The organism is Candidatus Lernaella stagnicola, from assembly GCA_030765525.1.
Lineage (GTDB): Bacteria > Lernaellota > Lernaellaia > Lernaellales > Lernaellaceae > Lernaella > Lernaella stagnicola.
Window position 1 is genome coordinate 461,372 of the sequence record JAVCCK010000010.1, and the last position, 57,671, is coordinate 519,042.

Annotated in this window: 47 protein-coding genes (2 of these 47 running past the window's edge); 27 read left to right on the top strand and 20 right to left on the bottom strand. The window is 60.3% G+C overall.

Going from position 1 to position 57,671, the window contains the following annotated elements; all coding sequences use genetic code 11:
• From P9L99_06300 to P9L99_06325, 6 genes are all read left to right on the top strand, one after another.
• A protein-coding gene (locus P9L99_06300; GenBank protein ID MDP8222951.1) for an ABC transporter permease crosses the window boundary here: on the top strand, positions 1-277 show its 3' end. Its footprint begins 521 nt before the window's first position; 277 of the gene's 798 nt are visible here — the last part of the coding sequence; its start codon lies beyond the left edge, outside the window; its stop codon occupies positions 275-277.
• Positions 278-379: 102 nt separating this feature from the next.
• Complete coding sequence (locus P9L99_06305; protein MDP8222952.1) at positions 380-1,459, top strand: ABC transporter substrate-binding protein; 1,080 nt, start codon at positions 380-382, stop codon at positions 1,457-1,459.
• Positions 1,460-1,486: 27 nt separating this feature from the next.
• On the top strand, positions 1,487-2,317 hold the full coding sequence (locus P9L99_06310) for an ATP-binding cassette domain-containing protein (protein ID MDP8222953.1): 831 nt from the start codon (positions 1,487-1,489) through the stop codon (positions 2,315-2,317).
• Positions 2,314-3,549, top strand: a complete 1,236-nt coding sequence (locus P9L99_06315; protein ID MDP8222954.1) for a hypothetical protein — start codon at positions 2,314-2,316, stop codon at positions 3,547-3,549. Before P9L99_06310 ends, P9L99_06315 begins: the two co-directional genes overlap by 4 nt.
• Positions 3,550-3,565: 16 nt before the next feature.
• Entirely contained in the window at positions 3,566-3,862 is a 297-nt protein-coding gene (locus P9L99_06320) for a hypothetical protein (GenBank protein MDP8222955.1), read from the top strand.
• A gap of 41 nt (positions 3,863-3,903) precedes the next feature.
• The gene (locus P9L99_06325; protein MDP8222956.1) at positions 3,904-5,346 is read left to right on the top strand and encodes an NAD-dependent succinate-semialdehyde dehydrogenase; all 1,443 of its coding nucleotides are present in this window, start codon (positions 3,904-3,906) and stop codon (positions 5,344-5,346) included.
• A gap of 39 nt (positions 5,347-5,385) precedes the next feature.
• Here P9L99_06325 and P9L99_06330 read toward each other — a convergent pair whose 3' ends face one another.
• The 5 genes from P9L99_06330 to P9L99_06350 form a co-directional block, all read right to left on the bottom strand.
• The gene (locus P9L99_06330) at positions 5,386-6,624 is read right to left on the bottom strand and encodes an FHA domain-containing protein (protein MDP8222957.1); all 1,239 of its coding nucleotides are present in this window, start codon (positions 6,622-6,624) and stop codon (positions 5,386-5,388) included.
• Complete coding sequence (gene truA, locus P9L99_06335) at positions 6,621-7,508, bottom strand: tRNA pseudouridine(38-40) synthase TruA (GenBank protein ID MDP8222958.1); 888 nt, start codon at positions 7,506-7,508, stop codon at positions 6,621-6,623. The genes P9L99_06330 and truA overlap by 4 nt, the downstream gene beginning before the upstream one ends.
• Positions 7,505-8,185: an MXAN_2562 family outer membrane beta-barrel protein gene (locus P9L99_06340; protein ID MDP8222959.1), complete on the bottom strand. Its 681-nt coding sequence runs from the start codon at positions 8,183-8,185 to the stop codon at positions 7,505-7,507. Before P9L99_06340 ends, truA begins: the two co-directional genes overlap by 4 nt.
• Positions 8,182-9,240 (bottom strand): fibronectin type III domain-containing protein, encoded by a 1,059-nt coding sequence (locus tag P9L99_06345; protein ID MDP8222960.1) that lies wholly within the window; start codon positions 9,238-9,240, stop codon positions 8,182-8,184. Before P9L99_06345 ends, P9L99_06340 begins: the two co-directional genes overlap by 4 nt.
• Before the next feature lie 114 nt (positions 9,241-9,354).
• On the bottom strand, positions 9,355-10,515 hold the full coding sequence (locus P9L99_06350; GenBank protein ID MDP8222961.1) for an LL-diaminopimelate aminotransferase: 1,161 nt from the start codon (positions 10,513-10,515) through the stop codon (positions 9,355-9,357).
• A gap of 146 nt (positions 10,516-10,661) precedes the next feature.
• Here P9L99_06350 and P9L99_06355 point away from each other — a divergent pair, with 146 nt between their 5' ends.
• A complete protein-coding gene (locus P9L99_06355) occupies positions 10,662-10,985 on the top strand; it encodes a hypothetical protein (GenBank protein MDP8222962.1) in 324 nt (107 codons plus the stop codon).
• 1 nt (position 10,986) lies between these two features.
• Here the strand turns inward: P9L99_06355 and P9L99_06360 are convergent, their stop codons facing one another.
• The gene (locus tag P9L99_06360) at positions 10,987-11,943 is read right to left on the bottom strand and encodes a hypothetical protein (protein ID MDP8222963.1); all 957 of its coding nucleotides are present in this window, start codon (positions 11,941-11,943) and stop codon (positions 10,987-10,989) included.
• A 138-nt stretch (positions 11,944-12,081) separates the two neighbouring features.
• Here P9L99_06360 and P9L99_06365 point away from each other — a divergent pair, with 138 nt between their 5' ends.
• Positions 12,082-12,486 (top strand): DUF2914 domain-containing protein, encoded by a 405-nt coding sequence (locus P9L99_06365; protein ID MDP8222964.1) that lies wholly within the window; start codon positions 12,082-12,084, stop codon positions 12,484-12,486.
• 82 nt (positions 12,487-12,568) lie between these two features.
• Complete coding sequence (locus P9L99_06370) at positions 12,569-14,887, top strand: YfhO family protein (protein MDP8222965.1); 2,319 nt, start codon at positions 12,569-12,571, stop codon at positions 14,885-14,887.
• Here the strand turns inward: P9L99_06370 and P9L99_06375 are convergent.
• Positions 14,841-17,549, bottom strand: coding sequence for a hypothetical protein (locus P9L99_06375; protein MDP8222966.1), 2,709 nt, complete (start codon positions 17,547-17,549; stop codon positions 14,841-14,843). The two genes, P9L99_06370 and P9L99_06375, sit on opposite strands and share 47 nt — an antisense overlap.
• 186 nt (positions 17,550-17,735) lie before the next feature.
• On the opposite strand from P9L99_06375, the gene P9L99_06380 reads away from it, so the two are divergent.
• The 8 genes from P9L99_06380 to P9L99_06415 all read left to right on the top strand — a co-directional run bounded on the left by P9L99_06380 (position 17,736) and on the right by P9L99_06415 (position 25,453).
• On the top strand, positions 17,736-18,344 hold the full coding sequence (locus P9L99_06380; protein MDP8222967.1) for a TetR/AcrR family transcriptional regulator: 609 nt from the start codon (positions 17,736-17,738) through the stop codon (positions 18,342-18,344).
• Positions 18,341-19,105: an outer membrane lipoprotein-sorting protein gene (locus tag P9L99_06385; protein ID MDP8222968.1), complete on the top strand. Its 765-nt coding sequence runs from the start codon at positions 18,341-18,343 to the stop codon at positions 19,103-19,105. The genes P9L99_06380 and P9L99_06385 overlap by 4 nt, the downstream gene beginning before the upstream one ends.
• A 1-nt stretch (position 19,106) precedes the next feature.
• Entirely contained in the window at positions 19,107-20,342 is a 1,236-nt protein-coding gene (locus P9L99_06390; protein ID MDP8222969.1) for an ABC transporter permease, read from the top strand.
• A gap of 8 nt (positions 20,343-20,350) precedes the next feature.
• Positions 20,351-21,586: an FtsX-like permease family protein gene (locus P9L99_06395; protein MDP8222970.1), complete on the top strand. Its 1,236-nt coding sequence runs from the start codon at positions 20,351-20,353 to the stop codon at positions 21,584-21,586.
• A 10-nt stretch (positions 21,587-21,596) separates the two neighbouring features.
• Complete coding sequence (locus tag P9L99_06400) at positions 21,597-22,289, top strand: ABC transporter ATP-binding protein (protein MDP8222971.1); 693 nt, start codon at positions 21,597-21,599, stop codon at positions 22,287-22,289.
• Positions 22,279-23,592, top strand: a complete 1,314-nt coding sequence (locus P9L99_06405; GenBank protein MDP8222972.1) for a hypothetical protein — start codon at positions 22,279-22,281, stop codon at positions 23,590-23,592. The genes P9L99_06400 and P9L99_06405 overlap by 11 nt, the downstream gene beginning before the upstream one ends.
• A gap of 20 nt (positions 23,593-23,612) precedes the next feature.
• Positions 23,613-24,773, top strand: a complete 1,161-nt coding sequence (locus P9L99_06410) for a right-handed parallel beta-helix repeat-containing protein (protein MDP8222973.1) — start codon at positions 23,613-23,615, stop codon at positions 24,771-24,773.
• A 92-nt stretch (positions 24,774-24,865) separates the two neighbouring features.
• Positions 24,866-25,453, top strand: a complete 588-nt coding sequence (locus P9L99_06415; GenBank protein MDP8222974.1) for a DUF2202 domain-containing protein — start codon at positions 24,866-24,868, stop codon at positions 25,451-25,453.
• Between the two features lie 74 nt (positions 25,454-25,527).
• On the opposite strand, the gene P9L99_06420 is transcribed toward P9L99_06415, so the two are convergent.
• The 5 genes from P9L99_06420 to P9L99_06440 are packed head-to-tail and all read right to left on the bottom strand — an operon-like array spanning position 25,528 to position 30,339.
• Entirely contained in the window at positions 25,528-26,796 is a 1,269-nt protein-coding gene (locus P9L99_06420; protein ID MDP8222975.1) for a formylglycine-generating enzyme family protein, read from the bottom strand.
• Position 26,797: 1 nt separating this feature from the next.
• A complete protein-coding gene (locus P9L99_06425) occupies positions 26,798-28,150 on the bottom strand; it encodes a radical SAM protein (protein ID MDP8222976.1) in 1,353 nt (450 codons plus the stop codon).
• A 42-nt stretch (positions 28,151-28,192) separates the two neighbouring features.
• Positions 28,193-29,185 (bottom strand): diguanylate cyclase, encoded by a 993-nt coding sequence (locus tag P9L99_06430; GenBank protein MDP8222977.1) that lies wholly within the window; start codon positions 29,183-29,185, stop codon positions 28,193-28,195.
• Positions 29,186-29,213: 28 nt separating this feature from the next.
• Positions 29,214-30,038 carry an HDOD domain-containing protein gene (locus P9L99_06435; GenBank protein ID MDP8222978.1) on the bottom strand — a complete coding sequence of 275 codons (825 nt, stop codon included), beginning with the start codon at positions 30,036-30,038 and terminating at the stop codon, positions 29,214-29,216.
• A gap of 1 nt (position 30,039) precedes the next feature.
• Entirely contained in the window at positions 30,040-30,339 is a 300-nt protein-coding gene (locus tag P9L99_06440) for a hypothetical protein (GenBank protein ID MDP8222979.1), read from the bottom strand.
• Positions 30,340-30,887: 548 nt separating this feature from the next.
• On the opposite strand from P9L99_06440, the gene gspL reads away from it, so the two are divergent.
• Both gspL and P9L99_06450 read left to right on the top strand, forming a co-directional pair.
• Positions 30,888-32,621, top strand: a complete 1,734-nt coding sequence (gene gspL, locus P9L99_06445; GenBank protein MDP8222980.1) for a type II secretion system protein GspL — start codon at positions 30,888-30,890, stop codon at positions 32,619-32,621.
• Positions 32,618-33,154, top strand: a complete 537-nt coding sequence (locus P9L99_06450; GenBank protein ID MDP8222981.1) for a hypothetical protein — start codon at positions 32,618-32,620, stop codon at positions 33,152-33,154. Before gspL ends, P9L99_06450 begins: the two co-directional genes overlap by 4 nt.
• A 27-nt stretch (positions 33,155-33,181) precedes the next feature.
• On the opposite strand, the gene P9L99_06455 is transcribed toward P9L99_06450, so the two are convergent.
• Genes P9L99_06455 through P9L99_06465 form a run of 3 tightly spaced genes read right to left on the bottom strand, consistent with a single transcriptional unit; the run spans position 33,182 to position 36,776 of the window.
• Positions 33,182-33,715, bottom strand: a complete 534-nt coding sequence (locus tag P9L99_06455) for a hypothetical protein (GenBank protein ID MDP8222982.1) — start codon at positions 33,713-33,715, stop codon at positions 33,182-33,184.
• A 19-nt stretch (positions 33,716-33,734) separates the two neighbouring features.
• Entirely contained in the window at positions 33,735-34,649 is a 915-nt protein-coding gene (locus P9L99_06460) for an SGNH/GDSL hydrolase family protein (GenBank protein ID MDP8222983.1), read from the bottom strand.
• Between the two features lie 3 nt (positions 34,650-34,652).
• Positions 34,653-36,776: a glycoside hydrolase family 2 TIM barrel-domain containing protein gene (locus P9L99_06465; GenBank protein ID MDP8222984.1), complete on the bottom strand. Its 2,124-nt coding sequence runs from the start codon at positions 36,774-36,776 to the stop codon at positions 34,653-34,655.
• 228 nt (positions 36,777-37,004) lie between these two features.
• Between P9L99_06465 and P9L99_06470 the strand changes: the two genes are divergently transcribed.
• From P9L99_06470 to P9L99_06495, 6 genes are all read left to right on the top strand, one after another.
• A complete protein-coding gene (locus P9L99_06470; GenBank protein MDP8222985.1) occupies positions 37,005-37,499 on the top strand; it encodes a hypothetical protein in 495 nt (164 codons plus the stop codon).
• Positions 37,500-37,869: 370 nt separating this feature from the next.
• A complete protein-coding gene (locus P9L99_06475; protein MDP8222986.1) occupies positions 37,870-39,717 on the top strand; it encodes a hypothetical protein in 1,848 nt (615 codons plus the stop codon).
• A gap of 209 nt (positions 39,718-39,926) precedes the next feature.
• Entirely contained in the window at positions 39,927-42,542 is a 2,616-nt protein-coding gene (locus tag P9L99_06480) for a hypothetical protein (GenBank protein ID MDP8222987.1), read from the top strand.
• Positions 42,543-42,640: 98 nt separating this feature from the next.
• Entirely contained in the window at positions 42,641-44,422 is a 1,782-nt protein-coding gene (locus P9L99_06485) for a sulfatase (GenBank protein MDP8222988.1), read from the top strand.
• Between the two features lie 10 nt (positions 44,423-44,432).
• Positions 44,433-46,196, top strand: coding sequence for a glycosyltransferase family 39 protein (locus P9L99_06490; GenBank protein MDP8222989.1), 1,764 nt, complete (start codon positions 44,433-44,435; stop codon positions 46,194-46,196).
• A gap of 61 nt (positions 46,197-46,257) precedes the next feature.
• Positions 46,258-48,027 (top strand): sulfatase, encoded by a 1,770-nt coding sequence (locus tag P9L99_06495; protein ID MDP8222990.1) that lies wholly within the window; start codon positions 46,258-46,260, stop codon positions 48,025-48,027.
• On the opposite strand, the gene P9L99_06500 is transcribed toward P9L99_06495, so the two are convergent.
• Complete coding sequence (locus P9L99_06500; GenBank protein MDP8222991.1) at positions 48,028-49,086, bottom strand: lipocalin family protein; 1,059 nt, start codon at positions 49,084-49,086, stop codon at positions 48,028-48,030.
• Complete coding sequence (locus tag P9L99_06505) at positions 49,087-50,673, bottom strand: glycosyltransferase family 39 protein (protein MDP8222992.1); 1,587 nt, start codon at positions 50,671-50,673, stop codon at positions 49,087-49,089. It abuts the gene before it with no gap.
• A gap of 162 nt (positions 50,674-50,835) precedes the next feature.
• On the opposite strand from P9L99_06505, the gene P9L99_06510 reads away from it, so the two are divergent.
• Together P9L99_06510 and P9L99_06515 are read left to right on the top strand one after the other, a co-directional pair.
• Positions 50,836-51,975, top strand: coding sequence for a cysteine desulfurase family protein (locus P9L99_06510; protein ID MDP8222993.1), 1,140 nt, complete (start codon positions 50,836-50,838; stop codon positions 51,973-51,975).
• Positions 51,976-54,957 (top strand): glycosyltransferase family 39 protein, encoded by a 2,982-nt coding sequence (locus P9L99_06515; GenBank protein MDP8222994.1) that lies wholly within the window; start codon positions 51,976-51,978, stop codon positions 54,955-54,957.
• Positions 54,958-54,970: 13 nt separating this feature from the next.
• Here the strand turns inward: P9L99_06515 and P9L99_06520 are convergent, their stop codons facing one another.
• The 3 genes from P9L99_06520 to P9L99_06530 form a co-directional block, all read right to left on the bottom strand.
• Positions 54,971-55,882 (bottom strand): alpha/beta hydrolase, encoded by a 912-nt coding sequence (locus P9L99_06520; GenBank protein MDP8222995.1) that lies wholly within the window; start codon positions 55,880-55,882, stop codon positions 54,971-54,973.
• Between the two features lie 131 nt (positions 55,883-56,013).
• Positions 56,014-57,342, bottom strand: a complete 1,329-nt coding sequence (locus tag P9L99_06525; GenBank protein MDP8222996.1) for a hypothetical protein — start codon at positions 57,340-57,342, stop codon at positions 56,014-56,016.
• Between the two features lie 52 nt (positions 57,343-57,394).
• Positions 57,395-57,671 carry the final stretch of an MltA domain-containing protein gene (locus P9L99_06530; protein MDP8222997.1) on the bottom strand. 806 nt of this gene lie beyond the right edge of the window, so only the last 277 of its 1,083 coding nucleotides appear in the window; the start codon falls outside the window, past its right edge; the stop codon is at positions 57,395-57,397.

Consider the following 57,671-nt stretch of genomic DNA (forward strand, 5'->3'; position numbering starts at 1 on the left):
GGTGCGTATCCAAACCTCGTTGCCCTATGCGCTTGCCGCGGCCAAAGCCTCATCGACGATCTCGATAGTCGGGGCGATTGTCGCCGAATTGGCCGGGTCCGACGCCGGGGTCGGCTACATTTTCCTCATGTCTATCTATCGCCTGGAAACGGAAAAAATGTTCGCGGCCATTGCCTTCGTGGCGATAGCCGGCGTTTTGTTTTACAGCTTGGTCAGTTTGCCGACACGAGTCTTGAGCCGACACGGTTGGGGTGATTACACAGCACGAATGAGTTAACGGCGGGACCCGGGTCCGGGGAGTGCATTGGGCACGTATGGTTATTTAATGGGAAGCGATTCTTGAAGCAAGCATCGGTAATCTAGACGAAGGGGAAAGACAATGGCGAGAAAAATGATGCAATCGGCCCTGGTTTTATTGTTGGCGTTTGCCGTGGTAGCGGCTCTCGGCGGCTGCAGCAAAGACAAGCCGGGCGCCACCCCGAAACCCGCGGTTGGTAAAGCGGCGCCCCAAGCTGCCGCCCCGGCCGAGAAGGCGTCGATCCGGTTGAAGTGGTTTGCTTACGGCAACTACGTGGGCTCCTACGTCGCGAGAGACAGCGGCATTTGGAAGAACCTCGGGCTCGATGTCACCGTACATGAGGGCGGCCCGCAACTGGATTCGTGTACGATGGTCGTCACCGATTCAGACCAATTCGGTATTGCGAGCCCCGATCAACTTTTGATCGCGCGGTCGAAGGGCCAGCCGGTTGTCGCCGTGGCGGCGCTGATGCAGAAAACGCCGATAGGCTTTTTGGTGCATGCCGACAGCGGCATCAAAGAGCCCAAGGATTTACTCGGCAAGCGCATGCGGTTCATCCCCGGGCACAACAGCGTGCACGAATACATGGCGATGATGAAATTGCACGGCCTGGATCGTTCGAAGGTGCGGGAGATCATCAACACGACCACTTTGCAGCTTTTCCTGAACCACGAAGTCGACTTGGAACCCATCTACGTCAACTACCAGCCGCTCATCATGAAGAAGAGGGGCATTCCGGTAGATGTGTTCAAACCCTCGGATTTCGGCATCGACAGCTACGGCAATATCTTGGTCGCTTCCGAGAAGCTCGTGCGTGAGAACCCGAAACTCGTGACCCGCTTTATCAAGGGCTTGCTGGACGGTTGGCGCAAAACCCACGCCGATCCCGCGATGGCCGCGAGCCTTCTGGTCAAGCTGAAACCGAACTTGGACCCTGAAATCGAAGCCGGTATCGCGGCGGGCACTAAGGAATTCATGGAGCGGGAAGACGGCCGCATGGGTTGGATGACCGAAGAAAAATGGAGCCACGTCATCGATCTGTTCCAACAAGGCGGCGTGATCGAGAAAAAACCCGATCCGAAAACCGTGTTTACCAATCGCTTTATGGAAGAAATTTACGGCGCAGCCCCGACCGCCCCTGCAGCGCCGCCCAAACCGTAGCCCGAAGCCGGCGAACAAGGCGGAGAGTTGCAGACTGCAACAAGACATACGCGCAGCAGCGCGATCGACGTCGCTGATCTGGTCGTGGATTATCCCGGCCTCAACGGCGAAGCCTTACGGGCCGTGGAACGCGTCGAATTCGCCGCGACTCCCGGTCGCCGGATCGCGTTGGTGGGCCCCTCAGGTTGCGGTAAATCGACAATTCTCAAGGCAATGGCCGGATTGCTGCGGCCCACCGGCGGCCGGATTCTCTTCGACGGTCTGGTGCCGCAAGCGGCCCGAGAGCAGAAGCTGTTCGGGTTGGTGCCGCAGCATCCGGCGTTATTGAAATGGCGCGTCGCGCGTGACAACGTCGCGCTTCCGTTGGAATTGAGCGGCGCGCGCAACGCCGCATCGCTGCGCCGGGTCGACGAATTGTTGGAACTGTTCGGCTTAGACTCCTTCGCCAGATATTACCCGAACCAATTATCCGGCGGCATGCAATCGCGCGTGGCGATCGCGCGGGCGCTGGCGCTGGAGCCGGGCGCGCTGCTGCTCGACGAGTGTTTCGGCAGCTTGGATGAATTGACGCGGGAACGCCTCTACTGCGAACTCTCGCCCATGTGGCACGAACTGGGAACGACGTTGGTGCTCGTTACTCACTCACTAGCCGAGGCCATCTACCTGTCCGACGAGATCGTTGTGCTCACGTCTTTGCCGGCGCGGGTAGCCGGACGGGTGATTGTCGGCGCGCCGCAACCCCGGTCGGAAGAGTTCATTCAGAGCGAGGAATTCCTGGCGGCGATGTCGCGGGCCCGCGCTCTTCTGGGATTGAGCGGCGACCCAGCAACTAAAAATTTATCGGAGGCGGTACCATGATGGCCTCACAAAACCGGACGTTGGATCCTCGCGTTGCCGTCAAACATATTTTGGTCGAGCGGCAGGCGCAGCAAGAGTACTTGTCGCGGGTCGGAGGCGTCCTCGATCAGTTTCCCGGGCGGAAACCGACGTACGTCGACGACTTCGAAGCGACGACGATCGCACGTGTTTTCCGCGAGCAGCTGGGTGAAGATCGCCCCCTGGCGGATGATTCGTCCGAAGCGGTGGGCATAGGCAAACGCGTACTGGCGATCGGCGCCCGGCGCGACGGGCGGATCGTCGAAAAGTTTACCGATGAAAAGGGAATGATCTGCCACGGATTTCACTATCTGCACGTCATGGCCAACGGCTGCGTGTTCAATTGCCAATACTGTTTTCTGCACGGCTCCATCTGGGCGCGGTCGGTGCCCACGATCATCAAGCTGAACATCAACTACGAGGACATCTCCACGCGGATGCGAGAGATCGCAGCCGACAATTTACGTCAGGGCAAGTGCACGCGCTTCAACATGGGCGTAATGATGGATTCGTTCGCGTTCGAGCCGACGATCGGTTTTCTGCGATATATCATTCCGCTGCTGGGCCACGACGACTTCGCGGCGACCACGCTGATCCTGCTCTCCAAAAGCAACGAGATCACGGAGTTGCTCAACGCGGCACGCCGCTATCCGTGGGCCACCAAACGAGTGCTACCCGGTTTCAGTGTGAATTCCGTAACGGCAGCCACGCGCTTTGAAGGCGGTACGGCCGGAACGCATGCGCGCCTGGCGGCAGCGCGACAACTGCAATCCGCCGGCTATGCGGTTCGCTTGCGTATCGACCCCGTAATTCCCATCGGAGATTGGGCGACCGAATACAAGCACCTCGTCGATCTTATTTACCGGGAGTACGAAATCGACCCGCAACCCTTGCTCGTGGCATCGTTACGCTTTGACGACCCGCAGCCGATTAACAGGGCGCGGGGGCGTTTTCCCTTCTCCCCCCTCTTTGATCTACCGCTTACCTTGGATGACGGCGCGAAATGGCGGCTGCCCTTCGATTTCCGGCGCGAAATTTTCGCGACGATCATCGATTACATCCGTCGCATTGCGCCACAGCAACGGCTCGGCCTGTGCAAGGAAAAAGCCGCGACGTGGAAGACCCTGGGCCTGGACCCTCGCCCCACCTGCGGGGCTTCCGATTGCTTGGAGCCCCCGTCCGGCGCCGCGGTCGTCGAGCCCGACCAACCGTAATCGAAAGGAGACGACAATGATTGTCAAACTAGAGATCGCTTATTTGCCGGAGTATTCGCCGGAAATGGGCAAACGGTTCAAACAGGAAATCCAGTGGCCTGCGGGCGTCGTCATGCGCGGCCCCTATCTTTACCCCGTTATCAGCGAGGGTAAGCGTGCCCTGTTCCTGTTCGAATTCGACAAAGCGCGCATGGGCGAGGCGATGGACGCCATTCGCGTATACCCGCTTCGCTTTTACGGAATGCCGGGCTTCAGCTACTCGCTGCAAATCTGTATCGAGGCTGTCAGCGAAGCGCGGGATTTCATGCCCTGACAACGGTCGCAGTCGACCGAATCAGCAAGCGCGAGGTAACGATGAACGAGACAATTGCCACGTTGTTTATCAACGGCGAATGGCGGCGGACCGACCGCGTCTTCATGGTGGACGACCCCGCCACGTCCGAACCGTTTGCCGCGGCTTCCGATGCCGCTTCCGATGACGTGCGTGCGGCGATTGCCGCGGCGTACGATGCGTTTCCGGAGTGGTCGCAAACCACGCCGCAGAAGCGGGCCGACATTCTGCTCGAAATCGCGCGCCGGATGCGGGCGAACAAAGAAACGCTGGCGACCATCTTGACCCGCGAAAACGGCAAGCCATTGGCCGAATCCCGAGCGGAAATCGATTTCGGCATCGGGTTCTTCATCTGGTTCGCCGAAGAGGCTAAGCGAGCCCGCGGCGAAATTGTTCCCAGCAATGCGCCCGGTAAAAGACGGCTAGTGATTCGCCAACCGCTGGGAGTGATCGCGGCGATTACCCCGTGGAACCTGCCCGTTGCCATCCTGGCCCGCAAAGTCGCGCCGATTCTCGCCGCCGGTTGCACCGCGGTCGTTAAACCCGCCGAGCAAACCCCGTGTACCGCGATTGAGATGTTTAAAATTTTCGCGGCCGCCGGCCTACCTGCGGGCGTGGCGAATTTAATTACCGTCGCCGACCCGTCGCCGGTGGGTAAGGAGTTCGTTGCCAATTCCCGCGTGGCGAAGATCACGTTCACCGGTTCCACGGCGGTGGGGCGGGAACTAGCGGCCGGGGCGGGGCGCCAACTCAAGCGCGTTTCTCTGGAATTAGGCGGGCACGCGCCGTTTATCGTTTTCGCCGACGCCGATGTGGATCACGCCGTGCGCCAATTGGTTGTCTCGAAATTCCGCAACAGCGGCCAAACCTGCCTATGCGCGAACCGCATTTTCGTTCACGAAGAAATACTGGACTCGTTTTGCCGCAAGCTCGTGGCCGCCGTGCAAGATCTTCGCGTTGGGGGCGGTCTGTCGCCGGAGACGGATATCGGCCCCATGATCGATCGCGACGGATTCGACAAGGTGCGGCGGCATGTCGAGGACGCCATCCAAGCCGGGGCCGAGTGCCTCGCGGGCGGCCGCCCCGTCGAGGTTCCCGGCTGGGAACGCGGGCTCTTCTACGCGCCGACCGTGTTGAAATGCGCCACCGAGGACCTAGTCGTCTGCCGGGAAGAAACCTTCGGCCCCGTGGCGCCGATTTTGGGCTTTACGGAGGAAGAGGCTGTGGTTCGGGCGGCGAATGATTCGGTATACGGATTGTCCGGCTACGTGTTCACCCGCGATTTGGGGCGCGCCGTGCGGGTGGCCGAGGCGTTGGAGTGCGGTGTCATCGGCGTGAACGACGGTTTGACGCCGGTACCCGAGTGTCCCTTCGGTGGCTTCAAGCAAAGCGGCATCGGCCGTGAGGGCGGCTGGCAGGGGTTGGACGAATGTCTGGAAACCAAATACATCACCGTCGCGTACTGATGCCGCAATAAGGCGTCGAATAATTTGCCGGAAATGTTCTTACATCAAATGCGCGGTCAGGGTCACGTTGCCGATGCGTAGGCGGTCGCCGTTGTGCAATTGGACCTTCTTTGCCCGTTTGTCGTTGACGTACGTGCCGCCGCCCAGATCCTTGAGATAGAACGTCCCTTTTCGGTCGACCTTGATCCACGCGTGCTTCGGGGCGACGTCGGGGTAGGGTAGGTAGACGTCGCAGTCTTCCTGCGAGCCAATCATGGTGCGGCCGCCGGCGAAAGTGCCGGTGAGCACGAGGTTGTGAACCCGCGTACCCCCGTCGGGCTTTTCCTCAATGAGGCACGGATTGATCGTCGTGCTGATCAGGCGGCGATCGCGGACGTCGGCGTCGTGGAAGAAGCCCTGTTCCACCTCGTCCTCGAAGATTTCTTCCACTTCGGTAACGAGGGGTTCACCGTCTTCGCCGTATTCGATTTCTTCCTCGGCGACGATGCGGCCGCCGGCGAAGTCTTCTTCGGATACCGGCTCGTAGACTTCTTCCTCTTCGGCTGCGGCTTCGGCCGCTTCGGCTACCAATTCCTGCTCGACCTCTTCCCCGTATTTTTCCACGAGCTGGTCGGCGAAAACGGGCATTTGCAGGGTGTCGAGTTCCTGTAATTGAATTTCGACTTGTTCGATATCTTCGGCGGCGACGGTCACTTCTTTTTGAGCCGTTTCGATTTTTTGCCGGGCGCCGTCTTTGAGGCTTTCGTACTCGGCTTCGTTATCTTCGAACTCGCCGATTTCGGCGCGGAGGTCGATCTCTTCCAGTTCCGAATTGGCGGCTTCGATTTCCTTTTCGAAGGCAGCACGTTGATTGCCCCGCGCGACGATGTAATCCTCGCATTCGGCCCTTTTGTCCGCGACCTGCTTCTGCCAATCGGTTTGGGCGACTTCGAGTTCGGCCGCGTATTTCTGTACGACTCGGTCGCGCACCGTTTCGGGTGTGACTAGATGGTGTGCGGCGTCTTCGGCGCGACGTTGGGCTTCTTCCTCGGCCTGGCGGCGGGCTTCTTCCTCCGCGGCGCGTCGCTCCGCTTCTTCACGTTCACGCTCTTCCTCGATGCGGCGCTGTACGTCGGCGATGCGGGCTTCCACGTCGATGGTCTTCTCGTCGATTTCGCCACGCAGCTTTTCGTACAGCTCGGGACGCACCTTGTCACGGCGCGCCTCGAGTTTCTGCATACGTTCGAGGTAGCTCTCCTTCTCCTGTTGGAGAGTCGCGAGTTCGTCCTGCAGACTCATTCCGTACCTCCGCCGGCACCCTGAGCGCCGGTACCGTTACTGTCTCCTAAAGCATCCGGGGGGAAAGCCACCCCCACCAACGTCAAGCCGTGCGCCGGCGCGGTAGGACCCGCGCAGCTACGGTCTCGCAACGCCAGGATATCCGCAAATTCCCCCGGTGTCACCTTCCCCCGGCCGACGAGCGCAAGCGTACCAACAATCGCCCGAACCTGGTGCTTCAGAAAAGCCGTGCCGCTGATTGTAAAACAAAGCAGGCCCCCTTCCACACTGCCGGCGAAAGGCCACCAATCGGCGTGCCGTTCCCACGCGCCAACGGTAACCATATCGTGAACAGTGGCCGTCACGATGCGCCTGACCGGGTGTGCGGCTTCACAACTGGCAGCACGAAATGCAGAGAAATCGTGCTCACCAACAAGTGAAACCATGGCCTGCTGCATAGAGATTATATCCAGTTCGTCGGTAATATGCCAGCTATAACGCGACAAAAACGGGCTCGGGAAAGGACGATTCAATACGACATAACGGTAGTGGCGCCGGTGGGCGCGATGCCGGGCCGAAAAGCCCTCGGGTACGCGCCGGATGTCGTGGATCGTGATGTCCGGCGGCGTGACCGCATTCCACGCTGTGAGCAGGCGGGGTAGGTCCAAGTCGAATGGCAACGTAAAATCAGCTGGCAAATCCAGGGCGTGTACACCGGCGTCGGTGCGGCCGGCGCCGCGTAGGCGCACGGGCTGTTGGGTGACTTTTTCGAAGGAGGTTTCCAGAGCTTCCTGGACGCTCAACCCGTTGGGTTGGTACTGCCAGCCCACGTACGCCGTGCCGTCGAATGCCGCGCGCACCAAGTACGAACGGTTGCAATCGGCGGGGGCGGCAATGCGGCTCAAAATTCGAACAGAATTCCCAACGAGTGGAATTGACTCGACAGGTCGACGATGTTTTCTTCGCCGAAGTTGTCGAGATTCGTGTACCGAAATTCATAGAAAAGGTAAGTGTTGTTGATGCCCCACTCGGCTTCTAGGGCGCCGCTGGCGCGTTTTTCCAGGTTGTCGAGAAGGAACATCAAGCCGCCGTACGCCTGGGCGCCGTAATTGTACGAGCGGCGTTTCCAACTGCTGTCGAGCTTTTCCTCAAACCAGTACGACAAAACGCCCGAGGCCCCGGCGTAGGGCACCACGGGCTGATCGAGGCCGAAATTGAATCGATACAACAACCCCAGACCGCCCGGTGCGATATGCAGTTTGTATTTTTCGGCGGTCTTGGATTGATCCTGCGGCGAAATGCCGTGACCTTCCGCAAAGCCATAGCTGATGTTACCGACCAACTCCAGGTGATGAACGATCTTCCAACTGGCGGCCATCTGGTAAAACGCCACACCCTTTTCACCGTAAACGTCTGCGTAACCGTCATCGTCAAAGAAGAGCATGCCGATGTTGAAGCCAAAAGTCCCCCAAAACGGACTCTCCTGCCAATGGCGATCCTGTCGTTCCGGCTCTTGAGCCCAGGCGGTGCCGGCGACCAGCAGCGCGGCGATAAGCACGACTAACAGAAAGCTTCGTTTCATCGACTGACCCCCCGGCGGCGCAACATCACAAACGCCAACGACAGACCCATTAGGAGCGGCAGCAAAGCCAGCCCGGGCCGACGGGCTTCCAGACCGGCCGCCGCGGCCACCGGTGTCAACAGAGTGCGGACCGCGGCTCGAGCGCCCGGGTGCGACGCCAAACGACGGGCCAGCGGCGGGCTCGCCCGGTAGTACGCCTGCACCAGCGCGCGGCCGACCGAAGAATGAGCCAGCACGTGATCGCGGAAAAGCCGCAACTCCACGACCAAGGGGTGGTCGTAGTCGCCCCAGGCGGCGGTTGCAATGAAACAGCCACCCTCGTCACCGGAAAGCTCCGAGAAGCCGACGGTTTCAGTCGGCGTGCCGCCGCCTTCTTCCGACAGTTCGCCCTCGGTACCGCTTTCGTCAACGGCCGACACCCGCACGTAGTAGGTTTTTTCGTTTTCCAGACCGGAAAGCTGGAATTCATCCACGTTGTCCACATCAATCGGGCTGACCCCCTCGGAGGCGTCGATGCCGTCGTAGTCGAAAGCGTCCACACCTGAGGAAGTGCCGTAATAGACGAGATAATAAGACAAGTCGGAGGCATCCACCGGATCCCACGAGAGGAAGAGTTTGCCGTCGCCGCGGCCGACCGACAAACCGGAAACGCGGTCGGGCGGCGTGTCCAGCGAGATAGCGGTCGAAGCGTAAGCGGTTTCGGTGCCGGAAGTGGCGATAACGTATATCGTATAGGAACCGTCGCCTTCGCCGAAATCGTTGTCGGCGCTGATCGTCGTGCTTGACGTCAAGGTTCCGGTGAACGACCCCGTGCCGTCGGAAGCGGCGACCGAATCGCCCGAGCCCTCGGTGCCGTCACCGCCGATTTCCAGGGAGAACGTGCCCGAACCGTCGGACTCGATGCGCCAAAATACTTTGGCGGTTTCGCCTTCGCCAATGGAGCCGTCGGTCGGCTGGGTGCTGATAATGTCTACGGTCAGTTCGGCCTGGGCCAAACCGGCCGCCATCAACACCACAAAGACGACCGCACAGCCTAAAACGGCCTGTTTGATCATATTCCTGCTCCCGTGTCGGGATTCACCCTTCCAGATGTTCCACCGTATCCTACTTGCAGCCTATAGCGCGGTCAAGCACGCTCGGGCCTTGGACCCATCGAACTGCTGGAAAGTTCAAAGTTTCACGAGGCGATCCATCGCTTCGACCAGCCGGCTTTTTTCCTGACAAAGCGCGATCCGGGCGTAGCCCTCGCCCGCGGCGCCAAACCCGACCCCCGGCGTGACCACAACCCCGGTTTTTTGGAGCAAATCGTCCGCGAACGCCGCGCTGTCGCCGCCGGGGACCGGGAACCAAACGTAAAAGGTCGCCTTGAGGTCGGGCACGTCGAAACCCGCTTGCCGCAATCCGGCCAGCACCAGGTCGCGCCGCTCGCGGTAGACCTCGACGATGGCGTGCCGGATAGCGGGATCCATGTTAAGCGCGGCAACAGCCGCTTGCTGCACGGCTTCGAACGCGCCGGAGTCAACATTGGTTTTGACGCGTCCGATGGCCTGCACGATCTCCGCATTGCCGGCTACGAAGCCGACGCGCCAGCCGGTCATATTGAAGGTTTTCGAAAAACTGTGGAATTCGGCGGCCCGTTCCATGGCGCCGGGCGCTTGCAGCACACTGGGCGCGCGGTAGTCGCCAAACCCCATTTCAGCGTAGGCGGCGTCGTGCAACAGCGTGATGTTGTATTGCGCGGCAAAAGCGAGGGCTTCGGCGAAGAAATCCAGGTTGGCGGTCGCGCCGGTCGGGTTATTCGGATAGTTCAGATGCATCACCGTCGCGCGCGAGGCGACGGCTTTAGGAATCCCGGAAAAGTCGGGTAGGAAGCTGTTTTCGGCCGCGAGCGGCATATCCACCGGGTTGCCGCCGGCGAAAATCGTGCCGGCCCGGTAGACGGGGTAGCCGGGGCTGGGGATCAACACGGTGTCGTCGATTTCGACCAACGCCAGCGCGGCGTGGGCGATGCCTTCCTTGGAGCCGATCAGAGCGCAGATTTCGGTTTCGGGATCAAGTTCGACGCCGAAACGTCGCTTCATGTACCCGGCGCAAGCTTCGCGAAAGGGGCGCATGCCCTGGTATGACGGGTAGCGATGCGTGGCCGGATTCCGCACGGCTTCGATCAAGGCCGACACGATGGGTTCCGGGGTGGGCCGGTCCGGGTCGCCGACGCCCAAGTCAATGATATCCACGCCGCGCGCCGCGACGAGCTCTTTTTGGCGGTCCAGTTCGGCAAACAGGTACGGCGGCAAGCTCGTGAGGCGTTGGGTTTGGATCGAGCGACGCATCTTTTCTCCTGTTTTTCTTTTTGTTGCGTGAAGTTGGGTCCTATCATACGACGCGAGGCAACGCAATTGCCGCCCCGCCTTTGCTTGCCCGAGAACGTGGCGGTTGCTACAGTGGCGGCGTTCGGAAAAGGGGAGACGAAACGCGCGTGCGGAAGATCTTGGACGAAATGCACAATTTTTTGGTCAGCGGTTTTTCCGGCGATCTGGGAACCGTTTTGGGCCAAGTGTTTTTTGTCGTCATCGGCGTGTTGCTTTTCTTCGCCCTCTACACCATCGTGCGGTTTTTCACCGACCCGATTACCCTAAAGGTATTGCGCGTACGCGACAGATCACCGTTGCCGAACCTCGTGGCGCTCTTCGTATCGGCGATTCTTTTCGTGTATATGCTGATCGGCGCCTATCGCCACATACCAGCCACGCGGCAAACCGTGTTGGGCCAGGCCGGGCAATGGTTGGATCGCTTTTTGTGATTTATTGACGCGGCCGCAGGCGAAAGGTCAACACCTGGGCGTCATCGCTGATCACCTCGCCGAAACCGTCGACGTAGCGCTGCGTCGCCCAATGGAATTCCTGCCGCGTTTCGATGGGCAGGCCGAGTTCGAGATCGAACCGTGCCTGGTACGACGCGTTTTGAAAGCGTAGCGCGATCGTCACGTCGCCCAGTTGCACCAACCCGAAGGGCGATTTCGCCGACTCCTTGCCGACTTTCCGAAACGTTCCGCCCAGAAACAAATGCGACCCTTCACGCTTCGCGATGCGCCAAACCCATTCCAGCGGTATCAAGCCGGTCATCGGTGGGGGCGGGGCGAGTTCGAAAGGCAGCGACCACTCAGGCTGCTTGCGCCAGTTGGTCGGGAGGTACGCCCCCATCAAGGTCGGAATCGTCTGCTTCATTTCCCGGCGCGGGTAGATCGTTAGGCCCGCCGGGGGCTGCGACCATTGTTCGCGGCTGAGAAAATCGGCCGGCGGTGGGCCGCCGCGAAAATCGCGTTGCCATCGGCCCGTTGCGTCGACGAGGGCATGCAGGCCGTAGTCGCCGATATCGCGCAGGTAGCGCACGCCGGGCGATAAGTCGAAACGGTCGCGGCCGCGGTCGACGACACCCGCCTGCACGATCGGCGGCCGGTCGCCTTCGGTGACGGTGTAGCGCGACTCGGTCGGCACAAAATGCAGGTGAGCCGCGCCGCGTTTGTCGACCTCCACCACGCGCATATCGAGGCGCACGTAGGTGGAATGGGTGCTGGGCGCTTCGGCATCGGTGCGCGGCGTGTGGGTGAGTCGCTCGGCGAAATCGACGACGAAAACATCCCCGGCGGTGAAGTGGTAAGCGGGGTCGCCGCCGGATGTATTTGTGTCCGACGGGGGCGGCGGTCCGCCGCAGGCGACGAGCAACAACACAAGACACGGCAGAAAGTATATGTAACGCATGGGCATGTTTTAACACGAAGCAAGGCCAGTCGCAACGAAAGCGGAACCTTTTGTTGCGTGGCCGGTCCATTTTTTTTACGTTTAAACTTGCTCGAAACCGGGAGCGTATCTATCTTGACTGTGCTACCTGGAGGCCGTGTGAAAAAGACCATTGTCCTGATTGGGTTGGCGTTGGTATCGGCATGTGTCTATGCCGCCGCGGCGCAGGGACTAAGTGTAGTCGATGTTACCTTCTGCCAGCGCGTCGTCGATCGCGAACCCATCGATACCGGGACGACGTTCCCCGCCGACATCGGCTGGCTTTACTGCCACACGACGATCAGCAACCCTGGTGAACCGGCGGAGATTCATCACGACTGGTACTACCAAGACGCCTTCATCAGCCGGTTGACGCTCACCGCCGGGACGTCGCCGAAGTGGCGCACGTTTTCCGCCAAGCAGATGAGCCCGGCGTGGTTGGGCAAATGGGAAGTGGTCGTAAAAACCGACTCCGGCCGGGAACTAGCCCGCAAATCTTTTGAACTGACCGCCCCCGCCGAGTAACGGCCTTGGCAACCTGGGAATAAGCCGGGCACAATAAGCACTTCACACGATGAGGAATCCGTTGACGCCGGAGAAGCACGCCGTGCCCGAGCCATTGGCCAATCGTCGCTTGATCCTCGCCGTTCACGCGGCGGCGCTGGCGATGATACTTACTTTTTTCACGTGGCATGCGCTGGGGCACGCGGTGCCCACCGGTTTGGCCGGGCCGCAATGCGACAACCTCACCCAGGCCTTACCGAAACTAGCTTTTTATGCTCGCGAACTGCGCGCCGGTCGCCTGCCGACCTGGGACCCCTATGCGGGAACCGGCGCGGCGGACTACCCGATTCGCAGTCACGTCATGTATCCCACGACGTTACTGACGACCGTGTTGCTGCCGCCCTGGCTCGCCTTGCTGGCCGATTACTTTCTGGCCTTCGTGATCGCCTATTTCCTGGCTTTCCTCTTTTTCCGGCGCTCGCGCGCCCCGGCCCCTCTGGCGGCTGCGGCCGCGTTGGCGGTGGTCTTTGGCGGGCTGAATTTGCGCTACGTGTTCTACCCCTACTTCAGCCAGACCGCCGCTTGGATCCCGCTGGTTTTCCTGGCTGTCGACGGTCTCTTCACGGGGCGGCGACCGGCCCGTGCCATCGCGTGGGGTGGCTTGGCGTTGGGAATGATGATCCTGGCCGGCATGCTCAATTACGTGATCTACACCCTGGTTTTCGGCGGCCTCTATGTTCTGTGGCTCACCGGGCAAAAGCGCCCGGAGGGCGACGGGGCCGCGCCGTGGTGGCGGTTTTGGCTGGCGGCGGCGGCAATCGTCGTTGTCGGCTTCGCGCTCGGCGCCGCGCGTCTGGCGCCCCTGCTCGAGCAACTCGAACGGCTGCGCGGCGGCTACGGAAAGTGGGAAGCGTTCCGCGGCTTGCTGCAAACGCCCTCGCTACTTGTCGCCTCGCTCGCACCGGGAGCGTTCGGCGAGTATCGTTTTCGTCTCTTGTCCACGACGCTCGCGTACGGAATGTTGGCCTGGGCGCCGGCGGTCGCATTTGTGTTCGGGGCGCGCAAGGCGCGGATCGATTGGTTCTGGATCGGCGTGGTCGGCGTCGGCTTGGTCACGGTCGTGTACAGCCCCTTGACGCGGCTTTTATTCCACGTTCTGCCCGGCTACGCGGGTTTCGAACCGACGCGAATCTGGTCGGTGGCGGGCCTCGGTCTGCTTTGGCTGGCCCTGCGGGGACTGAATGAAATCGCCGGCGGCGAACGAGGTTCGCGCGTGTTGGCGATTGCCGCGGTGATCGCCGGCCTATGGTTGGCCGCTTTCCTTGCTCTGGCGCTACGCACGTCGCCAATCAATGCGTGGCACCTGCTGCCGTTGGCCGTCGGCGTGACGGGTCTGGTCGCCGCGTGGCCGCTGCGCCGGTGGGCCGGACGCGAGAAGGCCGCGCTGATGCTGGCGGCGTTGTTGGCGCTGGAAGTGTTTGCCCGCGCCGGGGTTTCGGCTGAACGAATCGACACCCGTCGTCTCTACCGCGAAACGCCCATCACCACCACGTTACGGAACGCGTCGCCACCGGCCCGCGTGCTGCGCGTGGGGGGCCGGTGGGGCTGGATTCGCGACGGCCGCCTCTACACCCAGGAGTCACTGAAATTCGACGGCGTCGAGGATCTGCATGCGTACAGTTCCATGATCGACCCTTCGTTGCGGCGCGTGTTCGATGCCTACCGGGCGCGGCGTGATTTCGGCCTCTCGCCCTTCGACGAAGGCGCCGCGATTCAACCCTTCCTCACCGGCGCACCGGCGGAAAACGGCTTTGCCGATTCGATCGGCGCCAACTTCATTTTGTCGCAAGAGCCCTTGCCCGGCGCGGACATCGACTCGATGCTGCAGGAAAAGGCGCGGCACGGTGGGCTGATTCTGTATCAGAACAAGGACGCGTTGCCGCGGGCGTTTTGGACAGCGGTCGGTTGGGTCGCTCGCAACGATGACGAGATGATTGCGGAACTGGGCCGACAGAGTGATTGGTCGCGCGGCGTCTGGCTCGACCGGATAGCGCCGAGCGCGGCGCAAAACGACGAGGTTGTCGCGGGGCTCGTTCGCCCACTCCTGCGCCGGCCGACCTATGAAAAATACGAAGTCACCACGCCGGGCGGCGGTTATTTGGTGGTGACCGAGTTGTACGACAAACACTGGACCGCCACGGTCAACGGGCAAAGCGCGCCGGTGCGACGGGCGAACCTGGCCTTTCGCGGCGTGGCGGTGAAGGACACGAAGAGCGTCGTCGAGTTCCGCTACGAACCCTGGCCCTTCTACCTCGGATTGGCGTTCTCCCATTTGGGAGCTTGGGCGGTCGTGCTGTTGCTGTGGCTCGGGCGGCTTAGGGAACCAACTCGAAAAGAAGCACGTCCTGACCCGGTACCGTGAGGTCCATCATGCGCGGCGCGGTGAGACATCCGAGGCTTTCCCGCTCGCCGACGGTTCCCTCCCAGGTGACCGACCATAATTCCGCGGCCGCGTAGCCATAGACGGCCGGGTCGATTTCCACGCCCACCGACAGTGGCGCATCGGTCGCGTTGCCCACAAGAATCGCCACACGATCGTCGTATGGATGCCGCCAGGCGGTGATGTGCAACGGCTTTGCGGACCATTGGCCCGAGTGGCAGTAAGGGGGCCCGCTAATCGAGAAATAGAAATCGTAGTCGAAGGCCACCAGCGGCAGCGGATTGGGCACGCGAGGGGCGGTTTCCATGCGGCCGAGAGTCAGATAGGGCGCGGCGGGCGAGTTGATGCGCAGGTCGATCATCCGCCGCAGAAAGGCGAGTTTCTCAGGATCCGCTTGGCGGACCTCGTCGTCGTAGTACCAGCCCCGGGTGCTTTCCGGGTTGTCGGGTTGGTAAATCCAACCGGTTTGAAAACCGCAGAGGTCGTTGCTGCCGCGGCAGACGACGCTCGGGTCAAGATCGGGCAACCAATCGACCGGCGTGTTGAAGTAGATAAGTTCGACGACGCCGCCCGAGAGGTATTCGGCCAGGGCGACCCAGTAGAACACGTTGCCCAGTTCGTAGCTGGCGGTCATTTTACCGCCGGTGCGTGTGCCGCCGTTGTGATGGTGCAGGTAGGCCAGCAAGGGCACTTCTCGCGCCGTACCCTCCACAAACCATCGCTGCGGAACGCGGAAGGACGGCGGATCGGAATTGCCGGCTCGGTTACGCAGCGGCCCGACGCCCATGCCGCCCAGGTGGTAGAAGTCGACGAGATCAAAATAGGGCTCAGTGGTGTTTTCGGCTCCGTAGCGAAAGCCGCGCGGCGTGGGTTGACCACGGGACTGGTCGAGGGTATCGCGTACGGCCTGCACGAACCATCCGCCGGAACCGGAGGGCTGACCCTCGTCGTGGCCCGCCAGGATGTCGTAGTTGCCGCGCTCGATCAAGGGAAAGCCGAGGTCGAAATACAGAGCGTCGAGGGGAACGGCGGCTTCATCAACGACCAACCGGTCGCGCCACAGCCAGAAGTCCGCGACGTAGGGATCGGCGGGGTTCATCGCGTAGATCATGCCGAAATTGATTACATCAAACATCGAAAACCCGCCGAAGGAACCTCGAGGATTGACCAACAAGTAATCGAAGTACGACGATGTTCCCGGTGATTCGGGATAAAACCCGTCCCACCCCGGCACGCGTGTGCCCACCAGCAGGTCGTAATAGAACAACGAAGTCATGTCACCTTGCGTCGCAATCGCGCCCAAATTGGTCTGGGTGGAGGGATAAAACGGGCGCCAGAAGCGCTCGTCCCAACCGGCCTGTGCTATGGCGAAGTACGCTTCCGGATCGGGGTCGCCCATCGGATGAAAGTCCCAGCCCTGCACGAACAATAGGCGGGCCGCGCCGTTGTCGGCGACCAATTCGTCGTGAAAAGCGTTTATCCAAGCGGTTTGATCGTACCGCGAGGTCAGCCCGAACACGCTGGCGCCGAGGGTTTCGAAAAAGGCGCGCTCCTCGGGTTCACGCTCGGCCAGCGGGCGGCCGGCCCAGATTTGCTTATCGGACCATTCACGGTAGATCGTCGCCGCCTCCTGCCAGTCGCCGGAATCCAGAAAACGCAGGATCACCGGGTAGTCGAGAGCGAAGTCGGCGGCTCCGATCCGAGGATTGAGATGGGCGATATGAAACTGGGGCAATGCCGGAAGGTCGGGTTTCTCCGGATTATCGTCGAGATCGTGATGGTCGCACAGCGAAAAGGTCTTCGCGTTGAATTCCGGGTCGGCGGTGTAAATCAGCAGGCCGCCGACCGTATCGTTTAGGTACGCGACCAACTGCGCCATCGCTCCGTGGCCCATGGGATAACGATGATGGCACAGGATGTCGGCATTGTCTTCAACCTCCTCGGCCAAGCGCGCCAGAGGATCCTGCAACATCGCGCCGCCCTCCAAGCTCATCAGGTACCGGTCGTCCGCACCATGGCCCGCCAACGGCGCCAGCGGCGCCAGCACCGGATAGCGAAAGCGGTGGATCAAGAACTCTCCCGCACCGGTTACGCGGGCGGTGGCTCGCAATTCCGGCTTGTCGCGGGCGACCTCCCACACCGCCTCAAAAGAAATCGGGGAAGTGAAGTGTTCCCAGGTGATCGTCAGCCGGTTGTCGCGGCAAACGAAGCGGGGCGGCATGGCGAACAAGTTCATGTCCACAAGTTTGTACGTGCCGAAAAAACCCGGCTCGATGGAGAACAAATCGAAGGGCGGCACCCAGGTTGCCGCCGCGTTGCCGATCATTTTCAGACCGCGGCGGCGATCGGTGAGCTGAAGGATGCGTCCGGTCGGACGGCCGAAGGTGATAGCGACTTGATCGTTGCCGAAATCGTAGTGGTTGGTGGCTTGGTCGAATCGACAATAAGAACGGCTGTTTCGTGGCGGCGCGGAATCGAAACCCAAGCTATCGCCGTCGTCATCGTCATCGTTGTCGTCGTCATCGTCCGGTGTCGTTTCCGGAGAGGGTGAAGAGTCGTCGTCGTCTCCTGCCAGTTCTCCGCCACCTGCGCAACCGAAACATAGTAAAGCGATAAGGATAACCCATCCATAGCTTCGCTTCATCATATACTAGACCTTTCTGCTTCCCCACACCGAGTGTAAGAGAAGAAAACGATTTTGTCACGCGATATCTTAGGGTTACCAAAAATAAACAAAAAACTGACCGCGCGGTCATATTATTCTTGACAACCACTTTTATGAGCAGTATATAACTGACCGACCGCACGGTCAGTATTATGTAGGTGAAAGGTGAGTGAACAACAACACGACGGCCGCAAGCTGCGCGGGGAAAAAACCCGACGCGCGATTTTGATGGCGGCGATCCAAGTGCTTTCCGAACACGGCAAGGCGGGCTTTTCGGCGCGAACGGTGGCCGAGCAGGCCGGTATTAGCAAGGCGGCCCTTTTCCATCATTTTGCCAACATGGACGAAATCATTCGATCCTTATTTTTCGTCATTATGTCGGAAAGCGATTCCGAGCCGCGCATCGAGGCCGGGCAAAACCTGAAGCAGTATATCGAAACACGCCTGACCCGTATGGTGGACTTCATGGAGCGCTACGGCGGTACCGTGTCGGGGTATATGCATGTTGTCGAAATCATGCGTTCGCATCCGGTGATGGGGCCGGAGTTGCAAAGCGTGCTGAAGGAGTACCAGGAGGAAATCGCCAAGCACATCTCCGCCCTGGCCGGGCCCGACGGCGACGCGACGCGCATTCGTCGCGCGTTGGATACCTTGGCGGCCATCTTGGAAGGCATCGGCGTGCTGTTGGCCTATTACAACGAGCCGGACGATTTTCGCGACGCCATTCCGGACGTCGCCCGAATGTTTGCCAAATACATAAGGGGCGAAATATGAAAACGAAATGCTTGATTGCGGCGACGATACTCGTGCTGATAGCCGCGTCACTCGGCCTCACCGAGGAGATGGCGGCCAGGCAAATCATCGAGAAGGCCGACGACTTGATGCGCGGCGCGACAAGCTACTCGGAATTGACGATGAAGGTTCACTCGAAGCACTTCGACCGCGCCGTCGGCATGAAGGTGTGGACCCAGGACCGCGACAAGGCCTTTATTCTCGTGATGTCCCCGGCCAAGGATCGCGGCGTGGCATTCTTGAAGCAAGACCGCGAAATGTGGAATTACCTGCCCAATGTCGAGCGTACGATCAAAATTCCGCCCTCGATGATGTCCCAAAGCTGGATGGGCTCGGACTTCACCAACAACGACTTGTCGCGGGCCGACACGATGATCGTGGATTACGATCACCATCTGGCCGGCACCGAAACCATCGACGGCGCGGAGTGTTGGAAGCTGGAGTTGATCACCAAACCCGACGCGCCGGTCGTGTGGAGCAAGATCGTCACTTGGGTTCAGAAGGACAACATGGTGATGCGCAAAACCGAATACTATGACGAAGACGGCAGGGTAGCGCGGACCATGGAGACGAGCAAAATCGTCAAAACCAAAGACGGCAAGCTTGTCGCCTCCTACTGGAAAATGATCAACCACAAAAAACCCGGCAACTATACCGAAATGATTTATGACGAAGTCGAATTCGACGTGGCGATCCCGGCCGGGACGTTCACCAAACGCAACTTGACCAGGGGAGTGCGGTAAAGTGCGAATCCTACTCGTAATGGCCTGGCGAAACCTGGGCCGCAACCGCAGGCGCACGGCGATCAACTTGTGCGCCATCGCCTTCGCGACGCTGACGATGGTCTTCATGAGCGCCATGCAGCGCGGCTCTTACGACCAGATGATCGACAGCGCCGTGAAAATGCAGACCGGACACCTGCAAATCCAGGCCGAGGGCTACCTCGAAGACCACGACATTCAATTGATGGTGCGCGATCTGGACAAGGTGTACCAGGCCGTCGACACAACCCCCGGCGTCGTGGGCGCGGTGGGCCGCATCCGCGCCGGATTCCTGGTTGCCAAGGAAGAGGAATCGTTTGTTTCGCTGGTTACCGGCACCGACGCAAAGCGTGAGCGAGAAATTTCCAACCTGCCCAATTGGGTGAAACAAGGTGACTTTCTGGACCCGGCCGACCCGAAAGGCGCTGTGGTCGGCATCCGGTTGGCCAAAAACCTCGAGGCGGAAATCGGCGATGAACTCGTGCTCGTAGGGCAAGCGGTCGACGGCTCGGTGGCGGCGGAGAAGGTGCACATTCGCGGCTTGCTCGACACGGGCGTACCCGATTTGGACCGCATGGCGGTGTTCGTTAACTTGGAGCCGCTGCAACAGATCATGATGATGGACAACAGCGCCAGCGCCGTGGCGATCTTGCTGGAGGGTCATCAGCAAGTTGCGGCGACGCAGGCGGCGTTGCAGCAGAAGGCGCAAGAGATTAACGACACGCTCGTGGCGCTGACGTGGAAGCAAGTCGAACCGGGCATCGACCAAAGCATCCAACTCGATAACGCCTCGGGTAAGGTGATGGTCTACATGCTGCTGCTCGTGGTCGCCTTCGGAATCCTGAATACTTTTCTGATGAGCGCGTTCGAGCGATTCCGCGAATTCGGGGTACTCATGGCCATCGGCGTCAAACCGCGCACCTGCGCCTCTCTTCTGTTGATCGAAAGCCAGATCCTCGTGGTCGTCGGCTTCGTGATCGGTTTGATCGTCGGCGGTGGTATGGCGCTCTACTTTGCCGGCGCGGGAATCCCCCTCGGCGAGGCGGCCGGCGAGTTGATGAAGCAGTACGGCCTGTCCGACCGCATCTTCCCGACAATGAACCTCGGCATCGCCTGGCTCGTTTTCCTGCAGGTATGGCTGACCACCCTGGTTGTCGCGCTGTACCCGGCGTTCAAGATCACCCGCTTCCGGCCGCTAGAAGCGCTTCGCTATCAATGAGGTGAACCGTGTTGCTTTCCAAAATGCTGTGGCTGACCGCATGGCGGAACCTGTGGCGTAATAAACGCCGCACGCTTATTCTGCTTGCCGCTATCGTTGTCGGTTTGCTCGGGGTGATTTTTTACATCGCCCTGGTCAACGCCTGGTGGGGGCAGTCGGTCGAAAACGCCGTGGCGATCCTCACCGGCCACGTGCAGGTGCAGGCGCCGGGCTACCACGAAAATCCGCAACTGAAGCGGAACATCGCCATCGATCCCGCCCTGCGGCCGAAAATCATGAACATCGACCACGTCGCCGGCGCCGCGGCCCGCATCAAAACGATGATTCTGGTTTCTAACTCTGAGAAATCCGAAATGGCGCAGCTTATCGCCACCGAGCCCGGCCACGAACCGCAAGTTTCGATGATCCCGAATTCGATCGTCGAGGGGCGATGGCTCACCAGTAAGGACGAACGCAAGATCGTCATCGGCCGGACGATGGCCGAACGCTTCAAAACTAAACTCAACCGGCGGATGATCGTGCGCGCCACGGCGCCCAGCGGCGAGGTCGTCGACCAAGTCTTTCGTATCGTAGGCATCTACGACACGGGCCTAAAGAGCTTCGACAAAAGCGCGGTGTACGTGCGCCTGAACGATGCTCAAACGATGTTCGGCATGGAAAACCGCGCCACCGAATGGGTCGTGGCCACCCAACTGCCCGATCACGCCGTAGAGGTGGCCGCCTTGGTCGGCGGGCTCGTGCCCCCGAAAGAAACCGTCGTAACCACCTGGATGGACCTGAACCCGCTGGTGGTCAAAACCATGGAGCTATCCCAGTTCTTCATGTGGTTCTTCAACATGTTCTTCTACCTGGCCATGGCGTTCGGCGTGGCAAACACGATGCTGATGAGCGTGCTGGAGCGCACCAAGGAAATCGGCATGATGCTCGCGCTGGGAGTGAAGCGCTCGATGATCCTCACCGTGATTCTTCTCGAAGCCCTTTTACTGGCGTGTGTGGCGGGCATCGTCGGCGGCGCGCTGGGCGGCGGTTTGGTCGGGTGGGCGAGCGAACGCGGCCTGGATCTCTCGGCGTGGGTCGATGGGATGAGCTATGCGGGCATGCGCGGCGTACTGCATCCATACGTGCGAGTCACCGACATGATTCTGGCCATCGCCGTCACCGCCGTCGTGGCGGTCTTGATGGCCATCTACCCGGCATGGAAAGCGAGTCGAATGAATCCAACCACCGCCCTGCGGCATGTGTGAGGTGAACGAAATGGCTATTGTGGTTTGCGAAAACGTGAAGAAAACCTACGAAGTGGGCAAAGTGCTGGTGCCGGCGTTGCGCGGCGTAAACCTGACGATCAACGAGGGCGAGTTTACGGCGATAGCCGGCCCTTCCGGATCGGGCAAGTCGACGTTGCTGAACATGATCGGCGCGCTGGACGTGCCTACCGCGGGCAAGGTGACGGTGGCCGGGATGGATTTGCGCACGAAATCGGCGACCGAACTCAGTTGCCTGCGGCGCGACCGAATCGGCTTCGTTTTTCAGGCCTACAACTTGATACCGGTACTGACCGCGGTGGAAAACGTCGAGTTCATTTTGATGATTCGTGGCGTGTCCGCCGGCGAACGGCGTGCCCGTTCTTTGGCGATACTCAAGCGGGTCGGTCTGGCCGACATGGCCCACCGGCGGCCGAACGAACTCTCGGGTGGGCAGCAGCAGCGCGTGGCCGTGGCGCGGGCGATCGTCAGCCGGCCGCAGTTGATCCTGGCCGACGAGCCCACCGCGAACCTGGACAGCAAGACCTCGGCGGGATTGATCGACCTGATGCTCGAACTCAACGAAAGCGAAAAGATGACTTTTGTCTTTTCAAGCCACGACCAACTCGTTATGAAGCGCAGCCACCGGTTGCTGATTCTCAAAGACGGCCAAATCGTGGAGGACAACCAACAAAATGCCGCGTAGGTTCTGCTTGATCGTTGTCCTTTTCGTCCTTTGGGCGACGCCCGTTCTGGCGCTGCCGGGCGTCGAGGCCGGGCCCTTTACCTGGCGGCTGTCGGGCTATTTGAAATCCCTGGGTTCGGTAACTCAGGGGGCGGGATACTACCAAGCCGCCGAACTGACGGAACGCGAAACCTTCTGGAACAACGCGTCGCGCGTGCGCTTGAAATCCGACATGTACTTGGGCGATCCCTTGGAGTTCGTGGTCAACTACGAACTGTTCGCCAACGCCGGCGACGACCAACGTTTGCGCCGCGCCGCCGCGGAAAAATACGGCGACTCGGCCTTGGGACGGCAAGTGCTGGAGAGCATATTCCCGGACATCCAAACGCCGCAGTACATGGCCCTGGATCATCGCATCGACGAAAACGACGACTACCGCCTCGACCATCGTCTCGACCGCTTGTACCTGCGTATGCACGCCGGGCCGTGGGACATCACACTCGGGCGGCAGGCGCTGACGTGGGGACCCGGCCGGTTGTGGAATCCGACCGATTACCTGGCGTCGTTCTCGCCCACCGAAATCGACAAAGAGGAAAAGCGCGGTGTCGACCTGCTGCATACGCGTATTTCGGCCCACCCGAATTTGACTCTCGAAGCGTACGCGGCGCCCGTGCGTAAGGGCGACGACGACGTCGACGGCGATCAGTCGGCCGCGGCGGGTCGGGCGGCGGCGCGCTTTCTCGATGCGGAAATGGCGCTGTCCGGCGGGTGGTTGTACGACCGGGCCAAGGTCGGCCTGTCGTTTGATGGCTTGCTGTGGGATGCGGGTTTTCGCTGGGCGGTGACACGGACGACCGTCGAGGGCGTGCCCAATGAGGTGTTCTACCAGGGCGTCGTAAATGTCGACTATGCCTGGGGCGTGCGGTGGAATCCGTATTTGCTCGTGGAGTACTACCATAACGGTTTCGGCAAGGACGACCCCGACGAGTATGCCGATCTGCTCCAAGAACCGGCCTACGTGGGGGCCTACCAGCGGGGCGAGGTGTTCAACGTGGGCCGCAATTACGCGGGCGCGGTGCTGAGCCTCCAACCCCACGCGCTGGTGATGCTCGGCGAAACGCTGATCGTAAACCTGGGCGACAGCAGCCTGTTCAACAACCTCGTCGTGACATGGTCGGTCGTGCAAAACCTCGACGTGCTGCTCGGCGCGCAGCATTCCTTTGGATCGGTACCCAGCGAATACGGCGGTGTCGAAAACCCGCTGGGCGGCGACGACATCACGGTGCCCGATTTCTATTACACGTATTTGAAATACTATTTCTAATTTCGGCGAGGGTGAAAAAAGTGCGCCTGACTTATCTGCGGTTGTTGGTCCTCGTGGTCGCCGTGTTGTTCGTGGCGACCTGCGGCTCCGGCGGTGAGGACAATTCAACCTTGCGCGGTGATACCGACGGCGACGACGACGATGATGTCGGCGACGATGACGTCGGCAGCGACGACGACGACGATGACGACGACAACACACCGCCGCCCGGCGATTGCGTCGTGCCGACCGACGGCATGTGGATACTAGAAGACACCGTGTTGTGCCCGAGCGACGAACCTTACGAACTGGAAGGCTCGGAATCGGGCGCGTTGTTTATCGCCTCATCCGACGTGACGCTAACCGCTTACGGTGTCACGTTGCAGGGCGTCGGCACCGGAGTCGGCGTTAGCCTCTACACGGACGGTTTGAGCGACGTGGAAATTGCCGGGCTCACGCTGGTGAACTACGACAGAGGCGTGGCGGGGTACGGCTCGTTCACCAACATCACGCTGCGCGAGCTTACGATTGCCGATTCGGGCGACGCGCACGTCTTTATCGGCCCACCGGGCAAGGCTGCGGGCGTCTGCCGGAACATCCGCTTTTTGGACTTGGCGGTTCGCGACAGCTACAACACCGGAGTCGTGTGCGCGGAATGCACAGAATCGCTTATGCGCGGCATCACCTCGACCAACGAGCGCGAAGGCGTTATCGAGTCCAACCTCGTACTACTCGGCGGTTCGAGTAACACCATCGAAGACAACACGATTACTACCCGCAATTCCGCGGGCTGCAACGCCATCTGGTTGTCCGGAGTTTCCGAGACCCTGGTACAGAACAACCACGTCGACGTCGGCTACAAAGACGGTAGCCACCAGCACGGCAGTTCGTGGAATGTGTTCGCCGGCAACGAGTTCCGCGTGGGATTTTCCGCTGCTTACAACGTGCGGGTGCTGGATTTGGATACCGGCGCCGACAAAGCGGACCGCTGCCACGTCTATCCCAAAGGCTACGTACCTCCGACCACCAAGGAAATCATCCCCTCCACCGACAACACGTATTACGGAAACTCCTTTGCGACGGGGCTCTTCAAAGACGAATCGGATCGGGGCACGTTCTGCGTGGATGGCAGCGGTAACGACTATATCGACGGCGCGAGCTATCAGGGCCCGGACGAAAACGGTGGCACCTGCCCAGACTAATTGCGCCGCGGCCGCGGTGAAACCCTTGACACAATGATTATGGTACGAATGAACGAGGAAACACCCCCCAACCTGTTTCGAAGGAGAAAACGATGTTTGCTAAGCGAATTCTTGTCACGCTTTCGATCACGGCCGCGATCATGCTGGCGCTGATGATGGTGCCCCAGAGTTCAACGGCACAGGGAAAACCGAGCCTCGACCAGAAAACGCAAGACGCGCTGGCGGCTTCGATCAACGACGAATACAAAGCGCAGGCGCTGTATGCGAAAATCATGGAGAAATTCGGCCCGCAACGGCCGTTTGCCAACATCATCCAGGGCGAATCCCGACATATCGAGATGCTCAAGCCGCTTTTTACCCGCTACGGTGTGGAAGTACCCGCCGATGATTGGGCAAGCAAGTTGGAAGCTCCAGGCACGATGCTCGAGGCTTGCAAAGAGGGCGTGACCGCCGAAAAAGAAAACGTGGCGATGTACGATGGATTCCTATCCTTCGTCAAGGAAAACGACATTCGCGAGGTCTTTACCTATTTGCGTGACGCTTCGCAGAACAATCACTTACCCGCCTTCGAACGTTGCGTGGCCCGTGGCGGCGAAATGGGTCCCGGCAGAGGCATGGGCCGCGGCCAAAAAGACGGGATGGGCCAAGGACGCGGCGGTGGCCAAGGACGAGGCAGGTAGGAGAGCAATTCAACTTACACGAGGCCGGCCTTCGAGCCGGCTTTTTGTTTAGCAGGAGGGTGGCGAAACGATCATCACGGCGTCAGACAGCACCGAAACCCGTCGTCGGCGTGGGCGTCGTCAGGCGGATGGTGGTGCAGCGAGGCCACCGATTCACCGTAGCCGATAAAGCGCCAACCGAAAAAAGGCAGCAGGGCCTGCCCATTGATGGGATTCACGTTGAACGAGCCGCCGCGCAGCGCGCGGTCGGGCCAGCCGTCTTGCCAAAGCTCGTCGGTCCATTCGCTGACGTTGCCGGTCATGTCGTAGGCGCCGTACGGGCTTTTGCACTTTGGGAAGCGGCCGGTCGGCGCCAGGGGGCGCGCGCCGATTTCCCGCGTGAAGGTGTTGCACACGCCGGAGTCGAACTCCCAGCCGTTGGGATACAACAGGCCGGCCGGGCCGCCGGCGGCCTTTTGCCATTCTGCGCCGGTGCACAGACGCTTACCGACCCGCTCGCAGGCCGCTTTCGCCTGGGACCAGCGGACCAATGTCCAGGGCACGACGCCCGCGCGGCTCGTGGCGGCCTTGTCGTGACCGCCATCCGGACTGGTCGCCGTGGCTTCGGGTCGCGAACCCTCGTAGCGGTCAATGCAAAAGTCGCCGACTTCCACGACGCGGTCTTGTTCGCCGGAGAAAATATAGCGCTGCCCGCTGACGCGAAACACCGCCGGGCCCGCCGGCACGCGCACCATATCGCGGGGGCAACGAAAACGAGCGCGCGGCAAACGCTTGGGGGCGTCCGCCCAGCGAAAGCGGTTCTGGTCACCGATGGAAAAAGTGGGGTAACCAGGATGGTTTTCAGGTGGTCGCCCGGCCGCGTTATGCGCGGCCGTATGCGCGTTGATTAGTCGTCGGGAATCCCACAACGTGGCGTCCAACCGCCAATGATCGCCGCTACGCTGCCACTGGGTCGGGAACTCAAGGGCGTATGCGTAGCCGCCCAGCACGATCGACATGCGGACGGTAGCCAGGGCGCCCTCGCCATCGGCATCGACGGCGACCAGGTCGATCGAGCGCACCATGTCGCGGTAGGTTGTCGTCATGCCTTCGATCAGCCGGCGGTGAGGGTCGGGTTTGGACCCGCGCGCGGCAAACGCACTCTCCAAGCCTCGCAACCACCATTGGCGCTTGGCGTTTTCGGTCAGGTAGCCGCCGGCGGCGGTGAAGTCGTCGGCGACGATGGCGTCGCGCAAGTGCCGCAAGTCGCGGGCGATCTCACGCCGCGGCGAAGAGAAGAGGCCGCCGAGTAAAAGCAGCGCGCCCAGTACGAGGCCGCCGGTGAGGATTAGGCGATTTCGCATGTCACTGGCCTCGCAAGTTCCATTCGCCTTGGCAATAGATGCGGCGGTCGCGCTCGATGTTCGCCGTGGCGCCCGAATCGTGGTGGCCGATATCGACGGCGATGTCGCCCTTGCCGCAGTTGCGGGCCACGGCCTCGTCCCAAATCAAGCCGTCGCAAGCGGTGATGAAGCCGATCAACACATTGCGGCGCGGGATACGCGAGAGGTCGAAACCAAACCACAGGCGAAGTTGCAGCGCCACCGCATCCCACATGAAGCGTAACGCGGCCGGGCGTAAGAAATGCGGTACGAGACGCAGGCCGAATTTGAGAGCGGGCCACCAGCGCCGCCGTCCGCCGCGGGTGTCGCGACGGAAGTCTTCTAATTTGCGGTCGAGGCCGTCCTTTTTGATGATCTCGAAAATCGTGCGGTAGCCGCCTCGGCCGTCGCGCACCAGTAAGTAATGTTGATTGTAAAAGCACTTGCGCAAACGGGTGATGTAGAGCAACGCGAAATAGAGCTTTTGAAAAACGCGAATGTCGTCGCGGTTGATGCGGCCGCCGGTTTGCTCCTCGAGCAGGTCGATCAACTCGTCGGGCGCCAGCACTTGGTCCTGATCGCCGTCGCGCTGGCGACCGAGCATGCGGCAGCCGAGGAAAAAGATTTCGCGCACAAAGGAATGCCGCACGCCGTAATCGAACACTTCACCAAGGGCATGGTCATTGACGCCGCGACAAATCGTGCACTTGAGGTCGGTGGCCACGTCGAGCTTTTCCAGGTTGGCCAACCCCTTGCGCTTATTCTCCACCAGCGGCTGACCGCGAATGGCCGTGTAGATTTCGTCGGTGAAGCCGTCGAGACCGTAGTGGACTTCCGACAAGCCGGCCTCTTTGAGTACGCGCAAATATTCGTAGTCGGCGAGTTTGACGCCGTTGGTGTGCAACGAAGCGTAGTTGCCGCTTTCGGCAACGATGCGGATCATTTCCGGCAGGTCGTCGCGCACGGTGGGCTCGCAGCCCATCAGGTCGATCTTGTGTCGGCGGCGCGTGCGGACGAAATCGCGCAGTTGCTGCATCGGCAAATCGGGCAGGGCGCGATCATTGGCGCTGGCCAGGCAGATGGGACATTCGAGGTTGCAGCGGTCGGTGGTGCGCAGGATGAAATCGCGCTGCGGGAAGGATTCGTGCATCAGGTCGAAGTAGAAGCGGTGAAGGTCGGCCATGTAATCGGCGTGGCGCGAAAGCAAGGCTGAAACGAAGCCGTGATCGGGGCACGTTCGCTCGATGCGGAATTCGCCGTCGCGCACAACAATCTCGCCCGGCATCGGTTTGAGGCACGTGGGGCAGGTCGTGGTTGTATGTCGTAACACTTTCATTTTGGCGATCTTAACACAAACCGGGGCGACGCACAGGCATGTCTAATTGACGGGCGCGTTCGGTTCGGACGTGGGGTCCAAAGTGTCTTCGTCGTCCGGCGGTGGGATCTGACGCCGGTCGATCATGTAATTTGAACCGTCTTTTTGTTTGACCTTTTTTTTGATTTCGTTCGCCGCCGCGGAGAACTGGCCGAAATGGTCGTAGTCGTTGCGCGTGGAATCAATACCGGCGATGGAGAGGCTGATCAGCGGAAAACGCCGTGAATTACCCTGGCGATCGACAGATTCGATGTAACCGCGCATGCGGTCTTCATCGTCGTAGAAGGTCGCCGCCAGCATGTCGTAGTGGACGAGGACTTGCTGGAAAATCGGCTCGCACACCGCCGGATTGACGATCAACACGAAATCGTCGCCCCCGATGTGCCCAACGAAACCCTGGCTGTTGGGAAAGTTGCGCACGGTGTTAACCAATACACGTGCCGTCATGCGAATGACTTCATCGCCGCGGGAAAAACCGTAACGATCGTTGAAGGGTTTGAAATTGTCGATGTCCACGTGTGCGAAACAAAACGGCATGCGTTGATCGATACGATTCTGTAGCGTCTTAATAATCGTAAAATTGCCCGGTAGGCGAGACAAGGGATTGGCGTCCAGATACCGGCCAGACTTGTCCATCGCCAAGCGCACGCGCAGCCGCAGGTCTTCCAAATCAATCGGCAAGGCCGTGTAATCGTCGATGGGAATGTCGGTGAACGAGGTCTCCGGACGAAGCTGCGCCGGCTCGAAAAGGCACAACACGGCAAGATGGCCGAATACGGTGTCGTTCTTCAACGTGTTTAAAAACATTTTCCAGTTCTCGCCCTGGGCCGCCAGAATGATCAAATCGGGAGGATCGTTGTATATTTGGCTGAGCGCCATATTCGGCGAGGAAAAGAGGTAGCCGAAGTAATCTTCGGTTACCAACATCGCGACGATTTCTTGTCCGCGGTCTTCGTTTGGATCAACCACCAGAATTCGTTTGCGGACGCGTTCCATGGCAGGCCCCTTCCGCCGCTGCGGTCAACTATTCGCCCAGTGACTCCAGCTCCGGCTCGAGCTTCTCGACAATGGCGACAAGTTGCTCGCGGCTGATGGATACGCGTTCGGTGACGGCCGGATTGATTTTTTCGACGGGTGCGTTCGGTTCGGCACCCTGGCCCATGGCTTTGACCATGTTGTCGCCGATGAACACTACGGCGGTCGCCAACTCAGCGTAAGTGGCCAGTTCCGGCGTATGGTGGAAACTCATTGGCGCGGCAAGGCGCTGCGGTAGGTTCCATCGTTCGCACAACCAGAGCGCTACATCCGAGTGCGTAAACCCGATCATGGATTGCTCGGCAATGACGATGGGGCGACCTTTTTTCGATGCCGCCTGAATCACCGTCTGGTAGACCTCGGGTTCCATGATCATTAGGACGACCTTGCCGATATCGTGCAGCAACCCGGCCATGCCGATTTCTTCGGCGTTGGGAAGGTTCATTTGTTTACATATGATACCCGTGGCCTTGGAAACGGCCAGCGAGTGCTTCCATAACGGACGCCATTTGTCGGCCATGACGTCGAAGACGCTGGCCGATAGAATCAATCCCTTGACAACATCGTAGCCGAGCAACACCAAAGCGTGGGTTACCGTCGATATACGTCCCGGAAAGCCGTAAAAGGCGCTGTTGACCAGCTTGAGGATCTTCATTGCCAGCATCTGGTCTTTGCCGATGGTGTCGCCGATTTGACTCATCGAGATGCGAGGATCCGTGGCCATCTCGTTGAATTTGTCGAGAATGCCCGGAAAGGCCGGCAAGTTCTGAAGATTGTCCAGGCGGCTACGAAATGCTTTTTCATCGATGAGCATGCTATTTCACCCGCTGATCTACGCGTTCGAGAAGAAGCTCTTTCAAATCCTGCCAGAGGGTGGATTTGCCGGCCCGGGCAAAGCGAGCCTCGATCTTTTTCTTCATTTGCTCCGCTAGCGCCTTGTCAACGGGGTCGTCGGATTCGATCCAGACGACTTCGATTTCCATCTTTTCGAACCTGCGCAGCAAGCGCTCGGTCAATTCCGAGCCCACCGCGGCGAGAGTAACACCGGTTTCATTAACGACCGGCTGCGCCAGCACCATGCCGGCCCCAGCCTGGGTCAAGGGTATTTTCCGCAAAGCTGTTCCCCTTAACAAAGAAGCTCCGATTCGGTCGCGTGGGTGAGGGAAAAGCAATCGCTTTTCGCGACGAATCGCCGATGACAATACCGTTTCCCGGATCGATTTTCAAACCCATTCTTTCGATTTCGACCCACCAATGTAATACCGCACACCACGACCCTTTCCGATGAGATCGCTAGTATTTATTAAGCGAAGCGATATGTAGCACAAAGCCGCCGCGTTGAAAACTCGCGATTTGAACCGAAGCTAAAACACCGCGACCGGTAGAGCGGCAGTTACCACACACATCGCCGGTCCAAACGGTTTGACTCTCCGCCGCGAGCGGCGCTTCACGCGATAATACCGGCGATACCACCACACCCTTTCTTGACGATGAAAGACGAACGCGGGCCGGGATGCCGGCCGGAAACACCGCCCGGCTTGCTCGGTTTCCGACCTTCTGGTAGACAGAAGCGACATTTTTGCGGTCGGAGTGTATTCTTTGAACCCGCGGGCGAGGCCCCGGGTCGAAAAGGTTGCCGTAAAAACTGAAGGTTAGGGTCTGTATGGCACACCGCATTCTGGGAATCGACATTGGGCACACGGAAATCAAAGCCGTGCTGGCCGAAGTAACGTGGCGCGCCACGACCGTCTTGGGCGCGTACGTGGAGCGCGTTCCGTCTGCTGAAGAAGTTCAACATCGCCTGTTACCCACCGAACTTGAACCCGAGACCGAGCCCGCCACGGACGACGAAAGTGAAGGCGAAAATTCCGTACGCGACGGAGAAACCGACGCGCCGAGTGAACCGCCGCCACCGTGGGTGTACGCCGTCGGCGACATGCTCAAGAAACATCGGCTGGAGTTCAACGAAGTCCACGTAACCATGCCGGGCACCGCGGTGACGACGCGGATCATGACGCTGCCCTTTTCCAACCGGCGGCGCCTAGAGCAGGTTCTGCCCTTCGAATTGGAAAACCACGTCCCCTTCGACTTGGACGAAATGCACGTATCCTTCGAGGTTCTGGATAAGGACCCGCAGGGCGGTTTCCGCGTGCTGGTTGTGCTGACGCCCAACACGGAGTTGGCGCGGTATGTCGGCCACATCGCCGCGGCGGGGATTGATCCGAAAGTCATCGACGTGAGCCCCTACACCCTCTTCACCGCCGCCAAGTTGGCGTTGCCGGACGAAATGGGGGCGATCGCGCTCGTGGATTTGGGCGCCACGCACACCGACGTGGCCATTCTCAACGAAGGCGAACTTGTGGATTTGCGGTCGATTCCCATCGGCTCGCAACGATTCGATCACGAGTTGGCGCGGGCGATGAAGAAAGACCTGAGCGAAGCGGAAAAAACGAAAATCGAAAAAGCCGACCTCACTGCCGGCGGCAGCGGGAACGATGTCTTGCGCCGGGCGACGGGGTCCTTAATCAGCCGGTTGCGACAGACCCTACAGGGCGTGCGCACCGAAACCGGCGTTGAAGTCACCCGTATATATCTAACCGGTCGCGGATCGCTACTCTTGGGTTTGCCTCACTTTCTCGGCGAGCAACTCACGGTGGAAGTCGACCGGCTCAACGCGTTGGCGAGCGATTTGCCGGTTTCGATCGACGCGAAAGACCCGGCCGACCAGGGGCGTTACGCGGCCCCCTTGGCGCTGGTCAGTCGCGGCCTCGGCGAGTTGCGCGACATCAAGCTCAACCTGCGGCATGGCCCATTCGTGTATCAACGACAGCAACTCGCGCTGCAGTCGTCGATTCGCAGCATCGCGATCGTTGCCGGTATCGTGCTGGTGTTGTTGCTCTACAACGTTGTCGCAGGCCACTTACAGAAAAAGCGGCAACACGAAGCGTTGCAGCAGCAAGTCGTTGCGCTGTACCTCAAAGCGTTCCCGGGCAGCGTGCCGCCGGTGCGACCGCTCGAGCAGTTCAAGGGACAGATCAGCAAGACCGTGGCCAAGCACAAAACCGTCGGATTCCTGGGCGAAGATAATTTGCGCGCCATCGACATCCTCAAAGCCATGAGCGAGCACATTCCGCCCGGCGTGACGGTCGATATCAAGAAATTCGACTTGACGCCCGAGGCGATCAAGATTGAGGGAGAGGTGCCGTCCTTTCCCGATGTGGACCGCATCGAGGAATCGCTGAAGAAGTTCAGCGGATTCAAAAGCGTGAAGAAAGAAACCAGCAGCACGGTGTCGGAAAAAGTGAAATTCAAGTTCCACATCGGGCTCGTACAGAAAAAGGGCGGGAAAAGCAAAACGAAAAAGCCCGCCATGACCACGCCGGTGGTGACGCCATGAGTTTCAACCTGAACCTGGATGATCGGCAACGTAAGATCGCGCTTTTCGGCGGCGCGGGCGTGGCGGTGTTGTTGTTCGTGTGGATCGTTGTACTGCCCAAGTTCGGCGTCGGCGGCCTGGATTCAACAATCGACACGAAGGAAAGCGAGCTGCGCGAGATGGTGCGGCTCTATCAGAATTTCGAGCAGATCAAAAGCGACGTGACGCTCATCGAAAAGAAGATCGCCCGCAATGAGAGTATGTCGCTGCTTTCGGAATTGTCGGCCATCGCCGACAAAGTGGGCATCACCCAGGGCATCGACTCGATGGTCTCGAAGCAGAGACCGAAAAACGATTTCTACAAAGAAGAAGCGGTCGAGATACGGTTGCAGAAAATCAACTTGGAAGAGTTGGGCCGTCTCTTGTACGAGATCGAACATTCCACCCAATTGCTACGGGTTCGAAAACTGCACGTCGAAAGCCGCTTTGACGACAACAGCTTGCTTAACGTGACTGTCGAGGTCTCGACCTTCAAGGAGCGCGAGGAAGAGTAACTCTTTCAGCGCCACCTCGAACGCCCGCTAAAACTGAAAACCGAATTGGGCGTAAACCCCTTTGTTCCGCGGCGTGATATAAAGAATCGGCTCGACGCCGTATTTCTCCTGCAAGTATTTCTTGTACCGTTTTTCCGCGCCGCTGGGCCAACCTGTGAAATACACGCCCGGGGCGATCAACCCCGCGCCGATCACCAGGCCGCCCGCCATGATGTAATCGCCGGTCTCATCGTTGTACAGACCGATGGCCCCTTGAAAAATGCCCGCCGCCAAACCACCGCCGAAAAGAACGGCGCCCGGAATGAACAACGCCAGCCCCAGCGTCTTGCGGCGCTTTTTCGCTGCGGCCGCCTGGTTGTACAGGCGCAGCATCTCCAAATCGTTTTCCATCTGGTTCCGGACACCTTCTGGGTAGTGCCACATGATCGGGCCCTGTCGCTTCGCCATTTGGGTCACGCCGACGTGGGCGTCGGTATCCGGAGAGTCAGCCGCCAGAACGCGAGGCGCGACCGGCGCGACCAACCAGCAAACAACGAGCAACAACGAGACAGTCCGACGCATCAACAGGCCTCCGATCGGCTTATCGACCGAGCCCTTCGCCCGGCCGAATGGTTTCGTTCCACTTTGCATAAATCAATTCGGACATCAAACGGTGCCCCGCGACGCCCATGTGCATGCCATCGGCTAAATATAACGTCGCCCCGTGCGGATACGCAGCCACGGCGGGGTACGTGTCGACAACGACCACGCCGAATCGCTCCGCGGCGCGCCGGAGGCCGTCCAAACGACGGGCGAATTCCTCAGCCTGCAACTCCGGCCAGATTTTTGCGTGAAAGCCGAAAATGCCCGCGTGAATCGGGTGGCACGTGAACACCATCGTCGGCACGTCAGCCTCCTGCAACGCGGCAAACATCTCGGTGAGGGCGGCGAGAAAATCAGCCTCATCGACCATCACCCGCGGTCGGTTTTGCGCGTCGACATGAAAAATGCGCCCATCGTTAATCAAGTAGCCGATGATGACCAATTGCGGTTTCAGAGACAAAACATCGCGCGCCAGCCTTCGGCGCCCATCTGGGGCGATTTCGCCCGGATTGCCGGCATTAACAACGCGCACTTCGCCTTCGATTCGAGGGCGCAGGGCTTGTTCGAACAAATGGGGCCAAGCGGTATCGGGTGGAATCATCACGCCGGCCGTCGTCGAATCGCCCAACGCGACGACCAGGTAATCCACCCGCGCACCGCGAGCTTGGAAAGAACGTAAATCCGGCGGCGGATCATCACGACGCAGCATGCTCATCCATCCCCGGGCCAGTTTCCACGTCGGCGGCCAATCGCGAAGTCCCTCGGGCAGGCCCTGAAAAAGCCCCAGAGTCACCATCCCCGCGGCTTGCGGGAAGCGGAAGGAGACCGCCGCCAACAAAGCGGTCGCGAGCGCGGCGATCACCAGCACGGTTATCAACGCGGCGATCGCCAGACGTCGGAGCCGTCGAGGCACGGGTCACTCCACTTGAAAAGTATAGATGTTAACCGACTCCTCGTCGCCGTCGATGCTGATGGTCACGGTGTAGGTGCCGGGGGATTCCGGCGATTCGTCGATCGTGGCCAGGTGGATCGCCGGGCTGTCGGGGCCCACGTTGGCGGAAAAATGATGCTCGGCGACGTGCGAGCCGCTCGCGTCGGTGACAGTCAACGTCAGCCCCAGCGCGCCCAAATCTTCCAGCGTATCGTTCACGACGTAGGCCTCGATTTGCAGCGGCTTGCCGTGCGTTTTGCGAATCGGGCGATCCATCGCCACAAACGCGTAGACCGGTCGCATCGCCTTCTGCAACGCGAAATAGCTCTTTTTGGGCTTGCGCCAGTAGTCGAGCACCGACCACTGAATCGCCGGGTTCGGGTCCGTGAACATAAAGGGCATCACGCCGCCGTTGGGCGCGTATTTCACCCGCCGAAAGCGGTCGATATAGTGCCGGGTCATTTCACTTTGATAGTTCTGGCTTTTCTCGATCAACGTGGCCAGGTCGGGCTGTTTGAGACCGACCCAATGATCCAGCAACGCCTTTTGCAGGCTGTGTCGATACTCTAGCTCCGCCCAGTCGACGTTTTCGATCTGCGCGGCCATGAATTTCTTGCAGCTTTCCAAGTTCGGCAGACTCTGCGCGCCGAATTCGGTGTTGAACACGAGGTTTTTCGGCAGCCTCTTGATCAGGCGGTCGAACGCCCACATCGATCTGCCCTGCACCCGGTACCAGCCGAAATAGAAGTGGGTGTCGGTGCCCTTTTGCCACGGCAACCAGACCTTGCCGCTGTGTTCGTTGACGAAACGGGTGGGATCCACCGCCGCCAGGGCATCTTTGAGCGCGGGATCGAGCACGTCGCGATTCCATCCCCATATCCCCAACGTGAACACGGTTTTGAAAATCTCGGAGGGGGTCTCGTCGTCGGTCTCAACAAGGTAAATCGGCTCGTTGTGGCAGCACCAAATGGCGATAGACGGGTGGTTGAACAGCCCGCGTCCCATATCGGCGATCATGCGCTGGGCGATCGGCAGGATCTCGCGGCGGTAACTCCATTGCAGCGGGAAGTCCTGCCATAGCAGCAACCCCTCGCGGTCAGCGGCGCGGTAGAAATCCGGATGGTCCACGTGGGCGTGGACGCGCAGGATGTTCAGATTGGCCTGTTTGGCCAGCCGAATGTCGCGTTCACAGTCTTCGTACGTGACCGTGGCCAGGCGCGTGTCGGTCGGGGGTTGGTTGTTGCCTTTAAGGTAAAGACGTTGGCCGTTCAGCGAAAAAATCCAGTTATCCCAATGTACGGTGCGAATACCGACCTCGGCTTCGTACACGTCGCTGACTTTGCGGCCTTGCTTGATCGTCACCTTCAGGGAATACAGATTCGGTCGGCCGCGGTCGTGGGTCCACCACAGGGACGGTTCTTCCAGAATATGGGAGTAGGCGAGGGTATTGTGGCCTTCGTCAAGTTCGATTTCATGCACGAAGGCGTAGCTTTTTCCTTCAAAATCAATCGGGATCAGCTCGACGTGGATTTTCACCGCCGCCTTTTCCTGCGCCACGATTTCCAGGCGGGTCGTGGTGTGGGCATCCTCGCCGTCCAGGTCGTCGGTTTGGAACAAGCAGAGGTCGATGTGAGCGCCGCCGGAGGTGTGAATTTCCGGGGCGAGCCAGATACCTCCCGGATTGGTCGTCGGGTCCAGGCAGTCCCAGTGAGAAAAAACGCCGGTAATCATGCGTTTGTTGTTGCGTTCCTTTTCATCGGGGCAATGGACCTCGATGACCAGCTCGTTGTCTTTGGCCAACACGTCGGTGATGTCGTATCGCTGGGGCGTAAAATATCCTTCGTGGTCGCCGAGCCGCCGACCGTTCAAAAAGACGCTGGAATAATAGAAAATCCCGGGTAGCACCAGGTGGCTGCGGGCTCCTTTTTTGGCCTTATAAGAGAACCGTTTGCGGTACAACGTGAAACCGGCGTGGTTTCGTAATTCCGGATGCATTTGCCAGTGAGACGGCACGTCCATTTGCAGCCAATTCGACACTGACTCAGGGGGCGTTTGGCTGCGGCTGACAGGGGCGAGTTCCCAACTACCATGGAGCTTTTGGACGATCATGATTTTTCCTTACGCCGGGATGAATCTTTCCGTTCGCGGAGATTAATCGGCGTATCCAGGCCTGTCAACATCTCATCGCCGCTGGCGTGAATCGCACACTACATAATAACCGCATTTCACGTCACGCGATACTTGTGCAATATCTTCGTTGTGATATGCTTAAGTGGTTCCGAGTTGGTATGGGGTTTCGTACAGCAACGGCTTCAGTGGATGGGTGGGCGCGCAAATATGCGGAATTATTTGGTTATTCTTGTGCTCTGTGCGGCGTTCGGGCTGGTTCCGGCCGTCGCCTGGGCCGGGAAGTGCACGCGCGTGTTGCCGCAGGAAGTATTCGACTTTTTCGGCGACCAGCGTGAACCTTCCGTGTGCGGCGACTACGAATACAAGTTGCTCGATCTCAACGACGACGGCAAATTCGAACTTCACGTCACGAATTACCGCCGGTCCTGCGAAGATATTGGCTTCTGCAATGTCGAGTTTTTCAAACAAGACGGCGAAAAGTGGTTGCACATCGCCACCATCCCCGGCCGCATCCGCTTGCTCAAAACGACCACCGGAGGATACCACGACATCGCCACGTGGTTGTTGGGACAGCGCTACGTTTATATTTGGGACGGCAAAACCTATAAGGACAGTATGCAAGGCAACGACTCGCCGCCCGACAAGGAAAATGACGCAGAGACCCCCGACCCCGGCAAGAAGACAGTCACACCAACGCCATAATTCGACACAAATCGTCCAATGACGGGTTATTTGTAAGTAATTATAGACGTTTACGAGGAAACACAGGCCTCGTTGAAAACCCCTTTTCGCGGGGAATGAGGGTTTACAATTCCGCGGGAAGTGTGTTATTTCCAGTTTTGTTCTTCGAGTGGTGACTCGAAAATGAAGTTTTTTTCCGGCTCTATGTCCCGGAAAATGTATTGAGGGAATGGCTAAATCCATAGCGCCGGAGAAGGGAGGAATGCTATCAAACAAGGGAATGAAAAACCCCGCCATGTAGGAACTGCTCGTTGATACTAAATGGCGGCGTGAATCCGATGACAATGTTATTGGCTAGGTTAACGAAACGATAGACAAGGAGATTGACACAATGAGAAAGAGCGCTTTTTTTGCCGTGTTCACCATCGCGTTGTTAGTGGCCGGCGCAAGCCTGGCGACTGCCGCGACCGGCGGACCGGACGCCTACGGGTATACGTGGGACGATACCGAAACCTACGTGTGGAATGACATTTCGGGTACCGGCACGTTGCTGGCCCTGGGTGACGACGACTATGAATATCTGGCCCCAGGCTTTGATTTTCTGTTCTATGGCAATGTCTATGACGAAGTCAGCATCACTTCGAACGGGCACATCGTGCCGGGCCTCGAAGGCTACTACGTCGGCGTAGACTGCTCGATTTGGGCTGATTACGTCTCCCCGGTGTTCGGCGCCTGGGCTGACTTGAATCCGTCCTCGACCGGCGCGGTTTACTACGAAACGATCGGCTCTTCCCCCAACCGGAAATTCGTCGTGCAGTACGATGGCGTACCGCGCTACGGCGACGATACTGACACTACGACCTTCCAAATCGTGATGGAAGAAGCCACCAAAGACGTCGTGATCTATATGAACGATACGCTGGCCGGCACCAGCACAACCAGCGTGGCCATCGGCATTCACGGCGGCACCACTGACTTCAACCTGTTGAACGAATGCGCCGTCGGCGCCGGTACGGCGAGCACCGCGTACCGCTTCGCGCATCCGGATGAGTACTTCCTGTTCACCGGTCCGACCGAAGCCGCCGGTAACCCCGACGACGTCGTGACCTACACCATGTCCATTGAAAACCAGACTGGCTCCAAGGGTACGTTCAACGTCGCGTTGACCGGCAACACCTGGACCACAACCGCTCCGGCGACGGTCGATATCGCTGACGGCGCCACCGGCACCTTCGACGTGGAAGTGACCGTTGCAACCACCGCTTTCTGTGGTGCTTCGGACGCCGTGACCGTCACCGTGGACAAAGGCACCATTTCGCAAGAGAAAGAGCTGACGACTTCGGTCGACTGCTTGGTCTTTGAGCTGGATGTCGAAACCGCCTCCGGCAACAACTTGTGCCTCGGCGTTGAATATGTCGGGAACCACTTGTTCGTCACGGCCGCCGGTACGAGCGCGAATCCGCCGCATACGGTTTACGAGCTGGCTCTTGACGGCACCCTGATCAACAGCTTCACGCAAGACGGCGTGAGTGACACTTGGGGTTGGCGCGACTTGGCTTGGGACGGCGACTATCTGTATGGTTCGGCCAACGCCACCGTCCAGTGCTTCGAAACCGACGGTACGCTCTGTGGTTCCTTCACCGGACCGCAAACCCCGAACCGCGCGCTGGCGTACGACCCGGATACCGATCACTTCTGGACGGCGAACTTCACGTCCGACATCTATGAATTTGATCGGACCGGCGCCATCATCAACCAGTACACCAATGCTTACTCCGCGTACGGCATGGCCTGGGATGCCGAGTCGGCGGGCGGCCCGTTCCTGTGGGTCTTTGAGCAAGACAACAACTACATTCGTCAGTTCGATCCGACGGTCGGTGACTACACCGGCGTGTTGATTCCGGTGACCGGCGATGCGGCCGGCGGCCTCGCCCTGGCCGAAAGCTTCGGCAAGGTCGGCGGCGCTCCGGTGCTGCTCGCTCTGATGCAGATGACCCCGGATATGGTCTTCGGCTACGGCATCGGCGACGACCCAATCGGCGACGATGACGACGACGACGATGACAACGACGACAACGACACGACCGACGATGACACCACGGGTGACGACGACACCACCGGTGACGACGACACTACGGGCGACGACGACGACGACGCGACCGACGACGATGCAACCGACGACGACACAGCCGTTGGCGGCGACGACGACGACGATGACGATAGTGGGTGTGGCTGCTAAGTAGTCCGCCTAGTTATTTGTCCATCAAAGAGGGCCTTCGGGCCCTCTTTTTTCATCTCAATTCTCCTATGCGACACGGGGCAAGAGTCGATATTCGCGGGACCCATCACCCCCTTTTTTTTGAACCCCAGGCAAGGTATATTTCCAGTCACAACGCGGCATTACACAACAGGCAAGCAGTCGGAAAACCAACCAAACGGGGGGAAACGATGAGAGCGAAAGTCTTTCTGGTTTTCATGATATGTGTGTTTTTTACCGCCGGTGCGGTGACGGCACACGCGGCAACCGGCGGACCGGATGCCTACGGATATACGTGGGACGATACCGAAACCTACGTGTGGAATGACATCTCCGGAACGGGGACACCATTGACCCTGGGCGACGATGATTACGAATATCTCGCACTCGGCTTCGATATCCTTTTCTATGGTGTCAATTATACGGACGTCAGCGTAACTTCAAACGGCCATATCGTGCCGGGATTCGAAGGTTATTACGTCGGCGTCACCTGCTCCAGTTGGGCGACATACACGTCGCCGGAATGGGGCGCTTGGGCCGATCTGAACCCGTCGGCGGGCGGTTCGATCTACTACGAAACCGTGGGAACTTCGCCTAACCGCAAGTTCATCGTGCAGTACGACGAAGTGCCACGCTACGGCGACGCGGCGGACACCACGACCTTCCAACTCGTGTACGAAGAAGCGACCAAAGACGTCGTGATCTACATGAACGACACCTTGCTGGATACCAGCAGCACCAACATGGCCATCGGTATCCATGGAGGCACCGCAACCAACAACCTGCTGTATGAATGCGGCCCCGGGGCCGGCACGGCGGGCGGCGCGGTTCGCTTCGCACACCCGACTTCCTACTTCTTCGTCACGGGGGCGACATCCGGTGCGGGCCAACCTGGTGCCGTCGAGACTTACACCCTGACGGTCGATAACCATACCGGTTCCAAAGGAACCTTCAACATCAGCCTAAGCGGCAATGCGTGGGCGACCTCCGCCCCGGCGACCGTCGATGTCGCTGATGGCGCCACCGGCACCTTCGATGTGGACGTAACGATCGATCCGACCGCTTTCTGCGGCGGTTCGGACGGCGTCACCGTCACCGTCGAAAAGGGCGGCGACTCCAAAACCCACGACATTACAACCACCGTCGATTGCCTCATCTTTGAACTCGATGTCACGGCCGCGACCGGCGACATTCGCGTTCTCGGCGTAGAATACGTTCCTCCCTACTTGTACCTCACCGGTACCGGGGACAGCGCCACCGCGCCGCACACCGTATGGGAACTGGATCTGGCCGGGGCGGTGATCAACTCGTGGACGCAACCGGGCTCCGCCTCCTGGGGTTGGCGGGACATGGCCTACGACGGTGCTCACTTGTACGCGTCGGAAGGCTCTAACGTTGATTGTTTCGACACCGATGGCACGTCCTGCGGCTCCTTTACGGGTCCGCAAAGCCCGAACCGCGCGCTGGCGTACGACCCCGCGACGGATCACTTCTGGACGGCGAATTTCTCGTCCGACATTTACGAGTTCGACCGCGCCGGTGCGATCATCAACCAGTACACCAACGCCTACAGCGCCTACGGTATGGCTTGGGATGCCGAATCCGAAGGCGGACCCTTCCTGTGGGTCTACGAGCAAACCAACAATGCGATTCAGCAATTTAACCCCACAACCGGTGCTTACACCGGCGTGTTCATCCCGGTACCGGGCGACGGCACGGCTCTCGCCGGCGGCTTAGGCTTGGCGAGCACGTGGCCGGCTGAAGTCGGCGGCCCGCCGGTACTGTTGGCGATGGCGCAGCAAACATTCGACACCGTCTATGGCTACGGTATCGGTGACGCCGGCGACGACGATGACGACGACGATGACGACAACGACGATAACGATGACAACGACGATAACGATGACAACGACGACAATGATGACAACGACGACAATGATGACAACGACGACAATGATGACAACGACGATAATGATGACAACGACGACAATGATGACAACGACGATAATGATGACAACGACGACAACGACACCGCCCCGGGCGATGTGGTCAAAGTCGGCTTCCAGTACGCGGGCAACGATGGTGCGTTCCACTTGTTCGATGATGTGACCATCACCGACAGCAACAAGGCGACCGTCATCGATGAAAGCTTCGAAGGCGGGGCTGTGCCGGGCGACTGGTCACAAATCATCAACGTAGCCGGTTACACCTGGCAGGTCACCGACGGCGTCGGTGGCTCGGGCTTGGTGCCCCATACCGGAACGTACGAGGCTGAAATCGAGTGGCAGTCCACGACACCGCAGGATGAATGGCTCGTGACGCCCGCTCTGGGCGCAGCCGCCGACGGTCCCTTCGAAGTCAGTTTCTGGAATGCGGGCAGTGTGTACTGGTCGGGCAACGCGACGCTGCACGTCAGCTATACCTGCGACGACGGCGCCACTTGGACCGAGCTGTACGTCTTCCCCGGCACGGGCGAAACCGAGGACTTCACCTGGTACGAGAACACCATCCCCTTCGATTGCAGTGGCGGTGACGACGACGACGACGACAACAACGACGATAATGACGACAATGACACGACCGATGACGACACGACCGATGACGACACAACCGATGACGACACGGGCGGCGACGACGATACGACCGACGACGACACGACCGACGACGATACGACCGACGACGACACCGGCGCGGACGACGACGACGACGCCAGCGACGACGATGCCGGCGATGACGACACCGGTGATGACGACACGATCGCAATCGGTGACGACGACGACGATGACGACAGCGGGTGCGGCTGTTAGCGACGCTCTGGCAAACAACAAACAGGCCGGGTCAAATTGACCCGGCCTTTTTCTACGATACAATCGCCCACTGAATTTGGAAGCACGCGGAGGCAGCGGTGTTGCGAGACATAGGGCGACGCGCGGCAATCATCCTGGCCATTCTGGCGGCCCTGACCGTCACGGGGGGGTGTACGCCGAACAAGCCGCCGGAGTTGCGCAACGTGGTATTCGTCTCCCTCGACACTGTCCGCGCCGACCACTTGAGCTGTTATGGCTACCAACGCGCGACCAGCCCGCACATCGATGCGCTCGCCGCCGAGGGCATGTTGTTCGAAAACGCCATGGCGCAATCGTCATGGACGACGCCGTCGCATGCCTCGTTGTTTACGGGCTTGCTCAGTTCGGCCCATGGCGCGGCGCAACTCAATCAGCCGATCAAAAAGGAAGTACCGGTGCTCGCGGAGTACCTGCAGGACGCCGGCTTTCAAACCGGGGGCTTCGTAACCCACCTGTTCGTTGGCGACTACCTCGGCTTTGATCGCGGCTTCGATTCATTTTGGTACGAACAAACACCGCGCGCCAAAGGCCCGGTGGACGCCGCGCTCACCTGGCTTGAGGGGCGTAACGAGAAACCGTTCTTCTTGTTCCTGCACCTGTTTGATCCCCATCACCCCTATGCGCCGCCCGACAAATACGTGCGCCAATACGAGGGTGATTGCCGCCGCGAACCGGGCAATATGGCCTCCTTGGGCAAGTTGTTTGACCGCGATGCGACGGGCCGGGACCAGTTGCTGGCCTGCCTCATCCGTCGTTACGATGACGAAATCCACTACGCCGACGAACAACTCGGGCGGCTGTTCGCGTACCTGAAAGAGAAAGCGTTGTGGGACCAAACGCTGGTCGTGTTCCTCTCCGACCACGGCGAGGAATTCCTCGACCACGGCAGCGTGCTGCACGCCATCACCCTGTATCAGGAACAACTACACGTCCCGCTGATCCTGGCCGGCGGGCCCCCGGGGCTGCTGCAAGCGGGGTCCCGTGTCAAAGGGCGCGTCGCGCTCTACGACATCATGCCCACGTTGTTGGACTTGTTCGACATTAAGCCCAAGGCGACGATGACCGCCCAAACGCTCCTGCCGCACCTGCGCGGAAAAACCCAGCCCGACCGCGACGTCATCGCCGAGACCAACGATGTCGGGCCCGACCGCATGACTCTGTTGTCCGGTCCGGCGAAATACCTTTATGCGCCCGATGCCCACGTGTTCCAGCAACATATGTCGGCGGAGTTTTATGACCTCGCCGGCGACCCGGGTGAAAAACATAACTTGCTGGATGAGCGGCCCCAAGAGGCCGCGCGCGTGCGGGCGCGGATGATCGAGCAGGGGCGCTACGCGACTCGCCAGGCGTGGCGGATCATGTGGGGCGGCGCCGGCAGCGAGAGAGCCGTGCGCGGCAGGTTGCAAACCGAGGGACGTTTCACCCACGCCTTCAAGTATCTCGGCTTCACACGGTTCGACGAAATCCCCGAAGACCTGCCGATCGATCAAGCATTGCGCCAAGCCGATTATCAAATCCACCGCGCGAGCCGGGTCATCAGTTTCAGCGCGGCCGACCACATTGTGGCCAACGGGTTTGCCGCCGTGCTTGCCCAAGCCGACGCCCCGCTGACCCTGACCGTCGACTGGCGAACTGAAACCGGCGACGGCAAACGCGAAACGCTCACGATAGCCGGCACGCCGACCCGTGATAAGCCTCTATTGGCCGCCGGCGGGCTCGTGCGCATCTTCACCGAAGATATCCTCACTTTTCCCGAAGCGCCGCCCGAACTCGAGATCAGCCGAAAAGAAAAATTGCCTGCGCCGCTGAAACAGAAATTGCGCACGCTGGGCTATTTCTAGCGGAGAGGTTATGAACAAACGCCGCCTCGCCATCGCCGTCTCCGGAGTCGTCCTGGGCGTTGCCGGATACTGGCTGCTGGATCGATGGTGGGGACCCTTCGCCGCGGCGCGCGTCTACGAAGCGCCGGAGCATTCCGTCTGGCGGGCCGTCATTTCCTTGGGGCATTGGCTGTGGTACGCGGCGCTGATCGCGGCGAGCCTCGGCGCCGGCGCCGCCATCGCGTTTTGGCCCGGCCGTGGGAAGACGATCGCGGGAGAAAAACACGCCTGGCGGTGGGTCGCGGCGTTGGCTGTATTTGCGGCTGCGGCCGTCCTGCTGATACGGGCCGGAGCGTTGGGCGGCGCGCCCCTCTTTGACGACGAAATGATCTACCGCTTCCAGGCGCAGACGATCACCATGGGCCGACTGACCGCCGATCCGCCGCCGGATGCCGAACGCTTCAAGCACATTTTCCTCGGCGTTTGGAAGGGGCGCTGGTTTGGGCAGTACAGCTTCGGCCACCCTGCGCTTTTGGCCCTTGGCGAGCTTCTGGGTCGGCCGGGTGTGGTAGGCGCAGCGGAAACAGCGCTGATGGTCCTGCTGTTGTTTTTGCTGGCCGACCGACTCTTCGACCGCCGCGCCGCGTTGTTAACCGCTTTCCTGGCCGCGGTTTCACCCTTTTTGCTGTGCACCGGCGCGACGCTCTTGTCGCAGAACTCCGCCACGCCGCTGGTGCTGCTGGGTATTCTGTTTACTTTGCGCGCGGCCGAGCATGGGCGCTTTGGCGACACCTTGGTTGCGGCGCTGGCATTAGGCGGCGCGTTTTGGTGCCGGCAAATGGAACCCGCCGTATTCGCCTTCGGCCCCCTCGTACTGCTGGCAATTCGCTTGATTCGCGGCAGGCGGCGGCTGCCGATTCTGGCCGGCGGATTGCTCGGCTCGCTGCTGGCAATCGGCCCACTCTTGTTGCTGCAGCGGTATCTGTGGGGCGACGCCTTCTGGACAAATTACCAAGCGTACTGGTGGGGCGTGCAGAAACTTCGCATCACCTCGCCCTTTGGTTTCGGCCTTGCGCCGCTGGCCAATCACACGCCCGCCAAGGGCTTGTTGTACACGCTGCGTAACTGGGTTCACCTTGATGTGTTCCTGCTCGGCCTGCCCGGCGCAACGATTCTGGCCGCCGTCGGCTTCGCAGCCCATCGCAAGCAGAGCGAAGCGGTGGCCGTGTTCGCCGGCGTCGTACTCAGTTTTGTCATGTTGTTCTTTTATTTTTGGCCCAGCCTCGCCGACACTGGCCCGCAGCTCTACCACACCGCCGGAGCCGTGTTGCTGCCCTTCGTTGCCGCCGGGCTGATCCGATGGCTCGACTCCGCCAAAGTGCCGGCGCTTGCCGCCGCGACCATCTTGTTGGTGGCCGGCGCGACCTTCTGGCCGGTGCAACTGCAAGCCCTGCACCGCGCCTCGCAAGGCGCCACGGAATTGCAGCGCTTGGTCGCCGCGCGCGATATTCACCACGCCATCGTCTTCGCCCGGGCACGGCCCTGGCCGACCGGGTACGCCGTCTCACCGGTCAATTCGCTGCCGGCGCCGCGGCCCGACTTTTCCGACGACGTGCTTTTCGCGCGCACCGGCGGCACGCCGGTCAACCGCGCTTTCGCTGAAAAGCATTTCCCGGATCGAGCGCTGTATTACCTGCAATTTATCGACGGCAAAATCGCCTTGCTGCCACTCGACGAATACACCGGTCGGCAAAGCCTGCTCGAAGCGGCCGTGCCGCGCGATATCTCGAAGTGACCACCGCCCTTTTGCGCGGTTGATAAGCGGTGTAAAAAAGCCGGAAGGAAAAGGAGACGAGTTGCGCCGTATCTTCGCCACTTTGGTCATGTTGAGCCTCGTGTTTTGCTTCGCCTGCGACGCGAAACGATACCGGCCCACCAAACTGCCCCCGGCGCGAAACGCCGTGCTGATCAGCATCGACATGCTGCGCGCCGACCACCTGGGCACGTACGGGTATTCCAAACCGACCTCACCCAACCTCGACAAGCTGGCGAAAGAGGCCATTCGTTTCGACCGGGCCTATAGCAGTTCAAACTGGACCCTGCCCGGGCACGCGGGCATGCTCACCGGCCGCATGTCATCCTGGCACGGCGGCATTCAGCTACACGACGCCATTCGCGAATCGGTGCCCCTGGTTTCCCAGGTCCTGCAAGCGCGCGGCGTGAGAACGGCGGCGCTGACAAGCCATATTTACGTATCCCCGCGCTATGGATTCGAGCGTGGCTTCGACTACTTCGAGTTCGAGCAAAATCGCGCCGCGCCGGTCATCACCGACAAGGCTGTGGCATGGCTGGAAACGCAGGGCGACGAACCCTTCTTCCTGTTCTTGCATTACTTCGACGTACATAACCCCTTCGGCCAAGGGGGCGCGCCCGTAGGACGTTTTACCAGCGATCCGGAATGCCGCGGCCCCGTCACCGTGCACGAGGCCGTCGCCGCCGCCTACCAGGAAAACTGGGACGCCTTCGATTGCATCACCGCCTTGTACGATGCCGATATTGCGCTGGTCGACCGCGAATTGGGCCGGTTGTTCGAATACCTGAAGCACCGCGGATTGCTGGAGGAAACCCTGCTGATCGTCACGTCGGATCACGGCGAACTACTCGGCAAGGGAGAGGGCGTTACCCACGGCCTGACGCTGCGCGAACCGGAAATCCGCGTGCCGCTCTTGATTCGTTTCCCCGGCGCCGCGGCGGGCAACACGGCCGTGCCGCACTTGGTCAGCAACATCCAACTGACGCCGACTATTCTCGAATCGATGGGCGCGCCCGCCTTCGACACCGACCTGCCGAGTCTCTTTCCGCTTTTGGCCGGCGGTGCGCCTCCCACGTGGCTGGGCGTCGAAACCGACAGCATTCGGTATCAACAAATCGGCATCGTGGGCGAGCGTTACAAGCTGATTCTGCCGCCCACCTACCACATCATGGACACCCGCCTGGCGCCGATGCTGATCGATATCAAAGGTTCGGAAGAAGAAAACCTGTGGGAGAAGCACCCCGAGCGCGTGCGCGACATGCTGGGCCGGGCCGAACAAAGCGGCTGGTACGGCCGCGGCACCTGCCACGAGTTCGTGCATCGTTTCGGGCCGGACGTGGGGCCGGTGAAGCTGCGTTTTTCGTTTCCCGAGGATCGTCCGCCGGTGTATGTGCGGCCGTGGCGGCGTGCGGTGCAGGTCAAGCCGGGCGGCTTCTTCGACGTTTGGCCGCATTTGCGACGGTCTCCCGGCACGATCGAGTTGCGCCTGAAACCCGGCGAGCACCCCATGGGCATCGTGTTCGTCATGCCCGAAGGCGTGCAGGCGCGGGCGGAAGTGTTCTTCTCGGGCGCTCAACGTCCGGCCGTATTGTGGGGCGAGGAGAAAACGGAGTGGGACGGCGCCTCGAAAGGGCTACCCACCGAGGCGGGTGCGTGGCAGGCCGTCACCCGGCCCGATGGGGCTTTCATACAGGCGCGCAGCTACCGCGTGCTGGATCTCGAACGACCCAACGGCGGGCGTTCGGGCGTGCCGGTCGATTTGACCAACGACGAGGAACGCGACCTGCGCACCCTCGGCTATCTGGGGATGTGATTAAATCTGCGACTCTTCGTAGAACGCCCGGCCTTCAATCTTTTTTCCGCCTCGCGTGCCGCTGACGAACGCTCCACCTTCGTAGATGGTTTCGTTCACTTCCATGTTCTCGCGGTCGGCGGTGACGGTCAGCGACGCGTCCAACTCGGAAATATCGATCCGCCAAACGGTCGCCCGGCGGCGGCCGGTGGCCTCGCTTTTCCACTCGCTCAGCGTCTGCGCGGTGCAGCTCAGGCTGGGCCGGTGCGTGCCGTCGGGCAGCACGGCGTCGCAATCGACATGCATCGTGTTGTCCTTGCGCACGAAGGCGAAAACCATGGCCTTGGTTCCGTCGGTCAGGTGAATCGAAAACCAGTGCCAACTGCGCAGTTTGCCGTAATTCCACAGCCCCCATTGGTGGTCCATCCATCCCAGGCCATGTAGGACCCGGCGCTTGTCGCCGACGGCCACCGAGCCGTCCACGCGCATGGCCGGGATCAGGTAATACTCGCTGCGCCCGGTTTCGCCCATCGAGATCGTGCCGTCGCCGCTCACGGCAATCGGTGGCTGGATCGCCGTAAGGCGCAGTTTCATCTGCGCGGGTTCGCCCTCGAGTTCGAACTCATAATCCAGCCGACCGCGCTCGAGTTGCCGAATCGTTGCCACGCCCTTGGATGACGCCGACAGGGCTTTCCGGTCCACCTCGGTGTCGGTTTCTTTGTAGTACGGAATGAAAACGTCGTCGTCCGGCGAGTACAGCATGCCGTAGAACTGGTTGTCGGACAGGATCGCGAACATGAACGACCACCGTCGCCCCTCGGTGTCGAGGGTATGGGCGTTGAAATACCACCAGCCCAAGACATTGCGAAAATGGATGCCCGCAAAATTGAAGGCGGCGAGGTTTTTCACCGGTATGTTCTCGGGGTTCACTTCCGGCGCGTCGACGGGTGGCATGAGTTGCTCGTAAGCGCGGCGGTCGGCGCTTGCATCGGGCGGCGTGTAAGATGGCGGGCTCTTCTTTTCGCATGCCGCCATGACCAGCATGATCGCGAGCAACACGTAGGGCAGGCCTTTTCGCATCTAATACCCCGGCGGTTTGTAGCGCCGTCCCGCTCCGAAGGGGAAGAAGCGGTCGGTTAGCGGGTCGATTTCTTCCGGCGGTACCACGACACGCACGCGTTCGTTCCGGCGCGCGTCGAGGTTCACTTGACGCAGGGTCGTAAGAACGATGCCGTAGGTCAAGTCGCCGTAGCGGATCGGATTGCGCTTCAGCATCGGATCGTAAAACGGCTCGACGGCCAACCGCCGCATCAAGCCGCCGCTGGCGACGAACTCCGTGCGGTCGTTGCAGTGCAGCACTAGCAGGCGATCGGTGAGTTCTGGGCGGTAGAATTTGACCGCGGTGTCCAAGGCGTGATCGTGCGGCCGGGCGCAATAATAGAGCACGGTGCCCGGCTCGGCATCCCCGTGGTCGCGCGCGATATTGTCGGCGGTTTGTTGCAACGACTCAGCCCGCCGCGTTTGCCAACGCGAGAAATTCCAGCCCAACACGGCGCTGTTAACGGCAAGCAGAATCGCCAATCCGGCAAGCAACAACCGTGCGACACGCCCTGGACGACCCGCCAAACCCGCCGCCGCGGCCAGCAACAACCCGGCGCCGAATCCGCCGAGATAGAAAAAGCGTAGCGGAAACCATAGCGCCATAACCGGGTTCTTCAGGTTTACGGCCATCGGCGCCATCGCCAAAACGAAAAGCGCCAAGCCCATCAGCGCCAGGCGTGGTGCGCCCGTGCGGCGACCCCAGATGAGCAGCGCGAGGATCCCCACCGCCAACGGCGGCAGCAACCATGGCAACACGGGGAAGTAGTCGGCAATGAGTTTGGGGATCACCGGCAAAATAACGTCGAGCGGCGGCGCGCCGGGCAGCGGGTCGTATCCGCCGAAGCCGCCCAAAAACAACCAACGCCACACGAAATACAAGGACGCCGCCAGCACCCAAGGCCAAGCGGTCAGCAGCGTAAGACCGGCGGCGCGTCGGCGGCTTTCGCCGCGTTGCCGATGGAAAGAGAAAGCAAGAGGAAATACCAGCAGCGCCACGACGATTTGATTTTCCTTGCACAACATGGCCGCGAGCGCCGCGAGCAGCGAGGCGGTCAGCCACAATCGGCGGCGGCCGTCCATCCACCGCCAAAACGCGATCAGCGAGACAACCAGAAAGAAGGCGCCAAGCACGTCGGGCGTGTTGAACACAAAATGCGCCCCCATGGTCGTCGCGGGAGAAACGGCAAACAGCGCCGCCGTCCAAAACGCCACGGGAATCGAGCCGAACCAACGCCGCCCAAGTTCGAACAGCAAGCATGTCGTGGCGGCTACGAGCGCTAAATTCACCGCGAGATAGCCCACGGCATGCGCGCCGAACAGCCCATACAAAGGCTTGAAGAAGAAGTAGAACGCCGGTCGGTAGTACAAACCGAACCACAAATCCTGGGTGAAAAACGCCCAAACCGGCGCGCCGGCGCGGGCCAGATGCAGATAGAAATAATCGTCCAGGTAGAAATCGCCCCACAAAATCGCGCCCTGCGTCAGCAAGGCGGCTAACGCCAACGCCGCGCGATAAGCGTTCAAACCGGAATCTTTTAGGGGCGCTGCGGTGCTATGTTCCGACACGATTGCATCCGTTTGTTGCTAAGAGGAAGTCGTCGGCCAGCTTACGTAGCCGGTCGATTTCTGTCAACGAATCGCCGCCGCGTCCGCCGTCGGACGATCGATCCTGGCAATAACCGCGCGATTGTATTACAAGTTTAATACCGACAAAGGTGGGGGATTCGCTTGGACGGCATCTACTTGGACTACAACGCCACGACGCCCATTGCGCCCGAAGTGCGCGAAGCGATGCAACCCTATCTGGAAAACCACTTCGGAAACCCATCCTCTACGCACTCCTACGGACGCGCGGCGCAGGCCGGCATCGCCAAAGCCCGCAACCAGATGGCGCTGCTGCTGGGGGCTTCGCCCGAGGAGATCGTCTTCACCAGCGGCGGCACCGAGGCGAACAACCTGGCGATCCGCGGCGCGGCCGTGGCGTTGCGCGACAAGGGCCGGCATTTGGTTACGACGACCGTCGAGCATCCGGCCGTCACGCAAGTGATGGCGCATCTGGAGAGCGAGGGGTGGGACGTAAGTTACGTGCCGGTCGACGAGCGCGGGCAGGTGGACCCCGAGGCGGTCGAGGCCGCGCTGCGTCCGGACACGGTGCTGGTGTCGGTCATGCACGCCAATAACGAGTTGGGTACGATCATGCCCGTGGCCGACATCGCCGCCCGCGCTCACGCCAAGGGCGTGCTGGTCCATACCGATGCGGCGCAATCGGTCGGGAAAATCCCGGCGCGCGTGTGGGATTTGGGCGTCGATTTGCTCTCGGTCGCCGGGCACAAGTTCTACGCGCCCAAGGGCGTGGGTGCGCTGTTCGTCAAGCGCGGCACGCCGCTGGCTCCGGTGTTGTTCGGCGCGGCGCAGGAAGAGGGACGGCGGCCGGGCACGGAAAACACGCCGTATCTGGTCGGCCTGGGCCGGGCGGCGGAATTGGCGATACGCGAGCAGAAAAAACTCGCGCCGCAATGGGCCGCTTTGCGGGATCGTCTGCAGGACGAACTTGTCTCGTCCTTACCGGCGGATCAGGTACGCGTAAACGGCGATTTGGAACACCACCTGCCCAACACGTTGAGCATCAGCTTCCGCGGTATACAGGGCGACGCCCTGCTCAACGGGTTGCCGGAGATCGCCGCAAGCACCGGTGCCGCCTGCCACGCGGACGCGGTATCGCTATCGACGGTGCTCGAAGCAATCGATTTACCGCTGGAATTCGCGAAGGGCACAGTACGGTTGTCCATCGGGCGATATACGACGGCAGAGGACGTGGATCGCGCGGCGAAATTAATCGTCGCCAAAGTCAAGGAAATGAGGCGATAGATGGACGAGGCAAAACGACCAATTCATCGGTATGTGTTGGCCGGACTGCTGGCGGCGTTGGTGGTGTTTCACGTTGTCTACTTTATGTCGGACGCTCGTTTGATCGTGGATCACGACGACTATTACCTCGGAATGTTCGCGCGCGATTTCGACGCCGGGCTTGTGCATCATCTTCAGGTCGCGGTAAGCGGCGCGGAAAAATATCCGCTGGTCAATTGGATGCTGTCGCTCTCGTACACAATCCTGCCGGACCATTCGGCGGTGTTTTTGGCCGTACCGTTGTTGTTCTACCTCTTGCTCATTTTGGGCATGTATCTGCTCGCCCGCGAACTTTCCGACACCGATACGGGCTTGCTGATCGCCTTTTTGATTGCCGTGGTGCCCATCGTCGATAATCACAGCCGCAAGTTCTTCCTGCAGCATTTCGCCACCGCGCTGCTGCCCTGGAGCTTCTGGTTTCTCATGCGTATCCGCGCCTCCGGCGGCCGCGCGGCCGACTACATCGCCTTGGGCGCGACGATTCTGCTGGCGAACCTGACGCACCCCTTGGCCCACCTCAACTCGGTACCGATTTACGTACTGCTGTTTTTTCTGCCGCGCTTGACCGGCGAGAAGACACCCCTCAATCGCCGAACTCACTTGCGAAACAGCGTGATCGTTCTCGCGGGCGTCTCGGCGCTGTCGCTTGTCTTCTTCCGAGACTTCGCGGGCTATTTCTCACCCGACGAAGGGTTCATGCAACTGCTCTCGAAGGATGCGGCGTCGGTAGGGGCCGGTCTGACGTTCGAAACGTATTCCAAGGAATTCTGGAGCACGCCCTTTGCCGTGTTGTACGTGGTACTCGGCGGCTTGTCGCTGCTCTTACCGCGCCTCCTGTTGCCCTTGAAAGCCCGCGCGGTCGGCGCCGGTTTGGTCCTTTGGTATTTTCTGGTGGCTGTCTTCTTCCACCTTCGCGGATTTTCGCTCATCGGTTTCACGCCCGCCTACGTGCTCTTGCCGCTGCTGGCCATCGTACCCCTGGTGCGGCGTCTGCCGTTGGAAGAGCTCGAGCCGCCGCGCCGGCCGAAGCTGAGCCTGGTTCTTGTGGGCTTGCTTTTGGTTCTGGGCGTGCTGACCAAGTCCGCCGTGTTTTTCGCTGAAAACGAACCCGAGAATTTCGTGGCCGGATTCGCCGACCGTCGGACCATCGTCGCGCAGGCCCCGGTGGGCCATGAAGCGTTGGCGTATCTCGTGCACTCCGCGCCCGAGGAGACGATCGAACTGACGATTTATAAGCTTCGCCCCGCGACCGCCAAGGTGCTCGACCCGGTGCTGGAGCGAAATCTTCACGGGTTGTCTACCGCGCGGCTTTTTGCCGCCGTACACGGTAAAAAGTTGAGCGAGTTCCGCGAAGGTCCGCCGCCGCGCCCGAGCGCCGAACTCTTCTACCAAAGCAGCGAGGAATCATTCGACACCGCCTCGCGTCGCCGTTTTGCCTCTTGGCTGCTCGATCTGCGGCGCGCATCACGAACCCAAAGCCTTTGGTGGTACGAATCGGGCGCCATCGATTACGCGCCGGCGCTGTGGCAGGCGCCGCTGTTCGGGCTCATTGCGGTGCGGCACACCAGCCCGCCGTCCTTGGACTACGCTTCGTTTCTCGGCGCCGCCGACGATCTCCCGGCGGACGAAGTCGATAAATTCCTGCAAGGTTTGAAAACCGAAGATCTCGCCGCGCTCGCCGCCGAAGCGCGCGCCAAAGGGCAAAGCGCGAAAGTCGGCCAGGTGTATTTTCACTGGGCGCAGCGCGAGGTCGACAGTTCGGAACAAGCCGTGCAGGCGACTCAGGCATTCTTGCGGGCGGGCATGGTCGATCGAGCACACCGCGCCTGGGAGATGGCCCTGAGCCGCGAAACCGATTTTGCCGCTCGCGTGCGTGCGTACCGTTCGATGAGGGAATTGGCCGTTGTCGACGAAGCCAAAGCCCGTTTCTTCGAGCGCTATAGCAACTTGACCCGCGAACAATTCGCCGCCGCGGGAAAGCAGGTCGACCCGACGGCCGAGATCCAGTTCCTGGCCTCCTTCGAAGTTGGGGCGTTGCGGCGGATGATCGACGAACTCGCCGTGGCGGGACACACCGACGCGGCGATCCGTATCACGGAGTATTTGCTCGCGCTCTATCCGCAGGACCACGAAGTGCGCATACGGCGGGCGGCGGTCACCGCGCAAAGCGGCAAACCGTCGCAGGGATTGTGGGACTCGTTTTTCAAGGAAAGCGACGACTTCGGCATGCAACTGGCCGGCCTTCGCGAGATCGCGCGACTCGAGGCGGCCAACCACGTACCCGGCGCATGGTTTGAGCGCTACGCGACTCAGTTGGCGGCGGGGCAACGCGGCAACCAGCAAAACCAATACATGTTGAGCTCGCTGCGGGTGCACCGGTTCAAGATGCAAAAGCAATGGCAGAAGGCGTTGGCGGCGGTGGCGGCGATGCGTCCAAACCTGCGGCCGGCGCAACGGCCCGGCGTCGATTACGAGGAAGCCGATATCCGCTGGCAATTAGGTAACGCTGAAGTAGCGCTGCCGCTTCTGGAAAAGAACCTGCGCGCGCTGCCGTCCGATAGCCCGGTATTCGCCGATTCGGCGCGCTTGCTGGCCGTCATCTACGCGAGCCGCGCCATGTACTTCGAAGCCGCCAAGTACATCAACATCGCTGCGCGCAGCATCGGCGACCCCAACTCCCTGGTGAGGGACGCAGCCCGCATCGCCGCGCAAATGCGTGAAGCGGGCGAAATACCGCGTGCGCGCGCTATGCTCGTCGATCTGCAGGATTCGGTCGACGGTAACGCCCGCGGTCTGTTGTTAATCGAGCAGGGTAAACACGAAATGGCCGCGGGAAACCGCGCCGCCGCCAAACGCTTTTTCGAGGAAACCGGCGATTACCTGACCGACGCCACCGCCCTGGCGTGGTTACGCGAAACCCTCGCCGATTGGGATCAACAGTAGGGGGGCGGCCCGGTTAGGCCGTCGCGCGATTGTTGCGGACGCCGGCTTCGGGGTAACGGTCGGAAAAATGCTGCAGCAGCCAGCGCTCGATGCGCAGGTTGATCAGTTGCGGCATCTCGATCGGCGCTGTGTGGCTGCCCTGGGGTACGATCAGAAGTTCCGACCCGGGAATCATTTCGTTCATTTTTTCCTGCACGTGCATCGGCGTGAAGGTGTCGTTTTCGCCGGCGATGATCATCACCGGCTTAGTGATCGTCGGCAGGAAATCCTCGGCTGTGTGCCGCGCGCAGTGGTCGAGCATCTTGGCGAACATGCGCAAGTCGATTTGGCCGATGAACTTCAGATACGGCATGAAATCGTCGTACTCGACCATGCGGCCGTTGATCTCGAGGTTCGTGGCGATTTGATAGGCCAGCTCGGTCGGCACAAGCCGGCGCCAAATGGCCCCAGGCACCCACGGGGTCAGCACGAATAGCGGATAGATAAAAGGGAAAATCGTTTCAAGCAGACGATTGTCGTGGAAGGTCTTTAGCGCGTGACCGTAGGGGCCGCATATCGGCGCGAGGCCGAGCACGCGGTCGGGGTAACGCCGCGCGAATTCGAAAATCACCTGGCAACCCATCGAATGACCGACCAGGATCGCATCTTCGACTTCATCGTCATCGAGAATGTAAGCGATGTCGTCGGCCAGATCTTCGATGGAAAGAAAATTGGTGTCGGCGGGCATGTCGCTAGTGCCGTGGCCGCGATAGTGCATGTGAATCGTACGGCAGTTGTCGCCGAAATCGCGGTGGAGGTACTTCCACACGTAGCCGTCACAACCGATGCCGTCGACCAGCACCAACGGCAGGCCGTCGCCGTTGCTGTCATACCGGATTTTCGTGCCGTCGAAGCTTTTGACTACACCACGTTTCGTGCGTCGCATGCGTGTTACCCCTCTTGCCGAACCAAGGAATATGCCGTCTCGTTGAGCCCCGTCTGGAAGGCGATTCTTTTTCATAACCGGAAAAGCGAACAAAGTCGAGTCTGTTGACGACAAACAGCCTCGGTGTCAGGTCAGGGAAAAGCCGGGTAGATCATCAGGTAGTGGTCCAGGGTGTAATAGTGGCTGACGACCAGGCCTTGCATGCCGTAATCACAACCCACCCAGAAACCGAAACTGCCGGCGAACATACCTCCGTCCAGCAACACGCTACGCCGCCACACAGAGCCGTCGAACCACACTTCGCGCAACGACGGATCGCCGCGGCTGTCCTGGTAGGCAATGTACGGACGGTCGGCTGTGTCCAGCGCCAGACAGGCGTCGGCGCCCTGGTTGCCGATGGCGTGTACGATTTCCGGCGTCCACACCCCGTCGTGATATTTGGCGTAGCGCAAATCAAGCAGCCCGGCGTCCTGATACGTCACATGCAAATCGCCGGTACCATCGACCGCCAGCGAACTCCAGCGGCCGAGATCTTCTTCCTCCGTGGCCGGTGCATCGACCACCGCCGTCGACCACGCGCCGAAATCGCCCGAGGCAACCATTAGGCTTTTCGAGTCGGCGTCGTAGTAGCTGATGTGAAACACGCCCGCGGCCAAAACGATCGACGTGTACAAGCCCACCGCCGTGCCGGCGACGACCACTTCGGTTTCCCACTCGGTTCCGAGGTGCCGCGCGAAACATAACGCGCCGCTCGCCGCATCGTGATAGCTGACGTAACGATAGCCGTTGACATCCACGACGATGTCACACCACGCATCACCTTCCAGCGACTCGACGACCGTCGAAATGTCCCAACCTTTTTCGGTTTGCATGGCCGCTTTCAGCAGATTGTTAAGCCCGTCCTGATACACGGCATAAACCGTCGTCGCCGCCGGGTCCATGGCGATCGCGGCGTGCCGGCCGTTGTTGAGCCCGTTGTCGATGACTTCGATATCCCAACTCGCGCCGTTCCACGCGGCGTGCTTCAGCCCGGTGAGCAGCTTGTGATAGACGATGTGCGGATCGCCGGCGGCGTCCAGCGCGACATCGGTAAAGCCGTTGGCGTCGTCGACGACCATATCCGACGGCGGCGGGGAGGCATCGTCGTCATTGTTGTCGTCGTTATCATCGTTGTCGTCGTCATCGTTGTTGTCGTCATTGTCGTTGTCGTCATTGTCGTCGTCATCATCACCGCCGGTGTCGTCATCGGTCGCGGTGTCGTCGTCGGCTGCGGAGTCGTCGTCGGTCGCGGAGTCGTCGTTGTCATCGTCGCCGGAGCCCGGATCGAAAGGCGTGTCGTCGTCCACCTGGCGGTCGGGAACCGTTTCTTCCTCGTCGCTGTCGGCGGAACTGCAAGCGAGCATCGGGATGAGAAGCAAGGCCACGGCAACCCACACAACAAGCAGGGACATAATGCGCATGATAGGGCCTCCCAAAGAATATCTTCCCGAATGACCGCCGGGGCGTCAATCGTTATCGGCGCAACAAGAGGTAGGAAAGCGTGCCTTTGTCCTTCAAACCCGCGGCGAAAAGCTGCTCGACCGAGCCCTCGCCGAAATAGATGTCGACCCGCGACGGCCCCTTGATCGCCGCGCCGGTGTCGACGTCGGCCACGATGTAGCGCACGTTCCGCTTCGCGACGCCGGTGGGGGTGTGGCGCGGCTCGGGAAAGGTCACCAAGCCGACGAGGCCCGCGCTGTAATAGCGCTTGTCGGTGGCGATCGATCGCTTGGCCGTTAGCGGCGAGTTG

What these genes read in the sequence shown, in the direction of transcription:
- P9L99_06305 (MDP8222952.1), top strand. Translation starts at nt 380, where the DNA reads ATGGCGAGAAAAATGATGCAATCGGCCCTGGTTTTATTGTTGGCGTTT.
- P9L99_06315 (MDP8222954.1), top strand. Translation starts at nt 2,314, where the DNA reads ATGATGGCCTCACAAAACCGGACGTTGGATCCTCGCGTTGCCGTCAAA.
- P9L99_06320 (MDP8222955.1), top strand. Translation starts at nt 3,566, where the DNA reads ATGATTGTCAAACTAGAGATCGCTTATTTGCCGGAGTATTCGCCGGAA.
- P9L99_06325 (MDP8222956.1), top strand. Translation starts at nt 3,904, where the DNA reads ATGAACGAGACAATTGCCACGTTGTTTATCAACGGCGAATGGCGGCGG.
- P9L99_06330 (MDP8222957.1), bottom strand. Translation starts at nt 6,624, where the DNA reads ATGAGTCTGCAGGACGAACTCGCGACTCTCCAACAGGAGAAGGAGAGC.
- P9L99_06340 (MDP8222959.1), bottom strand. Translation starts at nt 8,185, where the DNA reads ATGAAACGAAGCTTTCTGTTAGTCGTGCTTATCGCCGCGCTGCTGGTC.
- P9L99_06345 (MDP8222960.1), bottom strand. Translation starts at nt 9,240, where the DNA reads ATGATCAAACAGGCCGTTTTAGGCTGTGCGGTCGTCTTTGTGGTGTTG.
- P9L99_06350 (MDP8222961.1), bottom strand. Translation starts at nt 10,515, where the DNA reads ATGCGTCGCTCGATCCAAACCCAACGCCTCACGAGCTTGCCGCCGTAC.
- P9L99_06360 (MDP8222963.1), bottom strand. Translation starts at nt 11,943, where the DNA reads ATGCGTTACATATACTTTCTGCCGTGTCTTGTGTTGTTGCTCGTCGCC.
- P9L99_06375 (MDP8222966.1), bottom strand. Translation starts at nt 17,549, where the DNA reads ATGAAGCGAAGCTATGGATGGGTTATCCTTATCGCTTTACTATGTTTC.
- P9L99_06385 (MDP8222968.1), top strand. Translation starts at nt 18,341, where the DNA reads ATGAAAACGAAATGCTTGATTGCGGCGACGATACTCGTGCTGATAGCC.
- P9L99_06400 (MDP8222971.1), top strand. Translation starts at nt 21,597, where the DNA reads ATGGCTATTGTGGTTTGCGAAAACGTGAAGAAAACCTACGAAGTGGGC.
- P9L99_06405 (MDP8222972.1), top strand. Translation starts at nt 22,279, where the DNA reads ATGCCGCGTAGGTTCTGCTTGATCGTTGTCCTTTTCGTCCTTTGGGCG.
- P9L99_06415 (MDP8222974.1), top strand. Translation starts at nt 24,866, where the DNA reads ATGTTTGCTAAGCGAATTCTTGTCACGCTTTCGATCACGGCCGCGATC.
- P9L99_06420 (MDP8222975.1), bottom strand. Translation starts at nt 26,796, where the DNA reads ATGCGAAATCGCCTAATCCTCACCGGCGGCCTCGTACTGGGCGCGCTG.
- P9L99_06425 (MDP8222976.1), bottom strand. Translation starts at nt 28,150, where the DNA reads ATGAAAGTGTTACGACATACAACCACGACCTGCCCCACGTGCCTCAAA.
- P9L99_06430 (MDP8222977.1), bottom strand. Translation starts at nt 29,185, where the DNA reads ATGGAACGCGTCCGCAAACGAATTCTGGTGGTTGATCCAAACGAAGAC.
- P9L99_06435 (MDP8222978.1), bottom strand. Translation starts at nt 30,038, where the DNA reads ATGCTCATCGATGAAAAAGCATTTCGTAGCCGCCTGGACAATCTTCAG.
- gspL (MDP8222980.1), top strand. Translation starts at nt 30,888, where the DNA reads ATGGCACACCGCATTCTGGGAATCGACATTGGGCACACGGAAATCAAA.
- P9L99_06450 (MDP8222981.1), top strand. Translation starts at nt 32,618, where the DNA reads ATGAGTTTCAACCTGAACCTGGATGATCGGCAACGTAAGATCGCGCTT.
- P9L99_06455 (MDP8222982.1), bottom strand. Translation starts at nt 33,715, where the DNA reads ATGCGTCGGACTGTCTCGTTGTTGCTCGTTGTTTGCTGGTTGGTCGCG.
- P9L99_06465 (MDP8222984.1), bottom strand. Translation starts at nt 36,776, where the DNA reads ATGATCGTCCAAAAGCTCCATGGTAGTTGGGAACTCGCCCCTGTCAGC.
- P9L99_06470 (MDP8222985.1), top strand. Translation starts at nt 37,005, where the DNA reads ATGCGGAATTATTTGGTTATTCTTGTGCTCTGTGCGGCGTTCGGGCTG.
- P9L99_06475 (MDP8222986.1), top strand. Translation starts at nt 37,870, where the DNA reads ATGAGAAAGAGCGCTTTTTTTGCCGTGTTCACCATCGCGTTGTTAGTG.
- P9L99_06480 (MDP8222987.1), top strand. Translation starts at nt 39,927, where the DNA reads ATGAGAGCGAAAGTCTTTCTGGTTTTCATGATATGTGTGTTTTTTACC.
- P9L99_06490 (MDP8222989.1), top strand. Translation starts at nt 44,433, where the DNA reads ATGAACAAACGCCGCCTCGCCATCGCCGTCTCCGGAGTCGTCCTGGGC.
- P9L99_06500 (MDP8222991.1), bottom strand. Translation starts at nt 49,086, where the DNA reads ATGCGAAAAGGCCTGCCCTACGTGTTGCTCGCGATCATGCTGGTCATG.
- P9L99_06515 (MDP8222994.1), top strand. Translation starts at nt 51,976, where the DNA reads ATGGACGAGGCAAAACGACCAATTCATCGGTATGTGTTGGCCGGACTG.
- P9L99_06520 (MDP8222995.1), bottom strand. Translation starts at nt 55,882, where the DNA reads ATGCGACGCACGAAACGTGGTGTAGTCAAAAGCTTCGACGGCACGAAA.
- P9L99_06525 (MDP8222996.1), bottom strand. Translation starts at nt 57,342, where the DNA reads ATGCGCATTATGTCCCTGCTTGTTGTGTGGGTTGCCGTGGCCTTGCTT.